This is a genomic window from Polaribacter huanghezhanensis, assembly GCF_030444335.1.
In the GTDB taxonomy this organism is placed as follows: domain Bacteria; phylum Bacteroidota; class Bacteroidia; order Flavobacteriales; family Flavobacteriaceae; genus Polaribacter; species Polaribacter huanghezhanensis.
Map to the genome: position 1 here is coordinate 2,502,881 of NZ_CP128595.1, position 57,671 is coordinate 2,560,551.

Below are 57,671 nucleotides of genomic sequence, written 5' to 3' on the forward strand. Positions count from 1 at the left end.
AGGTAGCTTTTGATGGTAATTGCGCTTGATATCTTTGAACTTCTTTAAAAGGATGATTTATTTTTTGAAACAATGCTTTGATATGCTCTACAACTTCTGGATATTCTATGAATTCTGTATCATTAAAATATGTAGCGATTGTTTTCTTTGTGATGTCGTCTTTTGTTGGACCTAATCCGCCAGTAATAATTACAATATCCGCTCGTTCTTGCGCTTCTTTTAACGCGTTTAAAATATGTTGCTCGTCATCTTGAATCGAAGTAATTTGGTAGACCGAAACTCCGATTTTATTTAACGCTACTCCAATCCATTGCGAATTGGTATCAACAATTTGACCAATAAGAATTTCGTCTCCGATGGTTATAATTTCTGCTTTCATATTTTTTTAGTTGCAAAGATTCAAAGTTGCAAAGGCTCAAAGTTTTACTTTTAACTTTTTGTGATTTATTTTTTCTTTTGAACCTAAGTGTTCTCGATACATCACGCTAAAAGGCGCGACACTCGAACGAACAAACTATTTACTGATTAACTATTAATTGTTCATTGATAACTCTGTTAATTGCTCACTGATAACTGATAACTGATAACTGATAACTGATAACTGATAACTGAATACTACTTTATTCTGATCTGAAATGCTTGTTTTCCTTCAATGGTTCCGGTTAGCACATCGTTTTCGACAACTTTTCCTACTCCAGCTGGAGTTCCCGTAAAAATAATATCTCCTTTTTTTAAGGTAAAATATTGAGAAACATAAGCAATTAATTCATCCGTTTTCCACAACATTGCATTGGTATTTCCGTCTTGAACAATGTCTCCATTTTTATCTAATTGAAATTTTAAATTTTCTAAATCGAATTGTTCTTTTGGATAAAACTCTCCAACAACTGCACTTCCGTCAAAAGCTTTTGCTTTTTCCCAAGGGAATCCGTTTTCTTTACAATGTTGCTGCACATCTCTTGCTGTAAAATCGATTCCCAAACCGATTTCATCATAATATTTATGCGCAAATTTTGATTCAATATGTTTACCTACTTTATTAATTTTTACCAAAACCTCCACTTCATAATGTACATCATTAGAAAAAGGTGGAATAAAAAATGGATTTTTACGTGGTAAAATAGCAGAATCTGGCTTCAGAAAAATAATCGGATTTTCTGGTCTTTCATTTGCTAATTCTTCGATGTGTTTTGCGTAATTGCGCCCAATACAGATTATTTTCATCTTACTTTTATTGAAAGATTGAATGATTTAAAGATTAAATTAGGTCTCGACTCCGCTCGACCTGACAACTGACTACTGATAACTGATAACTGACTACTGATAACTGATAACTGATAACTGATATTACGGAATCCAAACTTTAGGAAAATTAGGCTTTCTTTTTTCTAAAAACGCATCTCTTCCTTCTTTTGCTTCATCCGTCATATACGCTAAACGAGTTGCTTCACCTGCAAACACTTGTTGTCCAACCATTCCGTCATCGGTTAAATTCATAGCAAATTTTAGCATTTTTATGGATGTTGGCGATTTTTCTAAAATTTCTTGCGCCCATTGAAAAGCAGTATCTTCTAGTTCATCATGCGGAACAACAGCATTTACCATTCCCATTTCAAAAGCTTCTTGAGCAGAATAATTTCTTCCTAAAAAGAAAATTTCTCTCGCTCTTTTCTGTCCAACCATTTTCGCTAAATATGCGGATCCGTAACCTCCATCAAAAGACGTTACATCAGCATCCGTTTGTTTAAAAATGGCATGTTCTTTAGATGCTAACGTTAAATCACAAACTACATGCAAACTATGTCCGCCACCAACCGCCCAACCTGGAACAACGCAAATAACTGCTTTTGGCATAAAACGAATTAATCGCTGAACTTCTAAAATATTTAACCTGTGATAACCATCTTCACCAACATAACCTTGATGTCCACGTGCTTTTTGATCACCACCAGAACAGAAAGAATAGACTCCGTCTTTTGTACTTGGTCCTTCGGCAGATAATAAGACAACTCCGATTGAAGTATCTTCTCCTGCATCGTAAAATGCGTCGTATAATTCTGAAGTTGTTTTTGGACGAAAAGCATTTCTTACATTGGGTCTGTTAAACGCAATTCTTGCAACTCCGTTTGACTTTTTGTAGGTAATATCTTCGTATTGTTTTACAGTTTTCCAATCTGCTTTTATCATAATAGCTGTTTTTTATCGTTATGATTTAAAATCTAAAAGAACTTTATATTTCTATTTACAAAAATAGGATATTAAGAACTATTATTTACAATTTTATAGAAGGTTTGTAAATTGAACTATTTATTTGAAAAAAAAATATTTTTAACTTCAATACTTTTACAACTTATGATAAAAATTCTTCCCCTTTTGCTGCTTTTTATTTTTAGCGTTACTGCTTTTAGTCAAAAAATGGTTACTAAAAAATACGAATCTGAAGAGCTACAAGATATTAGAACGATACAAATTCATTTACCAAATGGATACGACAGAGATACCATTACAAACTATCCGTTAACCATTGTATTAGATGCTGAATATTTATTTGATTTGTATGTAGGAAATTCAAAATTGTTTTCTCACACAGACAAAGCCCCAAAACAAATTGTTGTTGGGATTGAAATGGCAACTACTCGTTTAAAGGATGCTTCTTTTGACGAAACTAGAAATAGCGAATTAACAGCATATAGCAAAAGTTTTATCAAATTTATAAAAAACGAATTGCTATCTTATATTGAAGGAAATTATAAAACATCGCCTTTTTTAACGATTGTTGGTAACGGAATTTCAGCAAATTTAATAACGCATTTTTTAAAGGATGAAACGCCAATTTTTAACGCGTACATTTGCTTAAATCCAACGTTTAGTCCAGATATCAGTATTCAAATCGAATCTTATGATTTAAATAAATTAAGCTCTATTGATAACACCTACTATTTTTATTTTAATGATGGTAAATTTATTAGCGACGAAAAACAACAACGAATCGGCTTGTTAAATACATATCTAAAATCCTTATCCATTAAAAACTTTAATGTAAAATACGATTTCATTGGCGATTCGCCAAGTAATGTTTCTGCTATTGGCGAAGGAATTCCAAGAGCTTTTGATAAAATATTTGAAATTTATTCTGGAATTAACAAAGAAGAATTTGAAACAAAAATCAAGAATTTATCTCCGTTAGATGCCATTGCATATTTAGAAAATAAATACATAGAAATAGATTACTTATTTGGTTCTAATTTAGGAATACGAGAAATAGATATTATTGCTATTGAAAGTATTATTATTGAAAAAGAAAATGGCGATTATTTAAAAAATTATGGCAACATGATTTTAAATTTATATCCATTTTCTCCTTTAGGACATTATTACCTTGGAAGGTATTACGAAGCTGGAAAAAATTATTCGAAAGCCTTAGAACAATATCGATTGGGCTACGGAAAAATGGATCCTGCAGACCCAAATGCAGATAAATTTTATCAGAATGTACAACGAATGCTTAGAAAAGGATAAGGAATTAGTTTATCAATTCTAAACCATCTTCTTTAATAAGAATTGTTTTTTCTTTGTACAACGTTCCAACTGCTCTTTTAAACGCTTTTTTACTCATGAATAATTTACGTTTAATTTCTTCTGGAGAACTTTTATCTGTCAATGGTAAGAATCCGTCATGATCGTAAATTGCTTCAACCACTTTTTCTGTGTCTAAAGAAATTGCATTTCTAAAACCTTGTGGTTGTAGTGAAACATCTATTTTACCATCTTCTCTAATGTTTTTAATATAGCCAGTAATTCGTTGATTTTCTCTCAACTCCTGAAAAACTTCATTTCTATATAACAAGCCTTCAAATTCCTCATCAATTAAAACCGAAAAACCTAAATGTGTTTCTGATTCAATAATTAACGATACTTTATCTCCTACTTCTAAATCCATAATATGTTATTTTAAATGATTAAAATATGCTTTTAATATTGTTTCGTTGATTTCTTTATCCGTGAAAATTTCCAACACTTTTGGCGCATTTGAATCTTGATAAAATCCTTTTAATGCTGCTGATACTTCTGTTGTTTCTGAAACCGAAATATACTCTAATTGATACATTTTACACAAATGTGCTGCGGTTAATTGATGCGGTGTTTCAAAATACTCCAACGCATTTGTTGATTTTGGTCCAGGAATAAATCTAAAAATTCCGCCACCATTATTATTGATAAGAATAATTCTAAAATTCTTCGGAATGTAATTATTCCACAAAGCATTGCTGTCGTAAAAGAAACTCAAATCTCCAGTGATAAAAACGGTTTGATTTTTACTCGCAAAAGCAGCTCCAATTGCAGTGCTTGTACTTCCATCAATTCCGCTTGTTCCTCGATTACAAAACACACTCAGTGTGTTCTTAACATCAAATAATTGTGCGTATCTCACTACTGAACTATTTCCTAATTGTAATTGAAAATTTTTTGGAATACTTTCTAAAACTTGTTCAAAAACCTTTAAATCAGCATGTGGAATTTCACTTAAATAAAGTTGATGTTTTTCTGCTCTTTTTTCTTTTTCACACAACCATTTTTGCTGATAATTACTTTCAATTGTAGTGCTTCTTGAATTTAACTCTGATAAAAATAGTATTGGCTTCTCTTGAACAAATTCTGACAAACAATGAAATGTATTCATTGCTTTTTGTTCGTCAATATGCCAATGATGTTGTGGTTGGTGATTTCTTAAAAACTGTTTTATTTTTTTAGAAACTACCATTCCGCCAAAGGTTAACAAAACTTCTGGTTTTAACTCAGAAAACTCTTCTTCTGACAACGGAAAAATCAATTTATCAATAGAGTTAATGGTGTTTTCTGATGCTATATTTGAGGTGGTTTCTGTTAAAACAATTACAGAAGAATCATTCTTAAACTGCTCAATTAAATTCTGAACCACTTCATCAGGAAAATGTGTACCAACCAATATCATTTTTTTGGTTGATGCATTCCAAATTTTAGCAAGTTCTAAATAATCAACAGATTGCTTCGTTTCACTCGCAATGACAATTGGAAAAGTAAATTCTTCAAGTTCATCAATCGTTTCATACAAAGGTTCATCAAACGGAACATTGATGTGAACAGGTCCTTTTTTAGTGATTGCAATTTGTAACGCTTCAGAAATCAAATTAGTATTGAACTCCTTTTTTGCTTCACTTTCAATCAAATTTGCTGAAAATAAAATATGATTCTCAAACACATTTTCTTGACGAATGGTTTGTCCGTCGCCAATATCAATCAAATGTTTTGGTCTGTCTGCAGAAATGACAACTAACGGAATATTGCTGTAAAAAGCTTCTGCAATTGCCGGATAATAATTTAACAAAGCAGAACCAGAAGTACACACAATGGCAACAGGTTTTTGCATTTGTTGCGCAATTCCCATTGCAAAAAAAGCAGCACAACGCTCATCTACAATACTCAACGTTTTTATGTCTGGATGATTCGAAAAACCAACCGTTAACGGAGCATTACGTGAACCTGGAGAAATTACAACGGTATCAATTTTAAATTGATGACAAGCTGAAATTACAAGTTGTGCGAGTTCTTTTTTTGGAAAATCCCCACCTAACCTCCCCAAAGGGGAGGAACTTTGTATGTTATTTTCTTTGCTCAAAAATCATTTTAATTTTGCAGTAAAAATCTTAAATTCAATCAACCTTTCCCCATCGGGGAAATGCCCAAAGGGCAATGGGGATTAATTTCCTTTTTTATAATCTTCTAAAAACTTCGCCAAACCAATGTCTGTTAAAGGATGCTTTAACAATCCTTCAATGGCACTTAAAGGTCCAGTCATTACATCAGATCCTAATTTTGCACAATCAATAATGTGCATGGTATGGCGGACTGAAGCTGCTAAAATTTGAGTTTCGAATCCATAATTGTCATAAATCTGACGAATTTCTGCGATTAAATTTAATCCGTCGGTAGAAATATCATCTAAACGACCAATAAACGGAGAAACATAGGTTGCTCCAGCTTTTGCAGCTAACAACGCTTGTCCAGCAGAAAACACTAAGGTTACATTTGTTTTGATTCCTTTTGAAGAAAAATATTTACACGCTTTTATACCATCTTTTATCATTGGTAATTTTACCACAATTTGCGGATTTAAAGCAGCTAATGCCTCTCCTTCTTTAATCATCCCTGCAAAATCTGTTGCAATTACTTCTGCAGAAACATCGCCTTCAACCAAATTGCAAATTGCTTTGTAATGATTGATGATATTTGCTGCTCCTGTAATGCCTTCTTTTGCCATTAAAGACGGATTTGTAGTAACGCCATCTAAAATCCCTAAAGCCTGAGCTTCTTCTATTTGTGATAAATTTGCTGTGTCAATAAAAAATTTCATATTCTTAAATTTAGTTCTGTAAAATTATAATTTATAATGATTCATTAGTAGTTTTTCGTACATTTTATCTGGTAAAATTCGCTTTAAAACAATGGAGCATTTCTCCATAAATCCACCAACTTTATAATGAATCTTCGGGCTTTTAGTTTCAATAATGCTATAAACTTCTTTTGCCATTTCTATCGGATTCATTCCGCCATCAACATGCGCATCCATCAAATTTAAATTTTCTTGATAGGTTTCTTTATACGCAGAATTTTCAAAAACTGGCGTATGATACCTTCCTGCTGCAATGTTTGTAGCAAAATCTCCTGGAGCAACATTTACAATATCAATTCCGAATTGTTTTACTTCCATTCGTGCTGCTTCGGTAATCAATTCTAATGCGCCTTTTGTTGCAGAATAAATACCACGAAAAGGCAATCCCATATAACCCGCAATCGATGTTACATTAATTATTTTTCCGCTTTTTTGTTTTCGCATTTGCGGCAAAACCGCTTTCATTACATCAACAGCTCCAAATAAATTGGTGTTAAAAACCTTTTTCATTTCTTCTGTTGGTGTATCTTCAATAGCACCTGTAATTCCCATTCCAGCATTATTGATTAACACATCAATTCTTCCTTCATTTATAATAATTTCAGAAACTGCATTTTGAATAGAAGCTACATTTAAAACATCTAAAGCAAGCATTTTATAAGAGAAAGAATTGTCTTCTTTTTGCGTTCTACTTGTTCCGTAAACTACCATTCCTTTTTTAGAAAGATAGTTGGCAATGGATTTTCCAATTCCTGAGGAAGCACCAGTAATAAGAACAACTTTTGACATATAAAGATTTAAAATTTTTGATTTAAAATTCAAAGTTTAGCAAATATCTTAAAACTAAATTAAGAAAACTAAAAAAGAGAAGGTAAATGATAGTTTTTTGAAATCCTTTCCTTCGGAAAGGATTTAGGATAGAAAAAGATTTAGGGCATAAAAAATGGCAAGCTATCTACATCACACTGCTACAACCTAATACCCTTGCTGCGTTCCCGCCCTGGGGGGTTCAAAGGGAGCTAGTTGTGTAGGACTTGCCGATGCAAATTTACAATGATTTTTAAAGTTGCGCAATGTTTTTTTATCAATTTTGTAACAAAAGATGCACTTTGGTTACTAATCAAATAGTTAATCGTAAATAAATCCAATTGGATTTATTTATCTTTGACCTAAACGAAATTTATATATTTGTATAACTAACTAAATATCAAAATACAATGGAAAATCAAGCATCTAGTAAAAGTATTATTTTAAATTATGGAGTATACCTTGGTATCGCTTCTGTACTAATTAATTTAGTTGTGTATGCAACTGGAGATTATTTAAAACCTCATTGGTCAGTTAGTGTATTAAGCGGAGTCTTAATGGTTGCAATTATTGTAATGGCTAATAAAAAATTTAAAGAATTTAATGGTGGTTTTATGTCTTGGGGACAATCTGTTAAAATAGGTGTTGGTTTAACAGTAATTAGTGCTTTAATTATAATTGTTTATCAACAAATATTTTCGAATATTATTGAACCAGAATACATGCAACAAATGATGATGATGCAAGAACAAACCTGGACAGATCAAGGAATGACCAGCGAACAAATTGATGCAGCTAAAACAATGATGCAAAAGTTTCAAGGACCATTTATTTCATCTGCAATTGGAATTGTTGGTGCAGCTTTTATAGGTTTTGTTGTCTCTGCAATTGTTGGAGCAATTATGAAACAATCTGCTGAAGAGCAATACTAGTTTTTAAGAAAAATTTAAACGATATAAAGGTAAAATATCTTCGGATGTTTTACCTTTACGTTTTTACAAAACCTTATAATTTTGAAACAAATAAACATATCGGTAGTTATACCTTTATTAAACGAAGAAGAATCTTTAGAAGAATTATACCGTTGGATTGCAAACGTAATGCAATCCAATTCTTATGTTTTCGAAGTTATTTTTATTGATGATGGCAGCACAGATACCTCTTGGGATGTCATCGAGAATCTTTCTTCAGAACATAAACAAGTAAAAGGAATTCGCTTTCAAAAAAACTACGGTAAAAGTCAAGCCTTAGACGCAGGTTTTGAACTTGCCGAAGGAAATGTTGTGATTACTATGGATGCCGATTTACAAGACAATCCTGAAGAAATTCCTGAATTATACGATTTAATTACAAAAGAAAACTACGATCTAATTTCTGGTTGGAAAAAGAAACGTTACGATTCAAAAATTAGAAAAAACATTCCATCAAAATTATTTAACGCTGCTGCTAGAAAAACTTCTGGATTAAAATTACACGATTTTAATTGTGGATTAAAAGCCTATAAAAACGAAGTTGTAAAAAGCGTAAAAGTTAGCGGAGAAATGCATCGTTATATTCCGGTTTTAGCTAAAAACGAAGGTTTTACGAAAATTGGAGAAAAAGTAGTACAACATCAAGCAAGAAAATACGGCGTCACAAAATTTGGCATGAGCCGTTTTATAAACGGATTTCTAGATTTAATTACCATTTCTTTTCTATCAAAATTTGGAAAACGACCTATGCACATATTCGGACTTTGGGGTACGTTGATGTTTATTTGCGGATTTATGTCTGCAGCCTTTATTGGAGTTTTAAAAATTTATAAATTATCTGCCGGATTAAAAACAATCTTAGTCACAGACAATCCTTGGTTTTACATTGCGCTAACAGCCATGATTTTAGGAACACAATTATTCTTAGCTGGTTTTCTTGGAGAGCTTTTAATTAAAACAAAAAGCCACGAAAAGCATTACACAATTAAAGAAACCTTAAATATCTAAATCCGTATCTTTGCGGACAGAAAATTTTTACATGAAAGAGATTTTAGAACAAGCAAAAAGTTGGCTTTCTGACACCTTTGATTCAGAAACAAGAACAGAGATTCAACAATTAATCAATACAAATTCTGATGATTTAGCAGATCGATTTTATAAAAACATGGAATTTGGAACTGGTGGAATGCGTGGAATAATGGGCGCAGGAACCAACCGAATCAACAAATATACCTTAGGAAAAGCAACGCAAGGATTAAGTAATTATTTACAACAATGTTTTCCTAACAAAGATTTAAAAGTTGCTATTGCCTACGATTGCAGACATAACAGTAAGGAATTTTCCAAATTGGTTGCAGATGTACTTTCTGCGAATAACATACAAGTATATTTATTTGAAGATCTACGTCCAACTCCAGAATTATCTTTTGCTGTAAATCACTTATATTGTGATGCAGGAATTGTATTAACTGCTTCTCATAATCCGCCAGAATACAACGGTTACAAAGTCTATTGGAATGATGGCGGACAAATTGTTCCTCCGCACGATAAAAAAATTATTGACGAAGTAAATTCATTAGAATTTTCTGAAATCAATTTTAAAGCAAACGAAAATTTAATTACAAAAATTGGTGCAGAAGTGGATGAAGCCTTTTGGAATGCGTCTGTTAAAAACGGAACATTTGACATAAAAGGAAGAGAAGATTTAAAAATTGTTTTTACTTCTTTACACGGAACTTCAATTACATTAATTCCAGAAGCATTAAAACGCGCTGGTTACACCAATGTGCATATTGTAAAAGAACAAGAAGTACCAAATGGAGATTTCCCAACGGTAAAATCACCAAATCCAGAAGAACCAGAAGCCTTAAAAATGGCCATCGATTTAGCCAATACCATAGATGCAGATATTGTGATTGGAACCGATCCTGATTCTGACAGATTAGGAATTGCAGTTCGAGATTTAAAAGGAAATATGAAGTTGTTAAACGGAAATCAAACGATGAGTATGATGACCGATTTCTTAATCAAACAATGGGAACTAAAAGGCAACTTAAACGGAAATCAATTTGTAGGCTCCACGATTGTGTCAACAAATTTAGTCAATGAAATTGCAGATTCTTACGGAGTTGAAACCAAAGTTGGTTTAACTGGCTTTAAATGGATTGCTAAAATGATACAAGATTTTCCAAATCAAGAATTTATTGGCGGTGGAGAAGAAAGTTTTGGGTATATGGTTGGTGATTTTGTGAGAGATAAAGATGCCGTTACTTCTACGTTGCTAGCTTGTGAAATTGCTACAAATGCAAAATCAAACGGAAGTACTTTTTACAAAGATTTATTAGAACTATACATCAAAAATAATTTTTACAAAGAACACTTAATTTCGATTGTTAAAAAAGGAATGGATGGCGCCAATCAAATCAAACAAATGATGATTGATTTACGTAAAAGTCCATTGACACAAATTGATGACTCTAAGGTTGAATTTTTATGTGATTATCAATCTTCTATCAAAAAAAATCTAATCACTGGTGAAGAAACAGTGATGGGTATTCCAAAATCAAACGTAATTATTTATCACACAGAAGACGGAACTAAAGTTGCTGCAAGACCAAGCGGAACAGAACCAAAAATAAAGTTCTACTTTAGCGTAAAATCTAAATTAGACGCAATTGAAAACGCTGTTGAAACAGAAACGAAATTGGATGCTAAAATTCAACGTATTATAAAAGAATTACACCTATAATGAATTACTTTAAACAAATATTACGATTTGCTAGACCTTATAGAAAATATGTGTTTTTAAACATATTGTTTAACATTTTGTATGCTATTTTTAATGTGCTTTCAGTATTGGCTTTTATCCCTGTTTTAAACATTCTTTTTAAGCAAGAAAACAAAATTACTTTACAACCAGTTTATAACGGAATTAGCTCTGCTGGTTCTTATATAAAGGATAGTTTTTATTTTTATATTTCTCAAAAGATAGAAAATGAAGGTGTTGTTCAAGTACTCTTATTTATTTGTTTAGTAACTTTTGCATTATTTTTTCTTAAAAATTTATTTCGCTATTTAGCGTCATATGTGTTGGTTTTTTTACGAAATGGAACTGTTAAAGACATTAGAGATAGCTTGTATCAAAAAATTGTTGAGCTTCCAATTGCTTATTTTTCAAAAAAGAAAAAAGGAGATATTATTGCAAGAATGACTGCTGATGTTCAAGAAATTGAAATCTCTTTCCTTACTTCTTTAGAAGCTATTGTAAGAGAGCCTTTAACTGTGGTTATTTCGCTTACAATGATGATTGTGATTAGCTTAAAACTAACACTTTTTGTGTTTATTTTACTGCCCGTTTCTGGCTTTATCATTTCTGCAATTAGTAAAAAATTAAAAGCAAACTCTTTAAAAGCGCAAAAAGAAACTGGTAACTTTTTATCATTTATTGAAGAAACATTGACGGGTTTAAGAGTTATTAAAGGCTTCAATGCAGAAAATATCATTGGAAGAAAATTTAGAGATTCTACAAAAAAATTCAAACAATTAATGACAAGTGTTTTACACAGACAAACACTAGCTTCACCAATGAGTGAGTTTTTAGGTTCGGCAACCATAATTGCAATTTTATGGTACGGAGGAAAATTAGTACTAGAAAATAATAGTCCTTTAAAACCTGAAGAGTTTTTGACGTATATCATGTTGTTTTACACTGTTTTAAATCCTGTAAAAGCAATTACAACTGCGTATTATAACATTCAAAAAGGAAATGCATCCGCAGAAAGAATTGTAGAAGTACTGAGTGCTGAGAATGAAATTGTTGAAGAGGAAAATGCACTTACAAAAAGTACTTTTGATCGTGAAATTGTCTTTGATAATATCTCTTTTAAATATGATGATGAATACGTACTTAAAAACTTTTCCTTGACAATCCCTAAAGGAAAAACTGTTGCTTTGGTTGGACAATCTGGAAGTGGAAAATCAACTTTAGCAAATTTAATCACACGTTTTTATGATGTAAATGAAGGAGCTATTTTTATTGACGGAATCAACATTAAAGACTTGAAAAAAAGAGCACTACGAAATTTAATGGGAATCGTAACTCAAGATTCTATTTTATTTAACGATACCATTGCAAATAATTTAACTCTTGGACTAGAAAACGCAACAAAAAAGCAAATTCAAGAAGCTGCAGAAATTGCCAATGCACATGAATTTATTAAAGACTTGCCAAATACATACGACACCAATATTGGCGATAGTGGAAATATGCTTTCTGGCGGACAGAAACAACGATTAAGTATTGCAAGAGCTGTGTTAAAAAACCCACCAATAATGGTGTTAGATGAAGCAACATCTGCATTAGATACAGAATCTGAACAATTAGTTCAGGTTGCTTTAGAAAAAATGATGCAGAATAGAACTTCGTTAGTAATTGCGCATCGTTTATCAACCATTCAAAAAGCAGATACCATTGTGGTTTTAAAGAAAGGAAAAATAATTGAGCAAGGAAAACATGATGATTTAATGCAAGAAAAAGGAGATTATTTTAAATTGGTAACCATGCAAAATTTAAATTAAAACAATGATGAAAGTATTATTTGTTGTAGATTTTGAAACCTCAATAAACATTATAAAAACACAGCTTGAACTCATTCTTCAATTAAAAAGGAAGAAAGATGTTGTGCCTTTTGTATTGGGTAAAATTAGCGATGAAACAAAGCGTATTTTAACTTCTGAAAACATCAAATACAAAATCTTATTTCCAACAAAAAAAATTGATTTTAACTATATTAAAGAAATAAAAGGTTTACTAAAAGATGAAAATTTTGATGTAGTCCAATTTTTTAATGGAAAACCTGCAAGAAGTTTTTTATTTGCTGTAAAAAATCACAAACCAAAAACAGTGCTTTTCATGGGTTCAATAAGTTTGCATTGGCATGATCCATCTGCATATTTAACCTTTTTAAGTCCTAAAATGGATAAAATTACGTGCAATAGTAAATATGTTTTTGAGCATGTAAAAAAACAACTTTTAAGCAAAAATAAAAGTAAAGCAGTACTAGTTTATGAAGGATATTCTTCTTCTTGGTTTAAAGATGTAAAAGCTTTTGATTATACAACATTAAATATTCCAAAAGATGCAATTAAGGTTTGTTTTGTTGGTAATCATAGAAAAGTAAAAGGGACTAAATATTTTTTAGAATCTTCTTATCATTTAAATTCAACGAAAGAAATTCATTATATACTTATAGGCAATAAAACGAACATTCCTAGTTTGTATAAAATTGCAAAATCGAGTCCAAATGTTACTAAAATTCATTTCTTAGGATTAAGAAACGACGCGGTTTCTCTAATCAAAGGCGCAGACATTTATGCACAGACTTCTTTAAGCGAAGGTTTTGGTAGAGCAATTAGTGAAGCAATGTGTGTAGAAAAACCTATTGTAATGACCAATGCTGGTGGTTGTACAGAATTGATTGATGAAAGTTGCGGAATTGTTGTTCCTCTTAAAGATGGAGAAGCAATTGGAAAAGCAATTTCTACTTTAGCCAACAATGATACTTTACGAATTGAAATGGGGAAAAATGCAAAAATTAGAATTGATACTGTTATCAATACTGAAAAAACGACTGAAGAAACGTATCAAGTGTATGCCGGTTTGCTAAAAGATTAATTTCTTAACATTTCAATCCCAAATCTTTTCCTTTCTCTAACATAAATTGATAAGACGCTTCGTATTCATTCGGAATTACGCCTTCTAAAATAGCTTCTTTTATGGCTTCTTTTAATTGACCTATTTCTCTACAAGGTTCTAAATTAAAGGTTTTCATAATCAATTCACCAGAAATTGGAGGCTGAAAATTACGCACATGATCTCGCTCTTCTACTTCTTTTATTTTTGCTCTTACCAACTCAAAATTCTTATGATATCGTTTAAATTTCGATGGATTTTTAGTAGTAATATCCGCTTCACACAAAGTCATTAACGATTCAATATCATCGCCTGCATCAAAAACCAAACGTCTAACTGCAGCATCTGTAACTTCGCTTGCTAGCACAATTGGACGAGAACTTAACAAAACCATTTTCTGAACAAATTTCATTTTGTTATTCAACGGCATTTTCAATCGTTTAAACAATTTAAAAACCATTTTTGAACCCACAAATTCATGTGCATGAAATGTCCAACCAATTTTTTTATGAAATTTTTTTGTTGGTGCTTTTCCGATATCGTGCAACAAAGCTGCCCAACGCAACCAAACATCATTTGTGTTTTCAGAAATATTATCAACCACTTCTAAAGTATGATAAAAATTGTCTTTATGCTTTTGACCCTCTACTTCTTCTACTCCTTTTAAAGCAATCAATTCTGGTAAAATCAACGGTAATAATTGAGTGGATTCTAATAATAGAAATCCAACGGAAGGTGTTGCAGAAAGCATCATTTTATGCAACTCATCTACAATGCGCTCTTTGGTGATGATGTTTAATCGTTCTGCATTTTTAGAAATTGCAGCTAACGATTTTGGTTCAATTGTAAAATGCAATTGACTTGCAAATCGGATGGCGCGCATCATCCGTAAAGGATCATCAGAATAGGTAATATTTGGTTCTAACGGTGTTCTAATAATTTTAGAATGTAAATCTTCTACTCCATTAAACGGATCTAGCAACAAGCCAAAATCATTTGTATTTAAACTTAACGCCAACGCATTAATTGTAAAATCCCTTCTGTTTTGATCATCTTGTAAGGTTCCTTCTTCTACTTCTGGATTTCTACTTTCTTCTGAATACGATTCTTTTCTTGCGCCAACAAATTCAATTTCGATGTCTTTATAGCGCAACATTGCTGTTCCGTACGTTTTAAAAACTTGCACTTTTGGTTTTGTTGGTAATAATTGCGCCACTTTTTCTGCCAATTCAATTCCACTACCAACAGCAACAACATCAACATCTTTTGCAGTACCTCTTTGCAATAAATAATCGCGAACAAAACCGCCAATTACATAACTTTTTACTTCTAATTCTTGTGAAGCTTTTGAAATATATTCGAAAATTGAAGCAGAAATTGCGTCTTTGTAAAATTGTTGTTGCATAAAAATTAATCTCTAATAACTTCTACTTTATCATCAACAATTTTAAGAATTCTTGATGAAGCAGTTGCTACTATTTCTTGCTGCAAATTTACTATATAATCAACGCTATCCAAAATAGTTGCAGATATTTCTGAAAATGATTTTGGGGTTGGCTCTCTGCTTATATTTGCGGAAGTAGAAACGATTGGTTTTCTGAATTCTTTAAGTAAAGCTTTGCAAAAATCGTTTTGCACAATTCTAATGGCAATGGTGTGGCCTGATGCAATGCAATTCTTTGCCAAGCCTTTTGGATTGTTGTAAATAATTGTTGTTGGTTTTGTAGCTTTTTCTAGCTCTTCAATTGCTTTTTCTGGAATATTTTCTACATAATCAGAAAGCATTTGAAAAGAATCTACCAAAATGATGAGGCTTTTACTCTCTGCTCGTTGTTTGATTTTGTAAATCTTTGAAACTGCACTAGAGTTTGTTGCATCACAACCAATTCCCCAAACGGTATCTGTTGGATATAAAAGTGTTTTTCCTTCTTTTAAAGCTATTGCAAAATGTTGAATTTCTTCTGAGTTCAAAATCGTTTGTTTTATTCGTTTTTCTTAGCCACAGTTGCGTGTTGCATAAAAAACATATCTAACTGAGAACCTAATAAAATAATATTAAACAAGACTGCAAACGGGAAATACAAGAATGATTTTGTCGTATTTATTCCTTTAATAGTTTGAATGTTATAACCACACTCTTTATACATTCTTTTGATACTTTTTTTTGTAAAAAAACGATAATGCGTTCTGTCTAAAATTAAGTCGTCTGTATATTTCCAATCTCTTTTAAAAATCATTTTAAAAAGATTTTTAGAATACCGAACATTCGGAATTGAAGTAACCAAAACTCCGTCTTTTTTCAATTTTGATTTTAGATTTACAATATCATCCCAAGGTTCTAACAAATGCTCAATCACATCATTCATTACAATGGCATCAAAATAATTATCTGGCAAGTCTTTTAAAACTTCATCTAAAGTTCCTAAAAGTACTTTCGTAAGTTTTTGAGTTGCTTCTTTTGCAGATTCCTCAAACGGCTCAACACCCCAAGTTTCTACACCTTCTTTTACCAATTGAGCAGAAAAATTACCAGCTCCACAACCAATTTCTAAGATCGTTTTTGCTGATTTCGGAATAAAACCTAACATTTCTGGTCTTACATTTTTATAATATTCTGCTTCTTTAATATCCATACTATTTTGATTTTTTTACTCGTTTTTAAAAGGCAAATTCATAGATCTTTTACTTAACCAAGTTCCTTTTTTAAGTGAGTGTCTATAATATTTTATCAATTCTAAAAACAAATATAGATTTAATTTTAGTTTAGGAATAAAAAAGAAACAAATTCCGATAATTGCTAACAATATCTTAGAAATTAAACTCATAAAAACTAATAAGCACAATAATAGAAATCTTGTCAATCCTTTAAAATGATTTCGAAGATATACATGTTTAGAAATCAATACTTCCGATTTGGTAATTTTTGATGTGTTTATGTTAATTCTTGAAGCTCCACCGTGATTGTGTATGATGTTTACATTTTTAAACAAAACAACTTCTCCATTTGCATCTCTTACTTTTTTACACAAATCTACATCTTCAAAATACATCCAATAATCTTCGTTCCAGCCATTTATTTTCTGAAACCACTTTCTAGAAATAAAAACTACCGAACCAGACACCCAATCAGGAAAAACCTTTTCATCATCTTGTTTTGTTTCTTTTGCAAAAAGTCTATAAATTGCTCTTGTAATTCCAAATAACGTAAATGGTCCAGGAAAAATTCTATCAACATCTTCAAAAGAGCCATTATTATTTAACTGATTACAAGATACAATTCCGTAGTTTTCATTGTTGTTTAAATTGATTAACACCTTATGGATTGCGTCCTCATTTGCAATGGTATCCGGATTTAAAAACAACATGTTTTTTCCAACAGAGTTGATGGCGCCTAAATTACATCCATTTGCAAAACCATTGTTTCCTGAATTTTCTATAAACCGAAATTGCGTGTATTTTTCTGAAAACTCTTTTAATTTTCCGTCGTTAGAATTGTTATCCACAACAACAACTTCAAAAGTAAATTTTTCTTGTTTAAAATGCGTTAACGCATCCAAACAATTTTTTAAATGTTTCCAGCTTTTATAGTTTACAATAATGATAGAAATATCTTTTTCTACAGAATTTACTTCAAAGTTTTCAATCGGGTATTTTATATTTTTAGGTATTTTATATTTTAAGTTGAACACTTCAACATATCGTCTCCAAACTCCAAATGCATGCAGCCAAGAAATTACAAATCCTCGGTAGCCATCCAAAAACCCAAACTGAATTACAAACTGAATAAAAAGCCGTACAAAAGGCTTTAAAAACAAGTGATATGGCGAAACAAACAAGCCTTTTTCTAACAATTCTTGCGCCTGTAGTTTTGCGTAATTTTTAAGTTTGTTTTTATATTGATGGTAATTTTTATACGAATAATGATTTAGTTTTCCTTTTAAAAAACCAATCGTACCATTTGTTGAAATTTCTTCATGAACTTTTCCAACATATCTGCACGTATCTTTATGAAATAATCGAATGACCTTATCTCTTCTCCAGCCACTAAAATTTAGTTTTTTATTTTTAAAGAAAAAGCTTCTATAAATATAAAAAGCATCAAAATTAGTAGTAGAAATTACCGTTTGTAAAATTTCTTCTTTTAAATTTTCTGGAACCGTTTCATCTGCATCTAATAAAAAAATCCAATCGTTACTCGCTTTTTCTATAGCAAAATTCTTTTGACTCGAAAAATCATCAAAGATTCTTTGAAGTAGAATCGCTTTTGATTCTTTTACAATTGCAACCGTTTTATCTGTACTAAAAGAATCAATCACAATAATTTCATCCGCAAAACTAACCGAATCTAATGCTCTTTGGATATTAGATTCTTCGTTAAAAGTTGGAATAATTGCTGTAATTTTTGTCATAAAACTAAACGGCTACATCATATTCGCGCAAGGCATCATTTAATGATGTTTTTTTATCGGTACTTTCTTTTCTTTTTCCAATGATTAATGCACACGGAACATTGAATTCTCCTGCGGCAAATTTTTTGGTATAACTTCCTGGAATTACTACCGAACGTGCAGGAACAATTCCTTTCATTTCAATCGGTTTATCACCAGTAACATCTATAATTTTGGTGCTCATTGTCAACACAACATTTGCTCCTAAAACAGCTTCTTTTTCTATCTTAACACCTTCTACAACAATACAACGAGAGCCAATAAAAGCGCCATCTTCTATAATCACTGGAGATGCTTGCAAGGGTTCTAAAACTCCACCAATTCCAACACCACCAGATAAATGTACGTTTTTACCAATCTGTGCACAAGAACCAACTGTTGCCCAAGTATCTACCATTGTTCCTTCATCTACATACGCGCCAATATTTACATAACTTGGCATTAAAATAGTTCCTGCAGAAATGTAAGCTCCGTGTCTTGCAACCGCGTTTGGTACAACTCTAATTCCTTTTTCTGCATAATTTCTTTTTAACGGAATTTTATCGTGATATTCAAAAATACCAGCTTCTAAAGTTTCCATTTTCTGAATTGGAAAATACAAAACAACTCCTTTTTTTACCCATTCATTTACTTGCCAACCATCAGAAGTTGGTTCTGCAACTCTTAACGTTCCAGCATCTAATAAATCGATTACTTTTCGAATTGCTGAAATTGTTTTTTCTTCTTTTAGTAACGCTCTGTTATCCCAAGCATTTTCTATTGTTTCTCTTAAATTTTCCATTTTGTAAAGTATGTTTCTGCAAATATAAATCTATCTGTAAAAATCTAAGCGAAGATACATTTTTTAAACAGATATTTTTATCCTGTTTAAAATCCTTATTTTTGCAAAAAGGTTTTTAAATGAGTAGAATTTTAGCCATCGATTTTGGCAAAGTAAGAACAGGAATTGCCGTTACAGACGAATTGCAAATAATTGCTTCTGGATTAACAACCGTTGCTACTTCTGAATTAATTCCGTTTTTAAAAAACTATACTCAAAAAGAAAAAGTAGCACTTTTTTTAGTTGGATTGCCTAAGCAAATGGACAATACAGATAGCGAAAGTGAAGTATTAATTTTGCCTTTTTTAGAAAAATTAAACAAACAATTTCCGCAAATACCAATGCAACGAGTTGATGAACGTTTTACGTCTAAAATGGCTTTTCAATCTATGATTGATTCTGGATTGAAAAAAAATCAACGGAAAAACAAAGCTTTGCTTGATGAAATTAGTGCCACAATTATTTTACAATCTTATTTAAACAACCTGTAATACATGTAATTACACAAAAAAATGTGTAAAAAGCAGGAATTTAGAATTCGTAATTCAAAAATTCGTGATTCGTAATTCTAATTCGTATTTTTGCAACCAAATTTTACAATAAATGATATTACCAATAGTCGCTTACGGTGATCCTGTTTTAAGAAAAGTAGGAAAAGAAATTAACAAAGAGTATCCAGAATTAGATACTTTAATTGCCAACATGAAAGAAACCATGTACAATGCTAATGGTGTTGGCTTGGCTGCTCCGCAAGTTGGAAAAGCAATTCGGTTATTTATGGTAGATGCTTCTCCTTTTGCAGAAGACGAAGATTTAGACGAAGAAGAAAGAGCCGTTTTGGCAAATTTTAAACAGGTGTTTATCAACCCAGAAATTATTGAAGAAAAAGGTGATGAATGGGCTTTTAATGAAGGTTGTTTAAGTATTCCTGATGTTAGAGAAGATGTGTTTAGACAAGAAGAAATCAATATTGAATATTTTGACGAAAACTTTGAAAAACACAGCAAAACTCTAAACGGTCTTGCGGCAAGAGTTTTTCAACACGAATACGATCATATAGAAGGAATTTTATTTACGGATAAATTATCATCACTAAAGAAAAGATTGATTAAAAAGAAATTAGAAAACATATCAAAAGGGAAAATAACAGCAGATTACAGAATGCGTTTTCCGAAGCTAAAAAAAAATAAAAAATAATATCCGTTCGAGGAGACACTAAAAAATACAATTTATGGAGTTTAATAAAATTATTGCCGTTACCGGTAAACCAGGTTTGTTTCATGTCGTTTCACAAACCAAAACAGGAATTGTTGTTGAAGCCTTATCAGACAAAAAACGCTTTCCAATTCTATCTACTCAAAATGTGAGTTTGCTAGAAAACATTGCCATTTTCACCTACGAAGAAGAAGTCCCTTTATTAACCGTTTTCAAATCAATTTTTGAAAAAGAAGAAGGAAAAGAAACCATTAGTCATAAAGAAAGTGGTGCAAAATTAACATCCTTTTTTAGCGAAATTTTACCAGATTTTGATCAAGAGCGTGTGTACACATCCAACATCAAAAAAATTATACAATGGTACAATATGTTAATTGCTACAGAATTTGATTTTTCTACTGCAAAATTATCAGTAGAAGCAACCGAACAAGCATAAATGAATTCTAGAACTCAGCAATTAGAGGCAATTAACAGATTATTAGATATCATGGACGAACTTCGCGAGAAATGTCCGTGGGATAAAAAGCAAACCTTAGAATCGTTACGATATTTAACAATTGAAGAAACCTACGAATTGGCTGATGCAATTTTAGACAACGATTTAGAAGAAATTAAAGAAGAATTAGGCGATGTGTTGTTACACATCGTTTTTTATGCAAAAATAGGAAGCGAGAAAAAAGCATTTGATATTGGCGATGTTGCCAACGCCATTTCTGATAAATTGGTTGATAGACATCCGCATATTTACGGTGATGTTGTTGTAAAAGACGAAGAGGGAGTAAAACAAAATTGGGAAAAACTAAAACTCAAAGAAGGAAAAACTTCTGTTTTAGAAGGCGTTCCTAAAAGTTTGCCTGCGCTTGTAAAAGCAAACCGAATTCAAGATAAAGTTGCTGGCGTTGGTTTTGACTGGGAAGAACCTCAACAAGTTTGGGAAAAGGTTCAAGAAGAATTGTCTGAACTAAACGAAGAAGTTAAAAACAACAACACAGAAAAGATCGAATCTGAATTTGGTGATGTGTTATTTTCGATGATAAATTATGCACGTTTTATCGGCGTAAATCCAGAAAATGCTTTGGAAAAAACCAATAAAAAATTTATAAAGCGATTCCTGTTCTTAGAAAAAGCAGCGAAAAAAGAAGGCAAAGAACTTTCTGACATGTCTTTAGCTGAAATGGATGTGCATTGGGAGAATTCGAAAGAGTTTTTCAAATAAACTTTCTGCCATTTTGAGCAAATAGCATAAAGTTGAAAAATCTATTTAAAGTGATATCTCGACTCCGCTCGATATGACATTTCATTTTGTATCTTTACTTTTATGAATGTACTTATAATTACAGGTGGATCTAACGGAATAGGAAAAGCCATTGCAGAAAAATATACTTTAGAAAAGCACACTGTTTTTTCAATTTCTAGAAGCAAAACAACCAACGTTTCTTATCAACAAATTACTGCAGATTTAAGCAATACTTCTGAAGCTGTCAATACAATAAAAACGGTGTTTTCTGAATTAGATTTAAACGCAATTTCTTCAATTACTTTATTAAATAATGCAGGAAGTTTAGGAGAAGTAAACACTGTTGGGAACTTAGATTTTGAAAAGATACAGCAGACAATTCAGTTAAACACCATTACTCCATTAGTCTTGTCAAATGAGTTTATAAAACTGACCAAAGAACTACATTGCAAAAAACAAATTATCAATATTTCTTCTGGAGCAGCAACGAGTCCGTATTCTGGTTGGTCAATTTATTGCACCTCAAAAGCTGCCTTAGACATGACAACCAGAGTTATTGCAATCGAACAAAATGAAGTTGATAACGACGTAAAATGTGTGGCCATTTATCCTGGAGTTGTAGATACCAATATGCAAGCTGCAATCAGAAAAACTTCTGAAAAGGAGTTTAAAAATGTGCAACATTTTAAAGAGTTAAAAGAAAATAACGAATTGTATTCTCCAGAATTTGTTGCAACTAAAGTTTATCAAATTGACATTCAGAATCAATTAGAAAATGGGGATATTGTAGATATTAGAACTGTTTAATGATATATTAAAGAATCACCAACTCAGCTGTGATAATCACTGTTATAAAAAAAAGGGATTTTTAAGAATCCCTTTTTTAACTTATTAAAATTCAAAACATCTATTTAAAATTTGAATCATCAATTCCTCCATTTACTTTAACCTCGTTCAATTTCATCTCAATACTTTGTCCGAAACTATTAGACGTTTGTGTGTATGGAATTTTTATTCCGTTTACCAATTTGTAATTTGAATATTCAGTAATTAAAACACTTTTACCTCCAAGAACTTCTTGCTTTGTTTTTAAACCAGAAGCAACATCATAATACTCTTTACTAATTTCGCCACTCGGTGCAGTTACTTGTACTACATACAAGTGTTGACCATTCGTCATTTGCATCCCCAAAAGTGCTGTTTGATAGCCTTTTTGACCATATTCCAATTCTGGAAAAATAACGGCTTCACTTAAAACTCTTTGCTTTTCTTTTTGATCTATATTTTGCGCTCTACCATTGCTTATTATAGAAACAGCATCTCCATTTACAACATATTTTATAGCTACTCGATTTGCAATTGGAATAGAAACTGTCATTAAATATTTACTCGAATTCTTTTTCTTAGTATCTATTTTAATTTCTGTTCCTTGAATACTTGCTGTCATGCTTGTAGAGATATCCTTAACGGCTGCAAGTTTATTTTGTCCGCCAATTGCATCAATATAGGTGTCAATAACTTTTTGGGCAGTAAGTCCAACAGGTGCATCTAGCAATACAATTAATGTATTATTTGATGGATTTAAATCAGGTATTTCGTGATCTGGATCTATTTCCACAGAAACAATTTTAGATGTAGACTCATAATTATAAATATATTCTGGACCTGTCATCCATATTTCTACCGGTAGTTTTACTGTTTTGGTAGTATTATTTGCTTCTGTAATTTTTAGCGTTACTGGCATCGCCATTTTATTTTTATTTAAAAGGCTGATGAGAGAACCCTTTTTAGGATCTCCATCTACATACTTAACTCCTTCAACTGCTTGATCTAATTTCCAATTATTCATAAACCAACCTTTCCAAAACCAAGTAAGATCTTCTCCTGCAGCACTATTCATTGTGTTGAAAAAATCCCATGGCGTTGGATGCTTAAATGCCCATCTTTTGATATAAGTTTGAAATGCATAATCAAAACGATCTTTTCCAAGTACAGAATTTCTTAAAACTTGTAAAGCTGCTCCGGGTTTAGAATACGCTTCCATTCCTAAATTTCCTTGATTATGAATTACATCTGGAACTGTAAAAACTGGATCTAATCGGTCGTTAAAAAGACCGCTCCCCATACTTTGTAAGTTCGATTTGTGATAATATTCTCCATTGTTAAATTCTTTGGTATCTACACCATTGATAAAAGTATTAAACCCTTCATCCATCCATGCGTATTTACGCTCGTTTGATCCAACAATCATAGGAAACCAATTGTGTCCAAACTCATGGTTAATCACACCCCAAAGAGATGCTCCCTTGCTTTTAAAATTACAAAACACAATACCTGGATATTCCATTCCACCTTCATGTGCGCCTACATTTGTAGCAACTGGATAGGTGTATGAAAACCATTTATTTGAATACAATTCAATAGAGTTTTTTACATATTCTGTAGATCTTCCATAACCATCCATTCCTGAGTTTTCTACTGGATACACAGACTGAGCAAGTGCCGTTTTTCCTTTTGGTAAATTAATTTTTGCTGCATCCCAAATAAAAGCTTTTGAAGCTGCCCAAGAAATATCTCTACTCTGAGCTATTTTAAAGTGCCAAGTCAACATTCCACGATTATCCGCTTTGTGATGATCTGCTCTGTCTAACATTTGCTTTTCAGATTGAATACTCACCGTTTTATCACTTTTCCAAGCTTTTTCTAATTGTTTTTGTTCATATTTTGTCAATACTTCCTTCGGATTTTGAAGCAACCCAGAACCAACCACAATCATGTCTGCTGGTGCCGTAATTTCATAATCAAAATCGCCATAATCCAAATAAAATTCACCTGTTCCCAAATAAGGAAGCGTGCTCCATCCATCAACTTCGTCCATTACTTCTATACGAGGATACCATTGCGCCAATGTGTAAATCCACCCATTTTTAGTTTTCACTCTTCCCATTCGGTCTTTTCCGTGCTCTGGAATATCAAAACTATAATTAATGGTAATTTCCATTTCTTTTCCTTTTGCTTTCAGTTCTTCTGGCAAACGGATTTGCATGCGTGTATCAGAAACCAAATAATTGGCTTTTTGCATTCTACCGCGATCCATTTTAATTCCTACACTTTTAAGTTCGTAACCATTTGTAAAAGTATGTACTCCATTTCGGTCGTTAGCTGGATACAATGCAGAACCCCGAGATTCTTTTTTAAAAGTATTTTGATCTAATTGCAACCAAAGAAATTCTAAATTATAAGGACTATTATTGATGTAGTTAATAGTTACTTTTCCTTCAATTTTTTGATTGATGGTATCTAACGTCGCTTTTATTTTATAATTCGCCCTATTTTGCCAATATTCTGGACCTGGATTACCAGTTGCACTGTGAAAAGCATTTACCTTGTCCGTCATAAACAGCGGACTAAAAGCTTCATATTTATTAAAAGTTGATTTTTGTGCTGTTTTTTCTTGAGCAACAACACGACCCGTGAATCCACCTATTAGCAATAAACAGGTAGAAAATTTAATTAAAAATTTCATAAGAATATTATTTTAAGTAAGAATAGAATACGAAGTTATAAAATAAAAGAAGCCGTTATTTTTTTTTAACACAACATTATGGTTCTATCTTTTCTTTATTTGATGTTGAAAATTCCTTAGAAAATGATTTTACTTCTTTGAAGAGGTGCAAAATCAAGCTTTTTTAGTTGATAAAATGAAACCGAAATTACTATCAGAAATTTTTAATTTGCTTCTAAACTCATTTTTCGATAACTTCGTTTACTCCTGTTACCGAAACATAAAAAAAGCCGCTCAATCGAGCGGCTTTTTTATTACACTAATTTCTTAGCATTTTTTACTTTTTGTTTTGTGAGTGCGAGTTCTATTACTTCACTCATGTCAGAAACATAATGAAACGTCAATCCTTTTAAATAACTTTCTTTGATTTCTAAAATGTCTTTTTCGTTTTCATCACACAGAATAATTTCTTTAATATTTGCTCTTTTTGCAGCCAATATTTTTTCTTTGATTCCGCCAACTGGCAATACTTTTCCACGCAAGGTAATTTCTCCCGTCATTGCTAACTTGTTCTTTACTTTACGTTGTGTAAATACAGACACCAACGACGTTAACATAGTAACTCCAGCACTTGGCCCATCTTTTGGCGTTGCACCTTCTGGCACGTGAATATGTACATTGTGTTTTTCTATAATCTCAGGATTTATTCCAAAATCTTCTGCATTTGCTTTGATATATTCCATCGCAATGGTTGCCGATTCTTTCATTACTTTTCCTAAGTTTCCCGTAATGGTTAAATTTCCTTTTCCTTTCGATAAAATAGATTCGATAAATAAAATATCTCCACCAACACTTGTCCAAGCCAAACCTGTAACAACTCCGGCAACATCATTTGTTTCGTATTTATCGCGCTCTAATCTTGCAGGGCCTAATATTTTTTCAATATCCTCATTGGTTAACGCAATATCATAGGCTTCCTCCATTGCAATAGATTTTGCAGCAAAACGCACCACTTTTGCAATTTGTTTTTCCAAACCTCTTACTCCAGATTCACGCGTGTATCCTTCAACAACTTTTTCTATTTGTGCTTTTCCTAATTTTAAATGCTCTTTTGTTAATCCGTGCTCTTTTAATTGCTTTGGCAACAAATGTCTTTTTGCAATTTCAATTTTTTCTTCAATAGTATATCCAGAAACATTAATAATTTCCATTCGGTCTCTTAACGCCCAAGGAATTTCCCCTAAATTATTTGCTGTCGCGATAAATAATACTTTAGACAAATCGAAACCAACTTCTAAATAATTATCGTAAAACTCCGTATTTTGTTCAGGGTCTAAGACTTCTAACATCGCAGAAGACGGATCTCCTTGATTGCTTGATGTTAATTTATCAATCTCATCCAACACAAAAACTGGATTTGCAGTTCCGGCTTTTTTCAAGTTCTGAATCAATCTTCCTGGCATTGCGCCGATGTATGTTTTTCTATGTCCACGGATTTCTGCTTCGTCTCGCAAACCACCTAAAGACATTCTAACATATTTTCTTCCCAACGATTCTGCAACCGATTTTCCTAACGAAGTTTTTCCAACTCCAGGAGGTCCGTATAAACAGATAATTGGAGACTTCATGTCATTTCTCAATTTTAAAACTGCCAAATGTTCTATGATTCTTTCCTTTACTTTTTCCAATCCAAAATGATCTCTATCTAAAATTTTTTGTGCTCTTTTTAAATCGAATTTATCAACAGAATATTCTCCCCAAGGCAATTCTAATAGTAATTCTAAATAACTTCTCTGAACGCCATATTCTGCCATTTGCGGATTCATTCTGCGTAAACGAGCTAATTCCTTATCAAATGTTTTGGCAACTTCTTTCGTCCATTTCTTCGTTTTAGATTTCATTTTCATTTCTTCCAACTCCTCGTCGTTAGAAACACCACCTAATTCTTCTTGAATGGTTTTTAATTGCTGATGCAAATAATATTCACGTTGTTGCTGATCCATATCAGTGCGTGTTTTCGACTGAATATCATTCTTCAACTCTAAGCGTTGTAACTCTTTATTTAAACGTTTTAGCGTTAATAACGCACGTTCTTTTAAGTTGTGTTGCTCTAATAATTCTTGCTTTTCTTTTACAGACAAATCCATGTTTGATGAAATAAAATTCACCAAAAACGAATTCGATTGAATGTTTTTAATTGCAAACGAAGCTTCCGAAGGCAACATTGGATTTACTTTAATAATCTGCAATGCTTGTTCTTTTACAGAATCAATAATGGCGTCAAACTCTTTGTTATTTTCGTCCGTTTTATCTTCTACAGCTTCTTTTGTTGTTGCTTTTAAATACGGTTCTGTTTGAACTACTTGATCAATTTCAAAACGTTTTTTCCCTTGGATAATAACAGTTGTATTTCCGTCAGGCATTTTTAACACACGTAAAATCTGAGCGACAACGCCAATTTTATGAATGTCTTTTTCTGTAGGATTTTCTACATCTGCATTTTTTTGTGCGACAACACCTAAAATTTTATCGCCTGCATTTGCATCTTTTATCAATTGAATGGATGCATCTCTTCCTGCTGTAATCGGAATTACAACTCCTGGAAATAACACGGTATTTCTTAAAGGTAAAATTGGTAAAACCGCAGGGATTTCTTCTTTATTAATAATCTCTTCATCTTCTGGCGTCATCAACGGAATTAATTCTGAATCTTCATCTAACATGTTGTGAAGCGACAAACTGTCCAAACCTAATATTTTAGCGTTACTCATAGTATATATATCTGTCAAGTTGACATTTAAACGTTTCTTTCTACTTTTTAAAAGCCTTTAACCATTATTTAAGTTATTGATTATCAATATATTAAATAAATTTAAATTTTAACTTCTACACTACTAAAACAATTGTTGTGCCAATGGTTTTGAGTTTTAGATTTAGTTTGTTACTAAACTTGTTTTTTGATAATTTCGTTAACTACCGATATAAAACACTTGTGCTGAACTTGATTCAGTATTGAAACGTTCGATATCTTTAAAGTTGTGCGCAAGCAAAAAAAAGCGCGAATGAAATTTAATCTTTAATTTTAATGCTAAAAAAATAGTAGGCTTTCTACAGATCAAGAAAAGTTACTTGGCGTTAATTTTAATGAACTAGAAAAAAGAATGACTACCCCATAACAACATTTTTTCCTTTTAGCTTTTTATCGGTAAAATTAAATAGCCTTTGTTAAACTTATTTAACAAAGGCTATTCTACAATTTAAAAATAAGTAACTTATTTTATTCTGTAATTTCTGATTCTTTAATAGCAACTACTTCAATATCAAAAATAAGATCTTTACCTGCCAAAGGATGATTACCGTCTATAACAATACTTTCATCTTTAACTTCAACCACACGTAAATTCATTTCTTGTCCATCTGGAGATTTAGAAACTAGTCCCATTCCAACTTCAGGAGCAAGATCTTGAGGAAGTTCTGTTCTTTTTACTTCTTGCTTTAGGTGATCGTGGATTTCTCCATACGCTTCTTCTTTAGCAACTGTTATGGTTTTTTTTTCATTTAACTTCATGTCAATTACTCCTTTCTCAAAACCAGGTATTAACTGTCCTTGTCCTAAAGTAAACTCTAATGGTTCCTTTCCTTCAGAACTGTCAAAAATCTGTCCGTTAGATAACTTCCCTGTGTAATTTACTTTAACTGTATTGTTCTCTTTAACTTGATCCATATGATATGTTATAATTTTAAAAAATACTCTTTGTATAATTCTTACACACTAAATATTTTAATTTAAACTTACTCAAACAATAGCCGCGAAAACCAAGCCAAAAACTAAAAAATTAGAATGTAAAATTTTAAACCTATAAATTAACAAGCTTAAAACGTAAAAACCTTACTGTTGCCTTTAATATTGGTGAAATTCTATTTTAAATCTTTTTAAAAATTATCCTATAAGAAATAATTTAATCGGCAACTATGTCAGTAAAACAAAAAAACTACAAAGCTCTTCTCTTAAAAAATCACCTTCAACTAAAAAAATGTATTTTTATTGTGTGCAACTGTCACAAATCGAAAAACATTTTGTCTATAGTATAGAAACGTTTCATTGAAGGAAAACAATCAACATATCAACCAACTATTAAAACGCTGTAAAAAAGGTGATAATACTGCTCAAATGCAGATTTATAAAGACTATTACAGAGCTATGTACAACACATCGTTAAGAATACTTAAAGATGAGTTTGAAGTAGAAGACATGATGCAAGAAGCATTTTTAACTGCTTTTACAAAGTTGGACACCTTTATTGGAGAAGTTACTTTTGGCGCTTGGTTAAAACGAATTGTGATCAACAAAAGTTTAACGCAGCTAAAAAAAAATAACAAATACCAAGATGTAAAAATGGAAGTAATTAAAGACACTTCTATAGAAACTGAAGACACTATAGATTACACTTCGTTACATGCCAGTAGGGTATTAGACTCGTTAAATTCTTTAAAAGAAAATTATAGAATTGTGTTGAATTTAAACCTAATAGAAGGCTACGATTATGAAGAAATCGCACACATATTAGGATATACAAACGAAAATGTAAGAACCACAATTTCGAGAGCAAAAAAGAAATTAAAACAGCAGCTAGTTTTAGAAACTGCATAACAAAACCAAGTAATGAAAGATCAATTTAATAGCTTTTTTAAAAATACCGACTTCGATTTAGAAGAACCGAGGTTTGGTCATTTAGAAAGATTTCAGGAACGATTAAATAATCCACAGAAAAAGAAAAAATCCTTTTCTTATAAATGGATGAGCGTTGCCGCATCAGTAATTTTAATTGTCGGATTTTGGTTAGGCGCAAATGTTACCGATAAAACACTAGAATTAGCAGATGTTTCGCCAGAAATGCAAGAAACTGAAACGTTTTTTGTATCGACCATAAAACAAGAATTAAAAACCATAGAAACATTTAGAAATCCAACAACTGAACGTGTTATTGAAGATGCATTAAATCAGTTAGAAAAACTAGACAATCAATACAAAGACTTAGTAAAAGCACTAAACAAAAGCAATAACGACAAGCGTGTTGTGTATGCGATGATAAGCAATTATCAAAACCGAATAGAAGTTTTACAAGATGTCTTAAAACAAATAGACGAAATAAAAAACCTTAAAGTAAACAGCAATGATGAAATCTACATTTAAAATAGCACTATTCCTTTTTTTAATCCCTTTAGTAAGTTTTGCAAATAACGATACAGAACCGAAACAAGAAAAAAGTAAAACCATTAAAAAACAATATTCAGTTGACAGAAATGCAACCGTAAATATTGACAATAAATACGGAAATATAAACATTGTTACCTGGAATAAAAATAGCGTAGAAATTACAGTAGTCATTACTGTAAAAGGAAATGATTTAAGTAGCGTTGAAAAAAAATTAAGAGGAATTAACGTCGATTTTAACGCAACTTCTGATTTCGTTGCTGCCAAAACAAAATTTGATAATTCTTCTAACGGATGGAGTTTTTGGGGAAAATCAAAAAATATAAGTTACAAAGTTAATTATACGGTTAAAATGCCCATTTCTAACAACGTACAATTAAACAACGATTACGGAGATATTTTAATCAATGAAATTAACGGAACAACAGATATTAATTGCGATTACGGAAAGTTGATCATAGGAGATTTAAACAATTCTACAAATGATATCAATATTGATTATTGCAACGGATCAAGCATTAGTTTTCTAAAATCTGGATCAATCAATGCAGATTATTCTAGACTTACTGTTGATAAAACAGACGAAGTAAAAATCAACTCAGATTATTCTAATGTAAATATCGGAACTGCAAATAGCGTAATTTACAATGCAGATTACGGAAGTATCACGGTGGATGATGTAAATGATATTACAGGAAATTCAGATTATGTAAGCATCCGATTAGGAACTGTTTATAAAAACTTAAATATCAAAGCTGATTACGGATCTATTAAAATAAAAGAATTAGCAAGAGGTTTTCACAAAGCTGTAATTTCTAGCGAGTATGCAGGAATCTCTGTCGGAACAAAAACAAACAACACTTTTAGTTTTGAAATGAACTTACAGTATTCTAGTTTTAGATATAATGATGACCATGTAGAAATGTTTAAAAGCATTGAAAAAGGTTCTAAAAAATATTACGAGGGAGTTTACGGAAAAGGGAAATCTAACTCTAGATTAATGATCAAATCGCAATACGGCGGAGTAACTTTAAAAGAACTATAATTTTAAAAAATAAAATCGAACAATCATGAAAAAAATAATCATTACAAGCATCATTTTAACCTTGAGCTTCTCAGTAAATGCTCAAAGTTGGTGGAACACCAAAAAAGTAAGAGGAAATGGAAATGTGACTACAGAAACTAGAAAAACATCTGATTATGACGGTGTAAGCTTTGGCGGAAATTTTGATGTAGAATTGGTCAGAGGAAAAGAAGGAAAAATCACTTTAAAAGGCGAAGAAAACTTATTAAAATATATAGAAGTTGACGTAAAAAGAGGCATCCTAAAAATTCAAGTTCAAAAAGGAGTAAATATTAGAACAACAAGAAAATTGCTTGTTACCGTTCCTTATAAAGACATCGAAAAAGTTTCTTTGAGTGGTTCTGGAAATTTAACAAGTAACGGAACAATTAATGCTGATAAAATCTCTTTCTCTGTTGCAGGTTCTGGTGATATGAGAGTAAATGTAAATGCTAATGAAGTAAAAACAAACATTGCGGGTTCTGGAAATATTAAAGTGGATGGAAAAACAATGGATTTAAGCTGTAGTATTGCGGGCTCTGGAGATATTAATGCCTACGGGTTAAAAGCGACTTCTACTTCTGCAAAAATTGCTGGTTCTGGAAATATTAGAACTTCTGTTTCTAATAAAATATCGGCGAAAGTTGTAGGTTCTGGAAACATTTACTACAAAGGGAATCCTGATAAAATTGAAAGTAAATCTCTTGGTTCTGGAAGTGTGGTTAGCAGAAATTAGTATCTAAATAGAAATATTAAAAAAGCCTCGGAAAATTCCGAGGCTTTTTTTGCTTTACTCTTTTCTATATTGAGAAGAAAGCTCGAATACTTTTTCTAATATTTTTTTGTCTTGTTCTTCAAAAGCTAAACTTCTACGTTTTAAAACAACTTCTGCAACTTCAAAAACTTTTGGCAATTGATAGGTTGTAAATCCAGAAGCGCCACCCCAACTAAAAGACGGAATAAAATTTCTTGGAAATCCGCTTCCATAAATATTGGCAGAAACGCCAACTACAGTTCCTGTATTAAACATCGTGTTGATTCCGCATTTAGAATGATCGCCCATAATTAAACCACAAAATTGCAACCCCGTTTTCGCAAATCGTTCTGTTTCGTAACTCCAAATTTTAACCTCAGCGTAATTGTTTTTTAAATTAGAATTGTTTGTATCTGCGCCAATATTACACCATTCTCCAAGTACAGAATTTCCTAAAAATCCTTCGTGCCCTTTGTTAGTATACCCAAATAAAACCGAATTATTGAGTTCTCCGGCTACTTTACAAAACGGACCTAAAGTTGTTGCTCCGTAAATTTTTGCGCCCATTTTAACCACCGCATTTTCGCACATTGCAAACGGACCACGAATTAAACTTCCTTCTAAAACTTGTGCATCTTTACCAATATAAATGGGTCCTTCAGAGGCATTTAAAGACGAATACAAAACCGCTGCACCTTCTTCAATAAAAATATTTTTCTTGTTTATTACATGAACATCTTTCGGAATTTCTTGCGATGTTCTATCTTCTGTTAGCAACTCAAAATCTAACTGAATTGCTTTCTCATTTAGAGAGAAAATATCCCACGTATTTTTAATTTGTAAAATTTCTTCCTCAAATTCTATTTGCTTGTAGGATGAAAAATCTACTTCTTCTTGCGTATCTGTGGTGTAAAAAGCAATCACATTATCCCCTTTAAAAATAGCTTCATTTTCTGATAGCTTTTTTACTTTTTTTACCAATTTTTTCGTTGGTATGTAAGAAGCATTGATTAAGATATTTTGCTCCATTTCTACCATCGGATATTTTTCTTCTAAATATTCTTCCGTAATTGTCGTTGTGGTCAATCCAAGTTGATTTTCCCATTTTTCTCGAATGGTTAAAATTCCAACTCTAATATCTGCAACTGGTCTTGTATAAGTAAAAGGAAGCAATGCATTTCTAACATCACTATCAAATAAAATATAATTCATTTTTATAATCGCTTTCTACAAATATAAAGGAATGAAACATATACTATAAAAAAAATGCATACATATTCAAAATTACTTTTAACTTCTTTACCTTTATTGGATGAAAAAATCATTTAAACATATTAAAGATTCAGCTGTTAGCATAAATGAATTGATGTTGCCGTCCCATTCAAATTTTAGTGGAAAAATTCATGGAGGTTACATTCTAAGTCTAATGGATCAAATTGCTTTTGCTTGTGCTTCTAAACATGCAGGATGTTATTGTGTAACGGCTTCTGTGAATAAAGTCGATTTTTTAAATCCTGTTGAAGTTGGAGAACTTTTAACTTTAAAAGCATCGATTAATTATACAGGAAAAACTTCTATGGTCATTGGATTACGTGTTGAATCTGAAAATATTATTTCTGGAGAAAAAAAACACTGCAATTCTTCCTATTTTACAATGGTTGCAAAAGATAAAAACGGAAAAGGCGTTCTTATCCCTGGCATTATTTTAACCAATAATGACGAAGTAAGACGCTTTGTAAGAAGTATAGAAATACAAAAAAATGCCAAAAAAGGAAATCTTCTTTTTAATGAAAACACTTTTAAAATAGAAAATTACTTAACCTTACTAGAAAATCACAATACGAAAGTCGTTTTGTAAATAAAACTATTATTTACTCAAATACATTTTACGTCTTGCGTATAAATCGTAAAAATCATCGTCTTTTAAACTATCAATAAATAAGATGCTTTCTCCAGTTGATTTCATTTCTGGACCTAAATTCTTATTTACATTCGGAAATTTATTAAAAGAAAAAACCGGTTGCTTAATTGCATATCCGTCTAACTGCGGATTGAAATTAAAATCAGTAACTTTATTCACTCCCAACATTACTTTTGTTGCATAATTTACATACGGTTCTTTGTATGCTTTTGCAATAAACGGAACCGTTCTAGACGCTCTTGGATTTGCTTCAATAATATACACAACATCATCTTTTATAGCAAACTGAACGTTGATCAAACCAACTGTTTTTAATTCCCTAGCAATGGTATGTGTATGATCTTTAATTTGTTGTAAAACCAAGTCTCCAATATTAAAAACCGGTAAAGTTGCATTAGAATCTCCAGAATGCACTCCACAAGGCTCAATGTGTTCCATGATTCCGATGATATACACATTTCCGTCTGCATCACAAATGGCATCTGCTTCTGCTTCAATTGCGCCGTCTAAATAATGATCTAACAACAATTTGTTTCCTGGCATTCCTCTTAACAAATCAACTACATGTTCTATCAATTCTTCTTTGTTGATGACAATTTTCATTCCTTGTCCGCCCAACACATACGAAGGTCTTACCAAAATCGGAAAATCTAATTGTTCTGCCAAAGCCAAGGCTTGATCTGCTGTTTCTGCAATTCCAAATTCTGGATACGGAATATTGTTTCTCTTCAATAATTCTGAAAAACTCCCTCTATCTTCTGCTAAATCTAAGGCTTCAAAAGAAGTTCCTATGATTTTAATTCCATATTTCGTTAACTTTTCTGCTAACTTTAAAGCTGTTTGCCCTCCAAGTTGCACAATAACTCCTTCGGGTTTTTCGTGTCTAATGATGTCATAAATATGTTCCCAAAAAACAGGTTCGAAATACAATTTATCTGCCGTATCAAAATCTGTAGAAACTGTTTCAGGATTACAGTTAATCATAATAGTTTCGTAACCACATTCTGCGGCTGCTAAAACACCATGAACACAACAATAATCAAACTCAATTCCTTGTCCGATTCTATTGGGTCCAGAACCCAAAACGATAATTTTCTTCTTATCGGTAACAATACTTTCATTTGCAACTACTATTTTTCCGTCCGCAGTTTCAATATCATTTTCAAAAGTTGAATAATAATAAGGTGTTTGTGCTTTAAATTCTGCCGCACAAGTATCAACCAATTTATAAACTCGTTGTACTTTTAATTCTTCTCTTTTGCTATAAACTTGACTTTCTAAACATTTAAGCATGTGCGCAATTTGTCGATCGCCATATCCTTTTTGTTTTGCTTCTAGCAATAAATCACGTTGAATGGTATCAATTGTAAACGTTGAAATTTCTTTTTCTAACAGATACAACTCTTCATATTGCTTTAAATACCACATATCAATTTTTGTGATATCATAAATCTGACTTAACGGAATTCCCATTGCAATGGCGTCGTAAATTGCAAAAACTCTGTCCCAACTTGCATTGGTTAATTTATCTATAATTTGATTGTAATCTCTATATCCTTTTCCGTCTGCGCCTAAACCGTTGCGTTTAATTTCTAAGGATTGAGTTGCTTTGTGCAATGCTTCTTGAAACGAACGTCCAATTCCCATTACTTCTCCAACAGATTTCATTTGTAAACCTAAAGTTCTATCAGAACCTTCAAATTTATCAAAGTTCCAACGTGGAATTTTTACAATTACATAATCTAATGTTGGCTCAAATAAAGCAGACGTAGATTTTGTTATTTGATTGTCTAATTCATCCAACGTATAACCAATCGCTAATTTTGTAGCAATCTTTGCAATCGGATATCCAGTTGCTTTACTCGCTAAAGCGGATGAACGAGAAACACGTGGATTAATTTCAATGGCAATAATATCTTCTTTTTCGTCAGGAGAAACTGCAAACTGCACATTACACCCACCTTCAAAATCACCAATAGAACGCATCATTTTAATAGACATGTCGCGCATTTTCTGAAATGTTCTGTCAGAAAGTGTCATTGCTGGCGCAACGGTAATTGAATCTCCAGTATGAATTCCCATCGGATCCATATTTTCGATAGAACAAATAATGACTACGTTGTCATTTCTATCGCGTAACAATTCCAATTCGTATTCTTTCCAACCCATCATGGCTTTGTCAATCATCACTTCATGAATTGGTGATGCTTCTAAACCTCTACTTAATAATTCATCAAAATCTTTTGGATCGTATACTATGGAAGCTCCTGCTCCACCTAATGTATATGACGATCTTATCACTAATGGAAAACCAAACTCTTGTGCAATTTCTTTCCCTTTTAAAAATGATGTTGCTGTTTCTTGTGGCGCCATTGGCACATCAATCTTTAACATCAATTCTCTAAACAATTCTCTATCTTCTGTAATATTTATTGCATCAATATCAACTCCAATTAGTTGTACACCAAAATCTTTCCAAATTCCTTTATCATCTGCTTCAATACATAAATTCAATGCAGTTTGACCACCCATTGTTGGCAAAACAGCATCAATTTGTGGATGCTCTTTTAAAATTTGTATGATTGATTTTGTAGTTAACGGCAACAAATACACATGATCTGCCATTGAAGGATCTGTCATGATTGTTGCTGGATTCGAATTAATTAAAATTGTTTCAATTCCGTCTTCTCTTAAAGATCTTAAAGACTGTGAACCAGAATAGTCAAATTCACATGCCTGACCAATAACAATTGGTCCTGATCCGATAATTAAAATAGATTTTAGGTCTTGTTTTTTTGGCATTTTAGTGTGTATTGTAATGTATTGGTAAAAGTAAAAATTGATTGGGTATAAAAAAAGGTGTTACTAAAAATAGTAACACCTTAATTATTAACAATTGTTAATCATTATTTCTTATGTCTTGTTTCTGTAGAAACAGATAATTTCTTTCTTCCTTTTGCTCTTCTTCTAGCTAAAACCTTACGACCATTAGCAGAAGCCATTCTATCTCTGAAACCGTGTTTGTTTCTTCTCTTTCTATTTGATGGTTGGTACGTTCTTTTCGGCATTACTTGTATTTTTAAATATCGTCTTTATTCTGTTTTGCTTTTTGTGAATTTTCGTCTGCTAAAAGCGTGTGCAAATATACAACTACTTTTGTTTTTGACAAATACAATTTTAAAAAAAAATAAATTATTTTTTAGAAGCCCAATTTTACAAATTTTATTGCACTTTTTATTGCTTTTTAATTTGTCAAAACTTCTAGAGTTAGTACTTTTGTCCAAACCTAATCACCATGAAAAATACCAAATACGTTTTTGTAACTGGAGGCGTAACATCATCACTAGGAAAAGGAATTATTGCTGCTTCTTTAGCGAAACTCTTACAAGAAAGAGGTTATTCTGTAACTATTCAAAAATTAGATCCTTACATTAATATAGACCCAGGAACCTTAAATCCGTACGAACATGGTGAATGTTATGTTACAGATGATGGCGCAGAAACCGATTTAGATTTAGGGCATTATGAGCGTTTTTTAAACATCCCAACTTCTCAAGCAAACAACGTTACAACGGGTAAAATTTATCAATCTGTAATAAATAAAGAACGAAAAGGTGAGTTTTTAGGTAAAACGGTTCAGGTAATTCCGCATATTACCGATGAAATTAAACACAGAATTCAGATTTTAGGCGAAACGGGCGATTATGATATCGTCATTACAGAAATTGGTGGAACGGTTGGTGATATTGAATCGTTGCCTTATGTAGAATCTGTTCGTCAAATGTTGTGGGAAAAAGGAAGAGAAAATGTGATTGTGATTCATTTAACATTGGTTCCTTATTTGGCTGCTGCCGGTGAATTAAAAACAAAACCTACACAACACTCTGTAAAAATGTTGATGCAAAGTGGAGTAAGTCCAGACATATTAGTATGTAGAACAGAGCATGAAATCTCTGACGACATCAAACGGAAACTAGCCTTATTTTGCAATGTAAAACAAGAAGACGTAATACAATCTATTGATGCAGAAACCATTTACGACGTTCCCAATTTAATGTTTGAAGAAGGTTTGGATCAAGTTGTATTAAGCAAACTAAAATTATCTTCAGAAAAACAACCACAATTACTTGAGTGGAATAATTTTATCAGAAAACATAAAAACCCAACTTCTACCGTAGAAATTGGTTTGATTGGTAAATACATAGAATTGCACGATTCTTACAAATCAATTACAGAAGCATTTATCCACGCAGGATCTACAAACGAAACAAAAGTAAAAGTGCGTTGGATTCATTCTGAGAGTTTAACTCCAAAAAATGTAGAGAAAAAACTAGAAGGTTTAAACGGAATTTTAGTGGCGCCTGGTTTTGGTGATCGTGGAATTGAAGGAAAAATTAAAGCGGTAAAATATGCAAGAGAACAAAACATTCCGTTTTTCGGAATTTGTTTAGGAATGCAAATGGCAGTAATCGAATTTTCTAGAAACATCTTACATTTAGAAAATGCAAGTTCTACAGAAATGAACAAAAGCACAAAACATCCTGTGATTAACTTAATGGAAAGTCAAAAAAACGTAACAGAAAAAGGTGGAACCATGCGTTTGGGTGCTTGGGATTGTGAACTTAAAAAAGACTCTAAAGTTTTTGACGCGTACAAATCAGAATTGATTAGCGAACGTCACAGACATCGGTACGAATTTAATAATAAGTATTTAAAAAAGATTGAAGCTGCCGGAATGAAAGCAACTGGAATCAACCCAAAAACTGGATTGGTAGAAATTATTGAAATCCCAAATCATCCGTGGTTTGTTGGTGTACAATATCATCCAGAATATAAAAGTACCGTGTTAAATCCACATCCTTTATTTGTGAGTTTTGTAAAAGCAGCTTTACAGCATTCGAAATAAATTATCAATTATGTCTGTTCGAGCTGTCATATCGAGCGGAGTCGAGATGCGAGAACTCTTTTATAGTTTAAAGACCTCTCGACAAACGGAGTTTGCTACTTTCAATCAAAATATATTTTGATTTCAGTAATGCTCGAGGTGACACTGAAGAATCAAAAATACGTTTAGTTCAAAAATGGAATAGCATTTGAACTATCATCAGTATCAAAAATAATAACAGCAAAACCTACTAAAAACAATACAGTTTTGCTACATTTGTCGCGCTTATCTTCAAATTCTGAAGACAAAATGACAAGTTGACACTTAAGAACAATCAATGGAACAGAAAAAATTTGACGCAAATTCGTTTATCGGATTATTATTATTAGGAGCAATTATGCTTTGGTTTATGTACTCTAGCCAACAAGAAGTTATTCCTACCGACGACACCACAGAAACTAGTGTAGATTCTACAAAAACTACAACTTCACCAACTCTTACAAACAATACCACGCCACTTGTTGCCAGCGATTCTTTAAAAAATGCTGCATTACAAAATCAATTGGGTGCCTTTTCTTACGGAGCACAAACTGCTACAGAAGGAACAACCGTTTTAGAAAACAAACTTTTAAAATTAACCATTGATAATAAAGGTGGACAAATAATTGAAGCACTTGTAAAGACCTATAAAAGATACGATTCTTTGCCGTTGTATTTGATAAAAGACAACAATGCGTCTTTCAATATCAATTTTGGAACTACAGACAACCGTATTTTAAACACCAAAGATTTGTTGTTTATTCCAACAATTTCTAAAAACGGAAAGAACCAAGTGCTTTCTATGAAATTGAAAGTTTCTGAAACACAATATTTAGAGTACAGATACGAAATGAAACCAAACAATTATATGGTAGATTTCGCTGTGCGTTCTCAAGGTTTAGCAACCGTTATCAATTCTTCGAATACCATTAATTTAGATTGGGATCTAAAAACATATAGAAACGAGAAAAGTATTAAAACTGAGAATATGTATTCTGAGTTAAAATTCTTTACAGACGAAGCTGATTATCTTTCTGCTGCAAGTAGTAATGATAATGAAGTGGTTGATAATGTGCAATGGGTTGGGTTTAAACAACACTTTTTTACCTCTATTTTATTGTCAGACAAACCGTTTAACAAAACTTCTTTAACTTCTATCAACTTGGTAAAAGACGAAGAAATTGATACCGTTTTCACAAAACATTACCAATTAAACACTCCGTTAGCATTAAATAACGGCGAGTTAAATTACAATATGAACTGGTACTACGGACCAGCAGATTATAAATTACTAACAAAGTACAAAGGAAAAAACCTGGGAGAAATTGTTGATTTAGGTTGGGGAATTTTCGGAGCCATTAACAGAGCTATTTTCATTCCTATCTTTGGATGGCTAAGCGGGTTAATGTCTAACTACGGATTGATTATTATTTTAATGACCATTGTAGTTCGTATTTTAATGTCGCCTTTGGTATACAAATCGTACGTTTCTAGTGCAAAAATGAAAGTAATTCGTCCAGAATTAACTGCCATCAACGAACGTTTACCAGGAAAAGAAAATGCAATGAAACGTCAACAAGAAACCATGGCAGTTCAGCGAAAAGCTGGAGTTAGCATGATGTCTGGTTGTATACCAGCATTGTTACAAATGCCCATTTTCTTTGCATTATTTAGGTTTTTCCCATCAAATATTGAATTAAGACAAAAAGGATTTTTATGGGCATCAGATTTATCATCGTATGATTCTGTTATCGAATTGCCTTTTCACATTCCATTATACGGAAGTCATATTAGTTTATTTCCAATTTTAGCATCGATTGCCATTTTCTTTTATATGAAAATGAATCAAAGTCAGCAAGCAAACATGCAAGCGCCAGCGCAAGAAGGAATGCCAGACATGCAAAAGATGATGAAGTACATGATTTACCTCTCTCCTATTATGATGTTGTTTTTCTTTAACAACTACGCAAGTAGTTTAAGTTTGTATTACTTTGTTTCTAACTTACTAACCATTATTATTATGTTGGTTATTAAAAACTATGTAATTGATGAAGCAAAGATTCATGCACAAATAGAAGAAAACAAAAAACGTCCTGAAAAGAAAAAAGGAAAGTTTAGACAGCGTTTAGACAACGCCATGAAACAAGCGCAAGAACAACAAACACAACAAAAAAAAGGTAAAAAATAGACATATTTAGTGTCATTCCTGCGTAGGCAGGAATCTAATATTAAAAAAACCAAAACGTAATCGTTTTGGTTTTTTTTGTTTTTTACTTGTCATTCCGACCGCAGCGGAGGAATCTCAAAAACGGTAGTTTTATCTCATGAGATTTCTCGTCGCTCATGCTTCGCTCTGTCGAAATGACAAGACGAATGTCATAAAAAACAAACTTCTTTTTTTGTTGATAAACAGGTAGTTTTACTTATTGATGGTTTCTCTAAAAATAGCTAACTTGCTAATTGTGAATAATCTGTTCTAAACTAAAATGAGTAAAAAAGCATCAACTATAGAAGAACAAATAAATCTTCTTAAAAAAAGAGGAATGATTTTCGACTGTGGAGAAGAGAAGGCTAAAGAAATATTATTAGATATAGGCTATTATAGGCTTGGTTTTTATTGGTTTCCTTTCGAAATTGATAAAGGTCATAATTTTCAAAAAGACACTCTATTTTCGAATGTAATTAGCCTTTACTATTTGGATGTAGATTTAAGAAATATTTTATTAAAGTATTTAAAGCGTATAGAAGTTAATTTTAGGACTAAAATTATTTATTACATATCTAATAAGCATAATGATGACCCTATTTGGTATTCTAATCCTAAAATAATGGCTTCTTGGTTTATAAAAAGCTTAGACACAAAACTATATACAAATAAATTTAAAGAAGATAATAAACAAATAAAACTTCATCATGTTAAATATAGAAATGACATATATGCACCTACTTGGAAAACTTTTGAGTTTTTAACATTTGGAGCAATTGTAACAATTTTTAATGCACTAAAAGATGAGGAAGTTAAAAAAAATATTTCAAAGCTTTATGGATTAAACAACCTTAATACGTTCAAAAATTTTATTCACACAATAAAATTTACTAGAAATATATGTGCTCACGCTGGAGTTTTATTTGATTTAAATTTTCCTCAAGGTATCTACAAAATTCCTAGAATAAGATTTAACAACAACAATAATCAATCTCTAGATGCTGGAATAAAAACAATCTCATATATCTTAAAAAATATCTCTGAAGAACGTAATGATGATATGAATAATGAAATAAATATATTATTTAAAGAATATGAAAACAATGAAATTATTAAACTAATAATTACAGATAAAATTGGTTATAATATGTAAATGTTGTATATTTGCACTATAAAGTGCCTAGCTATTCATTACGCTTTAGTGTTGCACTATAAAAAATTATACAGAACCTAGACATTATGCTCTAGGTTTTTTTATTTAATACTAAAGTATACTTATATATTTAGAAAAAATAAATTTGGTAATTTATTGCTAATCTAATGCTTACGAAAATAATTACTATTATTTTTCTACGCTTTCTTCGTTTTAAAACGTCCATAAAACAGAATATACCCATAACACACAATCGTTAAAATAAACGCTGTTTTAAAGCCAAAACCATCAATTAAATTTCCAAAGAAAAACGGAATAATTGCGCCACCAACAATTGCCATACACAACAAACCAGAAGCTTGTGCTTTTAAATCGCCCAAACCTTCTAAACTCAATGTAAAAATGGTTGGAAACATAATTGAGTTGAACAATCCAACCGCTAAAATAGACCACATAGATAGTAAACCAGTGGTGCTCATAGAAATTACAATCATGCTAATTGCCAACAAGGCAAAAATGCTCAACACTTTTCCTGCTGCCATAATTTTGGTTAAATACGCGCCAACAAAACGACCAATCATGGCACCTCCCCAATAAAATATGACAAAAATCCCTAATAACGATTTTGGATCTTTTCCAGAAAATGTTTGGTTAAATGTATTGGCAATGGTATTTGCAATGTTCATCATGGTTTCGTTTTCTGCAACAATTGGTGCCAATCCAGCATCGTAAAAATAATTTACTAAAAAACTACCAATGGCAACTTCTGCGCCAACGTACACAAAGATTCCCAATGCGCCCATCAACATGATTTTATTTTTTAGCAATTTAAAATAACCGCCTTTCGGACTTTCTTCTATCAGTTTTGGCAATTTAGTAAATAGAAAAATCACTGCTAACAATAAAATAAAACCAGCAATTAGTAAAAATGGCGTTTGCACCGTTGCTGCTTCCGAAATATAATATGCACTTTTTTGAGTTTCGTTTAACAACCCAATTTCTTCGGATGATTTTACAGAATCGCTCAGTAAAAATAAGGCGCCAACAACAGGCGCAATGGTGGTTCCTAATGAATTAAATGCTTGCGATAAATTCAATCTACTACTCGCTCCTTCTTCACTTCCTAACAACGCTACAAACGGATTTGCCGCAACTTGTAAAATGGTAATTCCGCCCGCTAACGTAAAATAGCCCACTAAAAAAACAGCAAATAATCTGTGTTCTGCCGCAGGATAAAATAACAAACAACCAATTGCCATGGTTACCAAACCTAACACGATTCCTTTTTTATAGCCAATTTTTGATAAGAGATATCCGGCAGGTAAAGAGAATACAAAAAACGCTACAAAAAAGGCAAATTGCACCAAGACTGTTTTTGCGTACGACATTTCAAAAACATCTTTCAACCTCGGAATTAAAGAATCTACCAACACGGTAATAAATCCCCATAAAAAGAATAAAGAAGTTAAAAATATAAATGCTGATCTGTATGATTTGTTCGTTGATGTATTCATTAATTTTATTCTTTTTGATTATTTCTTTTCAATTTAAAACTCTGCACCTTTGCACCTCTGCAACTTTGCAACTTCTTTACGCTTTTTTAGTGTACGCGTTAGACTCTACATACGTTTGTTTTCCTTCTTGATATTTGCTTATTCCAAATCCGCCATGAATACAATAACAACCATATTCTCCTTGTTTGTTTAGCGCAACATAACCTACTTGAAAATTCTTGTAATTTGGATTGGACTCCACAATTCTTTTTACGCCTTCTTCACACGCTTCTTGCGGCGTTCTTCCTTGGCGCATTAATTCTACAATTAAATAACTTCCTACGGTTTTTAACACCTCTTCTCCCATTCCGGTTGCTGTTGCTCCTCCAACAGTATTGTCTATAAATAATCCTGAACCAATAATTGCAGAATCTCCAACGCGTCCAGCCATTTTATACGCCAATCCGCTTGTGGTACAACCGCCAGAAATATCGCCATTTTTATCAATGGCTAACATGCCAATGGTATCGTGATTTTCTATATTGATAATCGGTTTGTATTCTGATTTTACTTTCCATTTTTCCCAGGCTTTTCTAGAAGATTCTGTTAACAAATTTTCTCTTTTAAATCCTTGAGAAACGGCAAATTGTTCTGCTCCTTTTCCTGCTAACAACACATGCGGTGTTTCTTCCATTACTTTACGAGCCACAGAAATTGGATGTGCAATGTTTTCCATACAAACCACTGCTCCGTAATCGCCTTTTTTATTCATAATACACGCATCTAAGGTTACATTTCCGTCTCTGTCTGGAGTTGCACCATTTCCTACGGTGGTGTTTTTTAAATCGGCTTCTTCAATTCTACAACCCGCTTCAATAGCATCAATCGATGCTCCGCCTTTTTCTAAAACTTCCCAAGCTGCTTTTGTTGCATTATGAAAACGCCAAGTTGCAACTACAATTGGTAAAACTGGTGTTCCAACTGCAGCTGCTTTTTTGTCTTTTTTAGCTTCGGTTTCACAAGAAATAATTGATGGAACAACTGCCAAACCTAATCCTGTTAAGGAAGCTCTTTTTATAAAATTTCTACGTTTCATTTTTATTCTTTTATTTTTTTAAAACTTTTATTTTTACTTAAAGAATACGGAAGGTCTTCTTCTTTACTTCCCCAAGTTTTATTTGGTGTCGGACTCATTTTAAAATTAAATCTTCCACCATTTTGAATCGTTTTATAGGTCAAGTAATTTTTAGAAGTATCAATTCCATTTAAAGTAGTTGATTGTATATAAAAATTATTTTTCGAATTGTTATCTGCATTAATAACAAAAGTATTTCCGTTTTGTAAATGCAACGTTGCTTTTTTAAACAACGGCCCACCAATTATATATTGATCTGTTGCAGGAGTTACAGGATAAAATCCTAAAGCGCTAAAAACATACCAAGCAGAAGTTTGCCCATTATCTTCATCACCACAATAACCATCTGGAGTTGCACTGTATAAATCATCTAAAACGGTTCTAATTTTTTCTTGTGTTTTATAAGGTACGCCAGCGTGATTGTATAAATAAATCATGTGTTGAATTGGCTGATTTCCGTGTGCGTAATTCCCCATATTTACAATTTGCATTTCGCGAATTTCATGAATGGTTCCGCCGTAATAAGAATCGTCAAAATCTGGTGGCATTGTAAAAACACCATCCAATTGTTTTATAAAATTTTTCTTTCCGCCCATTAAATGTATCAATCCGTCAACATCATGAAAAACAGACCACGTATAATGCAAACTATTTCCTTCGGTAAAAGCATCGCCCCATTTTAAAGGGTTAAATGGCGATTGAAAAGTTCCGTCTTTATTTTTACCTCGCATTAAATTGGTTGAAGGATCAAACATATTTTTATAGTTTAAAGATTGATTATAGTATTTATCTGCAATTTCTTTTTTCCCTAATTTATCTGCCATTTGCGCAATGGTAAAATCTGCATACGCATATTCTAAAGTTCTAGCAACGTTTTCATTAACCCCAACATTATAAGGCACATAACCTAAACTATTGTAATATTCTAAACCTTCTCTACCCACTGAACTTGCAGGTCTTCCTTTAGAAACTGTTGCGTTTTTTAAAATCGCTTCAAATAAAATTGTAGCTGTTTTTTTGTTTACGTTTCCTTTTAGAAAAGCATCTACAGCAATTGGTGCAGAATTAGAACCAATCATACAATCTCTGTGTCCAGGACTTGCCCATTCTGGCAACCAACCAGATTCTTTATAAGTATTTGCTAATCCATCCATAATATGACTATTAAGTTCAGGGTACATCATATTAAAAAATGGATAAACCGCTCTAAAAGTGTCCCAAAAACCGTTGTCTGTAAACATATAACCCGGTAAAACTTTTCCGTTATACGGACTGTAATGAACAACTTTATTGTCTTTATCAAACTCATAAAATTTTCTTGGAAACAATAAAACACGGTACAAACAAGAATAAAAAGTTCTAATATTATCAATATTATCATCTTCTACCTGAATTTTATTCAGCTCTTTTTCCCAAGCTTGTTTTGCTTTTTCTTTGGTTTGATCAAAAGAATCTTTACCAATTTCTCTATCTAAATTTAGTTGTGCTTGTTCTGGACTGATAAATGAAGATGCTACTTTTACATGAACAACTTCTCCTTTTTTGGTTTTAAAACCAATAATGGCTCCAACATGTTTTCCTTCGCTATCTAATGTGTTTTCTAACAATTTCCAACCATCTGTCCACGTATGATTAATTTCAAAATCTTTATCAAATTCTGCCACAAAATAATTGTGAAAATTATCTGGAACTCCGCCACTATTATTTCTACTATAACCAATAATTTTACGTTCTTCAGGAATTATTTTAACCATAGAGCCTTTAAAAAAAGCATCGAGCATAATATAAGAAGAGTCCGATTTTGGAAATGTAAATTTAAAATGCGCGGCTCTTTCTGTTGGCGCAACTTCTGCAACCACATCATAATCGGCCAAATACACTTTATAATGATATGGCTTTACAGTTTCTGCTTTGTGCGAAAACCAAGATTGTCTTTCTTCTTCTTTGTATTTTAATTTCCCTGTAACTGCCATAAAAGAAAAAGCTGCATAATCATTAATCCAAGGACTTGGTTGATGCGTTTGCTTAATTCCTCTAATCTTATTTTCATTGTATTTATACGTCCAACCATCGCCCATTTTTGATGTCATTGGAGTCCAAAAATTCATTCCCCAAGGCGTTGCAATTGCAGGATATGTATTTCCGTTTGATAAACTATATTTAGAATCTGTTCCCATTAACGGATTTACATAATCTACCAAAGCAACCTCTGAAGTTGTTTTTGAAATCTTATTTTCATGCTTCTCACAGCTAAATGCCATCAATACTAAAAGCATTAAAATTTTAGTCGTTCCTTTTATTTTCATTATTTATATTTTTGGTTGATTAGACATCGTAAAAACAAATTCGCCTCCATTCATAATTTCTTTATGCAAGATATAATTTCTATTTATTTCTTTTCCGTTGATGGTTAATTTAGAAACGTACACATTTTCTTTGGATTGATTTTTTGTTGAAATCACCAAAGTTTTTCCGTTTTCTAAATTTAAAATAGCCTTTTTTACATTCGGACTTCCCAACGCGTATCTATCTGAACCCGGAATTACAGGATAAAATCCTAGAGAACTAAAAATATACCAAGCACTCATTTGACCAGCGTCATCATTTCCACACAAACCGTCAACTCCAGTTCCGTACATCGTGTCCATAATCATTCTTACTCTTGCTTGTGTTTTATAGGCTTTTCCTGTCCAATTGTATAAATATGGAATGTGATGTCCTGGTTCGTTTCCATGCACATAATTTCCAATAATTCCATCTCTGGTAATGTCTTCGTGTTGGTCAATAAATTTATCATCAATTTCCATGGTAAACAATGAATCTAAATGTTGAGAAAATTTTTCTTTTCCACCCATCATTTTCACCATTTTATCTAATTGATGCGGAACGTACAAGCCGTAATTCCACGCATTTCCTTCAATAAAACCCTGTCCGTGTGTGTCTAAAGGATCAAAGTTTTTTCTAAAAGTTCCGTCAGATAATCTTGGACTCATATATCCGTTCTTTGGATTGAACACATTGTTGTAATATTCTGATCTTTCTAAAAATGTGTTCTCTGTTTTTGTATTATTTACGCTCTTAGCAATTTGAGCAATTGTCCAATCGTCATAGGCATATTCTAAGGTTTTAGAAACGGAAGAATGACTTTTATCATCTGGCACATATTTGTAATCCAAATAATCTCCAATTCCGTCAAAATAACGAACATTTGCTGTTGCAACTGCTGCTTTTAAAGCGCGGTTTTTATCAAAATCTCCTACCTTTTTTACTATTGCATCTGCAATTACAGAAGTGGCATGATAGCCAATCATACACCAATTTTCGTTGGCATAATGACTCCAAATTGGCAACATATGATGCACACTTTGTTCTTGATGCGCCAACATCGATTTTATCATGTCATTATTTCGTTCTTGCTGAATAATATTAAACAACGGATGCAAAGCTCTATACGTGTCCCAAAGTGAAAAAATCGTGTAATTTGTAAACCCTTTTGATTCGTGAATATTTTGATCTAAACCTCTATATTTTCCGTCTACATCTTCATATAAAATCGGACTTAACATGGTGTGGTATAAAGCTGTGTAAAATGTTTCTTTTTGAGATTCTTCGATTGTTTCTACCTCAATTTTAGACAACTCATCATTCCATTTTTGTTGCGTTTCGGCTTTGGTTTTATTAAAATCCCAATGCGGAATCTCCGCTTCTAAGTTTTTCATTGCACCAGCAGAACTTACTGAAGATAATGCAAATTTCATCTTAATCTTTTCGCCTTCTTTGGTGTCAAAATTAAAATACGCTCTGATGTCTTTTCCAGCCATTTCTGGAAAGTTTTTCTCTTCATTAAATCGACCATAAAAACCATTGTAGGTTATTTTATCATACTTTTTATGTCCGTAGCTTTTAAAAGGTTTTGAAAACTTGATGGCAAAAAATATTTTTTTAGTTCTTGCCCAACCTTTGGTTTGTCTGTAACCCGTAACGGTAGAATCGTTTTCTACTCGTAAAAAAGTCCATACATTTTTGTTATCATGCTGATACACATTGTACACCAAGTCTAATAAAATATGTGATTCTGATGATTTCGGAAATGTATATTGATGAAATCCTACACGTTCTGTCGTTGTTAATTCTGCTTTTATCTTGTAATCTTCTAAATCAACTTTATAATACCCTGCCTGTGCTGTTTCATTTTTGTGAGAGAATTTTGAGTAAAATCCTTTGGTTCCTTCTTTGGTTTCAATCGGATCTAAGACTAACTTTCCTGTGGTTGGCATTACTAAAAAATCTCCTAAATCTGAATGTCCTGTCCCGCTAAAATTTGTGTGTGCAAAACCAATAATTGTAGCATCTTTATATTGATAACCAGCACAATATTCGTAGGTTTTCGGATTGTATTTTCCGTCTATAAACATCACTTCAAAATTTGTTTGCGGACTTAGTTGCACCATTCCAAAAGGGGCAGTTGCTCCAGGATATACATGTCCCATTTTACTGGTTCCAATCATTGGATTTACATATTTCACAAAATCTTTTGAAGCTTTTTTTTCTGAATCTAATTCAGAAGTACAGCTTGCAAATGAAATTACCAAAGCTGCTAATAGTACTTTTTTAATCATTATCTATTATTAAAGATTGCTGCTTACGCAGGAATAATTTTTTACTTAATTTCGATTTCATCTGCAAACAACCAACTTCTACCATTGTGTTTGTACCCCAAATGCCATGTTGGTAAAACGCCTAGTTTTTTTGCAACTACTTTTACATATCTCACTTTTTTATTTTTAAAATTAAATTGTATTTTTCTAACAGAAGCTTTTCCGTTAGGTTTTGTAGCATCAATTATTTTAGAGGCAGTTTTTGTAAATGTTTTATTATTAGTACTGACATACATTTCTACTTTAGTAGGTAAAAAAATCCAGCTCTGTTGATCTTCTAAAAATCCAATAGTTGTTGATGATATTTCTTTTAATTTTCCTAAATCTACCGTTGCAATTACATCTGAATCAGCATAACCTTGCCAAGTTCCGGTTCTAAAATCTTCTGCTCCGATAATTCCATCAATCAACGCATTTTTTCCACCACCATTGTATTGATTTGCATACTTGGTTTTTAATGTAATGGTAACATTTGGATCTATTTTAAAAAACTCAGTGGTAATCGTTGCGCTTTTTTGACCCTCTTTTTCTGCGTATACTTTTAAGTTTGTTTTTTCTGAAATGGTAAATGGTTTTTCGTATTTCATAAATTCATCTCCAAAAGAATAATAAATACTTGCATCTTTATTTACAGAGTTTAACGTCACCGTCGTTTTTCCTTTAAAAGCAATATCTCCTGTTTCAATAAATGGCGCAGCTACAATTAAATGTTCTTTGATTTCTGTAACAGGTATGTATGCATCTTCTGTTCCCCATGTTGATGGTTTGTCTGTCATTACAAATCGCAAACTTCCACCAGCAACAATGTCTTTGTGTTTTAAAAAGGTGTACGGATAATTTTCACCGTTCAACTCAACCGATTTAATGTATTTGTTTGTTGTAGAAATGGAGTCAGCAACAATGGTGAATGTTTTTCCGCTTTCTAAGTTGATGCTTGCTTTCGGAAATAATGGTGCTCCAATAATATATTGATTTGACCCAGGCGTTACAGAATAAAATCCCATAGAACTCAGCACAAACCAAGCACTCATTTGTCCGCAATCTTCGTTTCCTGAAATTCCAGCTGGATCGTTTGTATATAATTCAGTTAAAATCTGACGTACTTTTTCTTGTGTTTTATACGGTTTATTGACAAAATTATACAAATACGCCATGTGATGACTTGGTTCATTTCCGTGTGCGTATTGTCCAATTAATCCTGTAATATCAGCTTGATTTCTTCCCGAAGTTTCATTTTTTGCGGTAAATAATTTATCCAATTGCTTTTCTAAATTCTCTTTTCCGCCTAGCAAATTGATAAACCCAGAAACATCTTGTGGTACATAAAAACTGTATTGCCAAGAATTGGCTTCTGTATAATTAAAATTTACCTCAAAAGGATCAAAAGGTGAAAACCACGTATTTCTAAAACGTCCACGCATAAAATGTGTTGAAGGATCGAATACGTTTTTATAATATTGCGCTCTTTCTGTGTAGGTTTTATAATCATCCTCTTTTCCTAAGGCTTTTGCCATCTCTGCAATGGTCCAATCATCATAGGCATATTCTAAAGTTTTAGAAACCGATTCTGATTCTTTTTCAACGGGAATAAATCCATGTTTTTTATACGAATCCAATCCTAATTTATCTCTTGTCGCCGAATGTTTCATCGCTTCAAAAGCTTTGTTTACATCGTAATTTCTGATTCCTTTTAAATAGGCATCAGCAATTACAGGAACCGCGTGATAACCAATCATACAACCTGTATAACTTGCAGATAAATCCCAAATTGGCATGATTCCACCTTCATCGTATTTTGCTAAAAATGTATTGATAAAATCGTTGGTTCTGTTTTGTTCTATAATGGTATATAATGGATGCGCAGCTCTAAACGTATCCCAAAGTGAGAATACCGTGTAATAATCAAACTCTTTTGTTTTATGGATTTTCATATCCATTCCACGATAACGGCCATCAATATCTTGGTACAAATTTGGCGCAATCATGGTGTGATATAATGCCGTATAGAAATTGGTTTTGTAATCAATATTATCAGATTCTATAACTATTTTTTCTAATTGTTGTTCCCAAACACCTTGCGTTTCTTTTTTGATTTCTTCAAAGGTTTTACTACCAATTTCTAATTGCCAATTATGAATTGCTCCTTCTTCATCAACGGGCGAAATTCCGATGGTAACATTTATTTCATTTCCAGTAGCATTGTCAAATTCAAAAGCAGCTTTTACTTTTTTTCCTGCTGTTCTATCATTTAAAAAAGTAACTTTTGTAAACGGTTTAGAAAACAACATGTCAAAAAATAATCGTTGATCTGTAGCCCAAGCTTTAGAAAAACGATATCCAGAAACTGCTGTTTTAGAATTGATGGTTAGTTTAGAGTCTAACACTTCGTCTCGATGTTCTAAATCTAAAATAATAACTTGTTTTGAACCTTCTGCAAATTGATATTTATGAATTCCGCTTCGTTCTTTCACTGTCAATTCAACCTCAATATTGGTGTCGTCTAAATATACTTTATAATACCCTGGTTCTGCAATTTCGTTGTCATGAGAAAATTTAGATTTATAGCCTTCTTTTCCGTCTGCGCCATTATTAAAAACCACTTTATTTGTGGGCATTAATAAAATATCTCCATAATCAGAAACTCCTGTTCCACTTAAATGTGTGTGTGAAAATCCAAATATTTCAGAATCAGAATAATGATACCCTGAACATCCATCCCAACCATCTAATCGTGTATCTGGACTCAATTGCATCATTCCAAACGGACTTGTAGCACCAGGATATGTGTGTCCGTGACCTCCCGTTCCGATAAACGGATTTACATAAGAAATTAATTGTTGGTCTTTTTGTGCTGGAGAAATTAATGGTTTCGGTTTACAAGAATTTAAGAAGATTGAAAGTAAAACTAAAAGAAGAAAATATTTTTTCATTCCGTATTTGGATTTATTTATTTGACTAAATTAGCAAGATAACAATAATCAACCTATTTATTTATGTGGAATTTTAAACGCATCAAGTTTTTTTTTATCTGCTCATGCATCGTTTTATTTTTTAATTCTTGTACAGACGAGAAGCAACTAGCTGTAATTCCAGCAATTATTCCTGTTCCGTCTTCTCAACAAATTAATGATGGTATTTTTGAAATGAGCAATTCAACTGGTATTTTTTCTGACGATGAATTTAAGCAAGTTGCCGATTTTTTAAAATCTTATATTGAATATGGAAGTGATATCAAATTAAAATCGGAAGCGTCTAAAAATGTCATCAGCTTTAAGAAAGATACTTCTATTACAAACGAAGAAGGATATCATTTAAAAATAGCATCAAACGAAATTACCATTGCAGCCAGTTCTGCAAAAGGAGCATTTTATGCTATACAAACTTTACGTCAATTATTGCCAGCTTCTTTTGAGAATGGAGCATACAAAGAATCTACTGTTTCTATTCAAAATTTAGAAATTACTGATGCGCCACAATTTAAATATCGTGGAATGCATTTAGATGTTGGGCGTCATTTTTTTCCGGTTGATTTTATTAAAAAGTACATCGATTTGATGAGCATGCTAAAAATGAATACGTTTCATTGGCATTTAACAGAAGATCAAGGTTGGAGAATCGAAATTAAAAAATATCCAAAATTACAAGAAGTTGCTGCCTACAGAAATGAAACGTTGATTGGTCATTATTCTGATCAACCTCACAAATTTGACGGAAAAAGATACGGCGGATTTTACACGCAAGAACAAATAAAAGAGGTTGTAAAATATGCATCAGAAAGACAAGTAACCATCATTCCAGAAATAGAAATGCCCGGTCATGCACAAGCGGCAATTGCTGCATATCTAGAATTAGGTTGCACAGGAAAACCAATTGACGTTGCGACAAAATGGGGCGTTTTTGAAGATATTTATTGTCCGAAAGAAGCAACTTTTAAATTTTTAGAAGATGTAATTGATGAAGTGGTTGCATTGTTTCCTGGAAAATACATTCATATTGGTGGCGATGAAGCTCCGAAAACGAGATGGAAAAACTGTGCGCATTGTCAAGCTTTAATTAAAAAAGAAGGTTTAAAAGACGAACACGGTTTGCAAAGTTATTTCATCACAAGAATGGAAAAATACATCAACTCTAAAGGAAAACAAATTATTGGTTGGGACGAAATTTTAGAAGGCGGATTGGCACCAAATGCAACCGTAATGTCTTGGCGAGGAATGAAAGGTGCAGTTACTGCTGCACAACAACATCATGATGTAATTTTAACGCCGGGTGCTTATTGTTATTTTGATCATTATCAATCTACAAAAGAAGACGAACCTTTGGCGATTGGTGGATTTTTACCTTTAGAAAAAGTGTACAGTTTTAATCCGATTCCGAAAGAATTGACCAAAAAAGAAGCAAAATATGTGTTGGGAGCGCAAGGAAATGTGTGGACAGAATACATGAAAGATTCAAAACAAGTAGAATACATGGCTTTCCCAAGAATGGTTGCGTTGAGCGAAGTGGTTTGGTCTGAAAACAAAAATAAAAACTTTGAAAATTTTAAAAATCGTTTAGAGTTTTATCAGCAGAGATTAGATGCTAGAGATGTAAATTATGCCAATCATTTGTATGAAGTTAAGGGGAAATCAGAAATAAAAGAGGGCGTTTTGTTCATGGATTTAAAAACTTCTTCGAATACAAAATCGATTCGGTATACTTTAGACGGCACAGCACCGAACATCAATTCTGCTGTTTATAAAAACTCATTACTCGTTGATAAAAGTGTTACTATTCATGCTGCATCATTTGACTCCAAAAAACAAGTTAGTGGTGTTTTTAAAGAAAGCATAAAAATGCACAAAGCGGTTGGAAAAAAAATAACTTTTGATGTTGCTCCGAGTGAAAAATACAATGCTGGCGGAAATGCTGCATTGATCAACGGAATTAGTGGAAGCGACAAGCGTTATGGAGATAATGAATGGTTAGGTTTTGACGGAAAGGATGTAGAAATTACAATTGATTTAGGAAAAGAAATGGATGTAAATTCAATTGCTACACGTTTTAACAATCAAACCGGAAGTTGGATTTACGCTCCGTCTCAAGTTATTGTGAGCTTTCCAGGCAATGATGAATTTATTCCAATCGAATTAGAACAAAGCAAAGAAAAAATTGTTGATTTAAAATTAGAGACAAAAATAGTCACTCGATATATCAAATTAAAATTGATAAACTATGGTGTAATTCCTGACGGAAAACAAGGTGCTGGACATAAATCGTGGCTATTTATTGATGAAATTATTGTGGAGTAAAAAAACTGTAAAACTATTTTATATTTATTTTTCATGTCTCCTCGAGCGCAGTCGAGAGGTTATTAATCACAATTAGGTCTCGACTGCGCTCGACCTGACAAGAAGATGATAAAATGTTATTAGAAATCTGCGCAAACTCATACCAATCTGCCATCAACGCAGAAAAAGCCGGAGCAAATAGAATCGAATTGTGTGCAGAGTTGGCTGTTGGCGGAATTACACCTTCGTATGGTTTGCTAAAAAAAGTAATGAACGATTTAATAATTCCTGTTCATGTTTTAATTCGCCCAAGAAGTGGCGATTTCACCTATTCTGATGCTGAGTTTCAAATCCTAAAAGAAGACATTTTAATTTGTAAAGAGTTGGGCGTTTTGGGAATTGTTTCTGGTGTTTTACATATTGATAACACCATTGATATTGAAAGAACAAAAGAACTTGTTAGAATTGCTAAACCAATGAATTTTACCTTTCACAGAGCTTTTGATTGGGTTGTAAATCCGATGGATGAAATCAAGAATTTAGAAAAAATTGGAGTCGATCGAATTTTAACTTCTGGACAAAAAACATCTGCTGAAAAAGGGTTAAATAATTTAATAAAATTTCAAAAAGCAACTTCTAAAATTACAATCATGCCTGGTGGCGGAATCAATCAACAGAACATCAAACTGTTTCAAGAAAACGGATTTAAAGAAGTGCATTTATCAGCAACTTCTCAAACTAAAACTATTGAAAACCCTGCAATATCAATGAATAGCAGTACCCATTTTGATGAAACTCAAATTGCAACTTCAGATATTGAACATATAAAAACCTGTTTAGACATCATTTCGAATGAATCGTAAATACCTTCTTTTTCTTTTAGTAATAACAAGCATTTTTAGTTGTAAAAAAATGACTTCAGAATTACCAACTTCCTTCACTATTCATAAAAATTGGGAATTCAAATCCGTTGAAGATACGGATTGGAAATCAGCTTCCGTTCCCGGTAATATTTTTACAGATTTATTGGATCATAAACTCATTCCAGATCCTTTTATAGAAACCAACGAAGAAAAAGTGCAATGGGTTGCTCAGAAAAATTGGGAATACAAAACTGCGTTTACTGTAAATGAAGAAACATTACAAAAAGAAAATATCAATATTTCCTTTGAGGGATTAGATACCTACGCAAAAGTGTATTTAAATAATCAGTTAATTACCACAACTTCAAATGCGTTTAGAACTTATACAATTGATGTAAAAAAACATTTAAAATCTAATAATATATTGAGAATTGTTTTCACGAATACAGCTGCAATTGAAACTGTAAAAGAAAAAAACAATCCGTATCAATTACCGGAAGGAAAACGTATTTATACTCGTAAAGCGCAGTTTCAATATGGTTGGGATTGGGGACCAAAAATGAATACTTCTGGAATTTGGAAAAATGTTTCTATAAAAGCGTGGAACGACATCAAATTTGATGACATTTTTATCAAACAAAAAAGCATCACAGCAAATAATGCACGTTTAGAAATAGAAGTTACCATTGACAGCGATGAAGATAAAAACATTATGGTTGTTACTACGGCGGATAAGCAAATCTATTCGAATCATTTAAAAATTGCCAAAGGAAAACATACCTATTCTGTTCCGTTTGACATTAAAAATCCAAAGTTGTGGTGGACACATAATTTAGGGAAACCACATTTGTATCAATTTGATTTTAAGTTGATTGAAAACAACACAATAAAAGACGAAAAATCAATTAAAAAAGGCATTAGAACAATTAAGTTGATTACGGAAAAAGATTCTATTGGCGAATCTTTTTATTTTGAATTGAACGGAAAACCTGTCTATATGAAAGGTGCCAATTACATTCCGCAAAACAGTTTTAAGAATAAAGTAACTGATAAAAAGTACGACAAACTACTTTCTGACGTAGTAGCTTCTAATATGAATATGTTGCGAGTTTGGGGTGGCGGAATTTACGAAAATGATGTTTTTTACGATTTATGTGATGAAAAAGGAATTTTAATTTGGCAAGATTTTATGTTTGCTTGCGCGATGTATCCTGGCGATAAAGAATTCTTATCAAACGTAAAACAAGAAGCAGAAGATCAAGTAAAAAGATTGAGAAATCATGCATCAATTGCTTTGTGGGCAGGAAACAATGAAAATGCAGAAGGTTGGAATCGTTGGGGTTGGCAAGATGGAAGAACTGAAAAAGAAAAAAAGGAAATTTGGTCTGATTATTTAGCTGTTTTTGATTCGATTTTACCAAAAACTGTCGCGAAATTTAGTGAAACAAATTATTGGGAAAGTTCGCCAAAATTTGGAAGAGGAAATACGAAATACGAATTTGAAGGCGATGTACACGATTGGTGGGTTTGGCACGATGCAAGACCGTTTGAACATTTTCAAAAACAAATTCCGAGGTTTATGAGTGAGTTTGGTTTTCAATCTTTTCCTTCTTATGAAGCGATTAATTACATCAACCAAAAAGAAGAAGTTGATTTAAAAACTGACGGCATCAAATCACATCAAAAACACAGTAGAGGTTTTCAATTGATTGATGAATATATGTTACGTGATTATAATATTCCGACTTCGGATGAAGATTATGTTTATATAAGTCAGTTGTTACAAGCCAAAGGAATTGTCATGGGAATTGAAGCGCACCGAAGAGCAAAACCGTACAATATGGGAACGTTGTTTTGGCAATTAAACGATTGTTGGCCAGCAATTTCTTGGTCG

Annotated in this window: 45 protein-coding genes and 1 other RNA gene (2 of these 46 running past the window's edge); 22 read left to right on the plus strand and 24 right to left on the minus strand. The window is 32.3% G+C overall.

Annotated features, from left to right (window positions below; genetic code table 11):
• The 3 genes from KCTC32516_RS11755 to KCTC32516_RS11765 all read right to left on the minus strand — a co-directional run.
• Positions 1–379, minus strand: partial view of a competence/damage-inducible protein A gene (locus KCTC32516_RS11755; protein ID WP_301400824.1) — the beginning only. It extends 872 nt beyond the left edge of the window; 379 of the gene's 1,251 nt are visible here — the first part of the coding sequence; it begins with the start codon at positions 377–379; its stop codon lies beyond the left edge, outside the window.
• A 236-nt stretch (positions 380–615) separates the two neighbouring features.
• A complete protein-coding gene (locus tag KCTC32516_RS11760) occupies positions 616–1,224 on the minus strand; it encodes a fumarylacetoacetate hydrolase family protein (protein ID WP_301400826.1) in 609 nt (202 codons plus the stop codon).
• 123 nt (positions 1,225–1,347) lie between these two features.
• Positions 1,348–2,187, minus strand: coding sequence for a 1,4-dihydroxy-2-naphthoyl-CoA synthase (locus KCTC32516_RS11765; RefSeq protein WP_301400828.1), 840 nt, complete (start codon positions 2,185–2,187; stop codon positions 1,348–1,350).
• A gap of 228 nt (positions 2,188–2,415) precedes the next feature.
• Between KCTC32516_RS11765 and KCTC32516_RS11770 the strand changes: the two genes are divergently transcribed.
• Positions 2,416–3,519 (plus strand): alpha/beta hydrolase-fold protein, encoded by a 1,104-nt coding sequence (locus KCTC32516_RS11770; RefSeq protein ID WP_301400829.1) that lies wholly within the window; start codon positions 2,416–2,418, stop codon positions 3,517–3,519.
• Positions 3,520–3,523: 4 nt separating this feature from the next.
• On the opposite strand, the gene KCTC32516_RS11775 is transcribed toward KCTC32516_RS11770, so the two are convergent.
• From KCTC32516_RS11775 to ffs, 5 genes are all read right to left on the minus strand, one after another.
• Complete coding sequence (locus KCTC32516_RS11775) at positions 3,524–3,940, minus strand: S1 RNA-binding domain-containing protein (RefSeq protein ID WP_301400830.1); 417 nt, start codon at positions 3,938–3,940, stop codon at positions 3,524–3,526.
• Positions 3,941–3,946: 6 nt separating this feature from the next.
• The gene (gene menD, locus KCTC32516_RS11780) at positions 3,947–5,656 is read right to left on the minus strand and encodes a 2-succinyl-5-enolpyruvyl-6-hydroxy-3-cyclohexene-1-carboxylic-acid synthase (protein ID WP_301400831.1); all 1,710 of its coding nucleotides are present in this window, start codon (positions 5,654–5,656) and stop codon (positions 3,947–3,949) included.
• Between the two features lie 81 nt (positions 5,657–5,737).
• Positions 5,738–6,391: a fructose-6-phosphate aldolase gene (fsa, locus tag KCTC32516_RS11785; protein ID WP_301400833.1), complete on the minus strand. Its 654-nt coding sequence runs from the start codon at positions 6,389–6,391 to the stop codon at positions 5,738–5,740.
• Positions 6,392–6,415: 24 nt separating this feature from the next.
• On the minus strand, positions 6,416–7,219 hold the full coding sequence (locus KCTC32516_RS11790; RefSeq protein WP_301400834.1) for an SDR family oxidoreductase: 804 nt from the start codon (positions 7,217–7,219) through the stop codon (positions 6,416–6,418).
• Between the two features lie 152 nt (positions 7,220–7,371).
• Positions 7,372–7,470: signal recognition particle sRNA small type (gene ffs / locus KCTC32516_RS11795), an RNA gene on the minus strand.
• A 177-nt stretch (positions 7,471–7,647) separates the two neighbouring features.
• Here ffs and KCTC32516_RS11800 point away from each other — a divergent pair.
• From KCTC32516_RS11800 to KCTC32516_RS11820, 5 genes are all read left to right on the plus strand, one after another.
• Positions 7,648–8,169 (plus strand): DUF4199 domain-containing protein, encoded by a 522-nt coding sequence (locus KCTC32516_RS11800; RefSeq protein ID WP_301400836.1) that lies wholly within the window; start codon positions 7,648–7,650, stop codon positions 8,167–8,169.
• A gap of 90 nt (positions 8,170–8,259) precedes the next feature.
• On the plus strand, positions 8,260–9,216 hold the full coding sequence (locus KCTC32516_RS11805) for a glycosyltransferase family 2 protein (protein ID WP_301402764.1): 957 nt from the start codon (positions 8,260–8,262) through the stop codon (positions 9,214–9,216).
• A gap of 31 nt (positions 9,217–9,247) precedes the next feature.
• Positions 9,248–10,957, plus strand: a complete 1,710-nt coding sequence (locus KCTC32516_RS11810; protein ID WP_301400837.1) for a phospho-sugar mutase — start codon at positions 9,248–9,250, stop codon at positions 10,955–10,957.
• Complete coding sequence (locus KCTC32516_RS11815) at positions 10,957–12,786, plus strand: ABC transporter ATP-binding protein (protein WP_301400839.1); 1,830 nt, start codon at positions 10,957–10,959, stop codon at positions 12,784–12,786. The genes KCTC32516_RS11810 and KCTC32516_RS11815 overlap by 1 nt, the downstream gene beginning before the upstream one ends.
• A gap of 4 nt (positions 12,787–12,790) precedes the next feature.
• Positions 12,791–13,882, plus strand: a complete 1,092-nt coding sequence (locus tag KCTC32516_RS11820; RefSeq protein WP_301400841.1) for a glycosyltransferase family 4 protein — start codon at positions 12,791–12,793, stop codon at positions 13,880–13,882.
• 4 nt (positions 13,883–13,886) lie between these two features.
• Here KCTC32516_RS11820 and KCTC32516_RS11825 read toward each other — a convergent pair whose 3' ends face one another.
• Genes KCTC32516_RS11825 through KCTC32516_RS11845 form a run of 5 tightly spaced genes read right to left on the minus strand, consistent with a single transcriptional unit; the run spans position 13,887 to position 19,129 of the window.
• Positions 13,887–15,305, minus strand: a complete 1,419-nt coding sequence (locus KCTC32516_RS11825) for a CCA tRNA nucleotidyltransferase (protein WP_301400843.1) — start codon at positions 15,303–15,305, stop codon at positions 13,887–13,889.
• A gap of 5 nt (positions 15,306–15,310) precedes the next feature.
• On the minus strand, positions 15,311–15,871 hold the full coding sequence (locus KCTC32516_RS11830; RefSeq protein WP_301400845.1) for an L-threonylcarbamoyladenylate synthase: 561 nt from the start codon (positions 15,869–15,871) through the stop codon (positions 15,311–15,313).
• 11 nt (positions 15,872–15,882) lie between these two features.
• Entirely contained in the window at positions 15,883–16,533 is a 651-nt protein-coding gene (locus tag KCTC32516_RS11835; RefSeq protein WP_301400847.1) for a class I SAM-dependent methyltransferase, read from the minus strand.
• Positions 16,534–16,548: 15 nt separating this feature from the next.
• On the minus strand, positions 16,549–18,309 hold the full coding sequence (locus tag KCTC32516_RS11840) for a glycosyltransferase (RefSeq protein ID WP_301400849.1): 1,761 nt from the start codon (positions 18,307–18,309) through the stop codon (positions 16,549–16,551).
• 4 nt (positions 18,310–18,313) lie between these two features.
• Positions 18,314–19,129 (minus strand): 2,3,4,5-tetrahydropyridine-2,6-dicarboxylate N-succinyltransferase, encoded by an 816-nt coding sequence (locus tag KCTC32516_RS11845; RefSeq protein WP_301400851.1) that lies wholly within the window; start codon positions 19,127–19,129, stop codon positions 18,314–18,316.
• Positions 19,130–19,248: 119 nt separating this feature from the next.
• Here KCTC32516_RS11845 and ruvX point away from each other — a divergent pair, with 119 nt between their 5' ends.
• From ruvX to KCTC32516_RS11870, 5 genes are all read left to right on the plus strand, one after another.
• Complete coding sequence (ruvX, locus tag KCTC32516_RS11850) at positions 19,249–19,659, plus strand: Holliday junction resolvase RuvX (protein WP_301400852.1); 411 nt, start codon at positions 19,249–19,251, stop codon at positions 19,657–19,659.
• Positions 19,660–19,771: 112 nt separating this feature from the next.
• Positions 19,772–20,365, plus strand: coding sequence for a peptide deformylase (gene def, locus KCTC32516_RS11855; protein ID WP_301400853.1), 594 nt, complete (start codon positions 19,772–19,774; stop codon positions 20,363–20,365).
• Positions 20,366–20,399: 34 nt separating this feature from the next.
• Positions 20,400–20,819, plus strand: a complete 420-nt coding sequence (locus tag KCTC32516_RS11860; RefSeq protein ID WP_301400855.1) for a DUF5606 family protein — start codon at positions 20,400–20,402, stop codon at positions 20,817–20,819.
• Positions 20,820–21,599 (plus strand): nucleoside triphosphate pyrophosphohydrolase, encoded by a 780-nt coding sequence (mazG, locus tag KCTC32516_RS11865; RefSeq protein WP_301400856.1) that lies wholly within the window; start codon positions 20,820–20,822, stop codon positions 21,597–21,599.
• Between the two features lie 102 nt (positions 21,600–21,701).
• Positions 21,702–22,427: an SDR family NAD(P)-dependent oxidoreductase gene (locus KCTC32516_RS11870; protein WP_301400857.1), complete on the plus strand. Its 726-nt coding sequence runs from the start codon at positions 21,702–21,704 to the stop codon at positions 22,425–22,427.
• A gap of 100 nt (positions 22,428–22,527) precedes the next feature.
• Here the strand turns inward: KCTC32516_RS11870 and KCTC32516_RS11875 are convergent, their stop codons facing one another.
• From KCTC32516_RS11875 to KCTC32516_RS11885, 3 genes are all read right to left on the minus strand, one after another.
• On the minus strand, positions 22,528–25,146 hold the full coding sequence (locus KCTC32516_RS11875) for a M1 family metallopeptidase (protein ID WP_301400859.1): 2,619 nt from the start codon (positions 25,144–25,146) through the stop codon (positions 22,528–22,530).
• 293 nt (positions 25,147–25,439) lie between these two features.
• Complete coding sequence (lon, locus tag KCTC32516_RS11880) at positions 25,440–27,896, minus strand: endopeptidase La (RefSeq protein ID WP_301400861.1); 2,457 nt, start codon at positions 27,894–27,896, stop codon at positions 25,440–25,442.
• 506 nt (positions 27,897–28,402) lie between these two features.
• On the minus strand, positions 28,403–28,849 hold the full coding sequence (locus KCTC32516_RS11885) for an FKBP-type peptidyl-prolyl cis-trans isomerase (RefSeq protein ID WP_301400863.1): 447 nt from the start codon (positions 28,847–28,849) through the stop codon (positions 28,403–28,405).
• Positions 28,850–29,227: 378 nt separating this feature from the next.
• Here KCTC32516_RS11885 and KCTC32516_RS11890 point away from each other — a divergent pair, with 378 nt between their 5' ends.
• The 4 genes from KCTC32516_RS11890 to KCTC32516_RS11905 are packed head-to-tail and all read left to right on the plus strand — an operon-like array spanning position 29,228 to position 32,139.
• Positions 29,228–29,776 (plus strand): RNA polymerase sigma factor, encoded by a 549-nt coding sequence (locus tag KCTC32516_RS11890; protein WP_301400865.1) that lies wholly within the window; start codon positions 29,228–29,230, stop codon positions 29,774–29,776.
• 12 nt (positions 29,777–29,788) lie between these two features.
• Positions 29,789–30,319 (plus strand): hypothetical protein, encoded by a 531-nt coding sequence (locus KCTC32516_RS11895; protein ID WP_301400867.1) that lies wholly within the window; start codon positions 29,789–29,791, stop codon positions 30,317–30,319.
• Positions 30,300–31,385, plus strand: coding sequence for a hypothetical protein (locus KCTC32516_RS11900; RefSeq protein WP_301400868.1), 1,086 nt, complete (start codon positions 30,300–30,302; stop codon positions 31,383–31,385). Before KCTC32516_RS11895 ends, KCTC32516_RS11900 begins: the two co-directional genes overlap by 20 nt.
• 25 nt (positions 31,386–31,410) lie before the next feature.
• A complete protein-coding gene (locus tag KCTC32516_RS11905) occupies positions 31,411–32,139 on the plus strand; it encodes a head GIN domain-containing protein (protein WP_301400869.1) in 729 nt (242 codons plus the stop codon).
• Positions 32,140–32,193: 54 nt separating this feature from the next.
• Here the strand turns inward: KCTC32516_RS11905 and KCTC32516_RS11910 are convergent, their stop codons facing one another.
• A complete protein-coding gene (locus KCTC32516_RS11910; RefSeq protein ID WP_301400871.1) occupies positions 32,194–33,369 on the minus strand; it encodes a GlmU family protein in 1,176 nt (391 codons plus the stop codon).
• Between the two features lie 100 nt (positions 33,370–33,469).
• On the opposite strand from KCTC32516_RS11910, the gene KCTC32516_RS11915 reads away from it, so the two are divergent.
• Entirely contained in the window at positions 33,470–34,015 is a 546-nt protein-coding gene (locus KCTC32516_RS11915) for an acyl-CoA thioesterase (RefSeq protein ID WP_301400873.1), read from the plus strand.
• Positions 34,016–34,024: 9 nt separating this feature from the next.
• Here the strand turns inward: KCTC32516_RS11915 and carB are convergent, their stop codons facing one another.
• Positions 34,025–36,880 carry a carbamoyl-phosphate synthase large subunit gene (gene carB / locus KCTC32516_RS11920; protein ID WP_301400875.1) on the minus strand — a complete coding sequence of 952 codons (2,856 nt, stop codon included), beginning with the start codon at positions 36,878–36,880 and terminating at the stop codon, positions 34,025–34,027.
• A gap of 104 nt (positions 36,881–36,984) precedes the next feature.
• A complete protein-coding gene (gene rpmH / locus KCTC32516_RS11925; protein WP_301400877.1) occupies positions 36,985–37,146 on the minus strand; it encodes a 50S ribosomal protein L34 in 162 nt (53 codons plus the stop codon).
• Between the two features lie 227 nt (positions 37,147–37,373).
• Between rpmH and pyrG the strand changes: the two genes are divergently transcribed.
• The 3 genes from pyrG to KCTC32516_RS11940 all read left to right on the plus strand — a co-directional run bounded on the left by pyrG (position 37,374) and on the right by KCTC32516_RS11940 (position 42,361).
• The gene (gene pyrG, locus KCTC32516_RS11930; protein ID WP_301400879.1) at positions 37,374–38,984 is read left to right on the plus strand and encodes a CTP synthase; all 1,611 of its coding nucleotides are present in this window, start codon (positions 37,374–37,376) and stop codon (positions 38,982–38,984) included.
• A 316-nt stretch (positions 38,985–39,300) separates the two neighbouring features.
• Positions 39,301–41,190 (plus strand): membrane protein insertase YidC, encoded by a 1,890-nt coding sequence (yidC, locus tag KCTC32516_RS11935; protein ID WP_301400881.1) that lies wholly within the window; start codon positions 39,301–39,303, stop codon positions 41,188–41,190.
• Between the two features lie 298 nt (positions 41,191–41,488).
• Positions 41,489–42,361, plus strand: a complete 873-nt coding sequence (locus KCTC32516_RS11940; protein ID WP_301400882.1) for an Abi family protein — start codon at positions 41,489–41,491, stop codon at positions 42,359–42,361.
• Positions 42,362–42,558: 197 nt separating this feature from the next.
• Here the strand turns inward: KCTC32516_RS11940 and KCTC32516_RS11945 are convergent, their stop codons facing one another.
• From KCTC32516_RS11945 to KCTC32516_RS11965, 5 genes are all read right to left on the minus strand, one after another.
• On the minus strand, positions 42,559–43,875 hold the full coding sequence (locus KCTC32516_RS11945; RefSeq protein ID WP_301400883.1) for a sugar MFS transporter: 1,317 nt from the start codon (positions 43,873–43,875) through the stop codon (positions 42,559–42,561).
• 76 nt (positions 43,876–43,951) lie between these two features.
• The gene (locus KCTC32516_RS11950; protein WP_301400884.1) at positions 43,952–44,950 is read right to left on the minus strand and encodes a glycosylasparaginase; all 999 of its coding nucleotides are present in this window, start codon (positions 44,948–44,950) and stop codon (positions 43,952–43,954) included.
• A gap of 2 nt (positions 44,951–44,952) precedes the next feature.
• Complete coding sequence (locus KCTC32516_RS11955; protein ID WP_301400886.1) at positions 44,953–47,295, minus strand: GH92 family glycosyl hydrolase; 2,343 nt, start codon at positions 47,293–47,295, stop codon at positions 44,953–44,955.
• 3 nt (positions 47,296–47,298) lie between these two features.
• On the minus strand, positions 47,299–49,608 hold the full coding sequence (locus tag KCTC32516_RS11960; RefSeq protein ID WP_301400887.1) for a GH92 family glycosyl hydrolase: 2,310 nt from the start codon (positions 49,606–49,608) through the stop codon (positions 47,299–47,301).
• Between the two features lie 41 nt (positions 49,609–49,649).
• On the minus strand, positions 49,650–52,577 hold the full coding sequence (locus KCTC32516_RS11965; protein ID WP_301400889.1) for a GH92 family glycosyl hydrolase: 2,928 nt from the start codon (positions 52,575–52,577) through the stop codon (positions 49,650–49,652).
• A 63-nt stretch (positions 52,578–52,640) separates the two neighbouring features.
• On the opposite strand from KCTC32516_RS11965, the gene KCTC32516_RS11970 reads away from it, so the two are divergent.
• From KCTC32516_RS11970 to KCTC32516_RS11980, 3 genes are all read left to right on the plus strand, one after another.
• Positions 52,641–54,935 carry a family 20 glycosylhydrolase gene (locus KCTC32516_RS11970; RefSeq protein ID WP_301400891.1) on the plus strand — a complete coding sequence of 765 codons (2,295 nt, stop codon included), beginning with the start codon at positions 52,641–52,643 and terminating at the stop codon, positions 54,933–54,935.
• A gap of 113 nt (positions 54,936–55,048) precedes the next feature.
• Positions 55,049–55,777: a copper homeostasis protein CutC gene (locus KCTC32516_RS11975; protein WP_301400894.1), complete on the plus strand. Its 729-nt coding sequence runs from the start codon at positions 55,049–55,051 to the stop codon at positions 55,775–55,777.
• A gap of 49 nt (positions 55,778–55,826) precedes the next feature.
• Positions 55,827–57,671: the 5' portion of a beta-mannosidase gene (locus KCTC32516_RS11980; RefSeq protein WP_301400897.1), read on the plus strand. 570 nt of this gene lie beyond the right edge of the window; the window shows 1,845 of its 2,415 coding nt (coding positions 1–1,845); the start codon lies at positions 55,827–55,829; its stop codon lies off the right edge, out of view.

Excerpts from the sequence above, each read along its gene's own strand:
- KCTC32516_RS11760 (WP_301400826.1), bottom strand. The coding sequence starts at position 1,224 with ATGAAAATAATCTGTATTGGGCGCAATTACGCAAAACACATCGAAGAA.
- KCTC32516_RS11765 (WP_301400828.1), bottom strand. The coding sequence starts at position 2,187 with ATGATAAAAGCAGATTGGAAAACTGTAAAACAATACGAAGATATTACC.
- KCTC32516_RS11770 (WP_301400829.1), top strand. The coding sequence starts at position 2,416 with ATGGTTACTAAAAAATACGAATCTGAAGAGCTACAAGATATTAGAACG.
- KCTC32516_RS11775 (WP_301400830.1), bottom strand. The coding sequence starts at position 3,940 with ATGGATTTAGAAGTAGGAGATAAAGTATCGTTAATTATTGAATCAGAA.
- fsa (WP_301400833.1), bottom strand. The coding sequence starts at position 6,391 with ATGAAATTTTTTATTGACACAGCAAATTTATCACAAATAGAAGAAGCT.
- KCTC32516_RS11790 (WP_301400834.1), bottom strand. The coding sequence starts at position 7,219 with ATGTCAAAAGTTGTTCTTATTACTGGTGCTTCCTCAGGAATTGGAAAA.
- KCTC32516_RS11800 (WP_301400836.1), top strand. The coding sequence starts at position 7,648 with ATGGAAAATCAAGCATCTAGTAAAAGTATTATTTTAAATTATGGAGTA.
- KCTC32516_RS11810 (WP_301400837.1), top strand. The coding sequence starts at position 9,248 with ATGAAAGAGATTTTAGAACAAGCAAAAAGTTGGCTTTCTGACACCTTT.
- KCTC32516_RS11815 (WP_301400839.1), top strand. The coding sequence starts at position 10,957 with ATGAATTACTTTAAACAAATATTACGATTTGCTAGACCTTATAGAAAA.
- KCTC32516_RS11820 (WP_301400841.1), top strand. The coding sequence starts at position 12,791 with ATGATGAAAGTATTATTTGTTGTAGATTTTGAAACCTCAATAAACATT.
- KCTC32516_RS11825 (WP_301400843.1), bottom strand. The coding sequence starts at position 15,305 with ATGCAACAACAATTTTACAAAGACGCAATTTCTGCTTCAATTTTCGAA.
- KCTC32516_RS11835 (WP_301400847.1), bottom strand. The coding sequence starts at position 16,533 with ATGGATATTAAAGAAGCAGAATATTATAAAAATGTAAGACCAGAAATG.
- KCTC32516_RS11840 (WP_301400849.1), bottom strand. The coding sequence starts at position 18,309 with ATGACAAAAATTACAGCAATTATTCCAACTTTTAACGAAGAATCTAAT.
- KCTC32516_RS11845 (WP_301400851.1), bottom strand. The coding sequence starts at position 19,129 with ATGGAAAATTTAAGAGAAACAATAGAAAATGCTTGGGATAACAGAGCG.
- ruvX (WP_301400852.1), top strand. The coding sequence starts at position 19,249 with ATGAGTAGAATTTTAGCCATCGATTTTGGCAAAGTAAGAACAGGAATT.
- def (WP_301400853.1), top strand. The coding sequence starts at position 19,772 with ATGATATTACCAATAGTCGCTTACGGTGATCCTGTTTTAAGAAAAGTA.
- KCTC32516_RS11860 (WP_301400855.1), top strand. The coding sequence starts at position 20,400 with ATGGAGTTTAATAAAATTATTGCCGTTACCGGTAAACCAGGTTTGTTT.
- mazG (WP_301400856.1), top strand. The coding sequence starts at position 20,820 with ATGAATTCTAGAACTCAGCAATTAGAGGCAATTAACAGATTATTAGAT.
- KCTC32516_RS11870 (WP_301400857.1), top strand. The coding sequence starts at position 21,702 with ATGAATGTACTTATAATTACAGGTGGATCTAACGGAATAGGAAAAGCC.
- KCTC32516_RS11875 (WP_301400859.1), bottom strand. The coding sequence starts at position 25,146 with ATGAAATTTTTAATTAAATTTTCTACCTGTTTATTGCTAATAGGTGGA.
- lon (WP_301400861.1), bottom strand. The coding sequence starts at position 27,896 with ATGAGTAACGCTAAAATATTAGGTTTGGACAGTTTGTCGCTTCACAAC.
- KCTC32516_RS11885 (WP_301400863.1), bottom strand. The coding sequence starts at position 28,849 with ATGGATCAAGTTAAAGAGAACAATACAGTTAAAGTAAATTACACAGGG.
- KCTC32516_RS11895 (WP_301400867.1), top strand. The coding sequence starts at position 29,789 with ATGAAAGATCAATTTAATAGCTTTTTTAAAAATACCGACTTCGATTTA.
- KCTC32516_RS11900 (WP_301400868.1), top strand. The coding sequence starts at position 30,300 with ATGATGAAATCTACATTTAAAATAGCACTATTCCTTTTTTTAATCCCT.
- KCTC32516_RS11905 (WP_301400869.1), top strand. The coding sequence starts at position 31,411 with ATGAAAAAAATAATCATTACAAGCATCATTTTAACCTTGAGCTTCTCA.
- KCTC32516_RS11910 (WP_301400871.1), bottom strand. The coding sequence starts at position 33,369 with ATGAATTATATTTTATTTGATAGTGATGTTAGAAATGCATTGCTTCCT.
- KCTC32516_RS11915 (WP_301400873.1), top strand. The coding sequence starts at position 33,470 with ATGAAAAAATCATTTAAACATATTAAAGATTCAGCTGTTAGCATAAAT.
- carB (WP_301400875.1), bottom strand. The coding sequence starts at position 36,880 with ATGCCAAAAAAACAAGACCTAAAATCTATTTTAATTATCGGATCAGGA.
- rpmH (WP_301400877.1), bottom strand. The coding sequence starts at position 37,146 with ATGCCGAAAAGAACGTACCAACCATCAAATAGAAAGAGAAGAAACAAA.
- pyrG (WP_301400879.1), top strand. The coding sequence starts at position 37,374 with ATGAAAAATACCAAATACGTTTTTGTAACTGGAGGCGTAACATCATCA.
- yidC (WP_301400881.1), top strand. The coding sequence starts at position 39,301 with ATGGAACAGAAAAAATTTGACGCAAATTCGTTTATCGGATTATTATTA.
- KCTC32516_RS11940 (WP_301400882.1), top strand. The coding sequence starts at position 41,489 with ATGAGTAAAAAAGCATCAACTATAGAAGAACAAATAAATCTTCTTAAA.
- KCTC32516_RS11945 (WP_301400883.1), bottom strand. The coding sequence starts at position 43,875 with ATGAATACATCAACGAACAAATCATACAGATCAGCATTTATATTTTTA.
- KCTC32516_RS11950 (WP_301400884.1), bottom strand. The coding sequence starts at position 44,950 with ATGAAACGTAGAAATTTTATAAAAAGAGCTTCCTTAACAGGATTAGGT.
- KCTC32516_RS11955 (WP_301400886.1), bottom strand. The coding sequence starts at position 47,295 with ATGAAAATAAAAGGAACGACTAAAATTTTAATGCTTTTAGTATTGATG.
- KCTC32516_RS11960 (WP_301400887.1), bottom strand. The coding sequence starts at position 49,608 with ATGATTAAAAAAGTACTATTAGCAGCTTTGGTAATTTCATTTGCAAGC.
- KCTC32516_RS11965 (WP_301400889.1), bottom strand. The coding sequence starts at position 52,577 with ATGAAAAAATATTTTCTTCTTTTAGTTTTACTTTCAATCTTCTTAAAT.
- KCTC32516_RS11970 (WP_301400891.1), top strand. The coding sequence starts at position 52,641 with ATGTGGAATTTTAAACGCATCAAGTTTTTTTTTATCTGCTCATGCATC.
- KCTC32516_RS11975 (WP_301400894.1), top strand. The coding sequence starts at position 55,049 with ATGTTATTAGAAATCTGCGCAAACTCATACCAATCTGCCATCAACGCA.